This window comes from Burkholderiales bacterium (assembly GCA_036262035.1).
In the GTDB taxonomy this organism is placed as follows: Bacteria; Pseudomonadota; Gammaproteobacteria; order Burkholderiales; family SG8-41; genus JAQGMV01.
Genome location: DATAJS010000011.1, coordinates 226944 through 271595, shown reverse-complemented (window position 1 = coordinate 271595; position 44652 = coordinate 226944). Strand labels below are relative to the sequence as shown.

At 67.4% G+C, this 44652-nt stretch carries 48 protein-coding genes (1 of these 48 cut by a window edge); 23 read left to right on the top strand and 25 right to left on the bottom strand.

The window, feature by feature from the left end:
- Positions 1-44 precede the first annotated feature (44 nt).
- From VHP37_15165 to VHP37_15150, 4 genes are all read right to left on the bottom strand, one after another.
- Complete coding sequence (locus VHP37_15165; GenBank protein HEX2827691.1) at positions 45-971, bottom strand: exopolyphosphatase; 927 nt, start codon at positions 969-971, stop codon at positions 45-47.
- A 166-nt stretch (positions 972-1137) separates the two neighbouring features.
- On the bottom strand, positions 1138-1887 hold the full coding sequence (locus VHP37_15160; protein ID HEX2827690.1) for an exodeoxyribonuclease III: 750 nt from the start codon (positions 1885-1887) through the stop codon (positions 1138-1140).
- 180 nt (positions 1888-2067) lie between these two features.
- On the bottom strand, positions 2068-2613 hold the full coding sequence (locus VHP37_15155) for an OmpA family protein (protein ID HEX2827689.1): 546 nt from the start codon (positions 2611-2613) through the stop codon (positions 2068-2070).
- A 29-nt stretch (positions 2614-2642) separates the two neighbouring features.
- Positions 2643-3656 carry an adenylate/guanylate cyclase domain-containing protein gene (locus VHP37_15150; protein ID HEX2827688.1) on the bottom strand — a complete coding sequence of 338 codons (1014 nt, stop codon included), beginning with the start codon at positions 3654-3656 and terminating at the stop codon, positions 2643-2645.
- A 256-nt stretch (positions 3657-3912) separates the two neighbouring features.
- Here VHP37_15150 and VHP37_15145 point away from each other — a divergent pair, with 256 nt between their 5' ends.
- Positions 3913-4392: a hypothetical protein gene (locus VHP37_15145; protein ID HEX2827687.1), complete on the top strand. Its 480-nt coding sequence runs from the start codon at positions 3913-3915 to the stop codon at positions 4390-4392.
- Between the two features lie 69 nt (positions 4393-4461).
- Positions 4462-4716, top strand: coding sequence for a hypothetical protein (locus tag VHP37_15140; GenBank protein HEX2827686.1), 255 nt, complete (start codon positions 4462-4464; stop codon positions 4714-4716).
- A gap of 1 nt (position 4717) precedes the next feature.
- Here VHP37_15140 and VHP37_15135 read toward each other — a convergent pair whose 3' ends face one another.
- The 7 genes from VHP37_15135 to VHP37_15105 all read right to left on the bottom strand — a co-directional run bounded on the left by VHP37_15135 (position 4718) and on the right by VHP37_15105 (position 11694).
- A complete protein-coding gene (locus VHP37_15135) occupies positions 4718-5581 on the bottom strand; it encodes an amidohydrolase family protein (protein HEX2827685.1) in 864 nt (287 codons plus the stop codon).
- A gap of 84 nt (positions 5582-5665) precedes the next feature.
- Positions 5666-7015, bottom strand: coding sequence for an MmgE/PrpD family protein (locus VHP37_15130; protein HEX2827684.1), 1350 nt, complete (start codon positions 7013-7015; stop codon positions 5666-5668).
- The gene (locus VHP37_15125; protein ID HEX2827683.1) at positions 7015-7884 is read right to left on the bottom strand and encodes an aldolase/citrate lyase family protein; all 870 of its coding nucleotides are present in this window, start codon (positions 7882-7884) and stop codon (positions 7015-7017) included. The genes VHP37_15130 and VHP37_15125 overlap by 1 nt, the downstream gene beginning before the upstream one ends.
- Positions 7878-8801 (bottom strand): aldolase/citrate lyase family protein, encoded by a 924-nt coding sequence (locus tag VHP37_15120; protein HEX2827682.1) that lies wholly within the window; start codon positions 8799-8801, stop codon positions 7878-7880. Before VHP37_15120 ends, VHP37_15125 begins: the two co-directional genes overlap by 7 nt.
- The gene (locus tag VHP37_15115; GenBank protein HEX2827681.1) at positions 8798-9520 is read right to left on the bottom strand and encodes an aldolase/citrate lyase family protein; all 723 of its coding nucleotides are present in this window, start codon (positions 9518-9520) and stop codon (positions 8798-8800) included. The genes VHP37_15120 and VHP37_15115 overlap by 4 nt, the downstream gene beginning before the upstream one ends.
- A gap of 32 nt (positions 9521-9552) precedes the next feature.
- Positions 9553-10725 (bottom strand): acyl-CoA dehydrogenase family protein, encoded by a 1173-nt coding sequence (locus tag VHP37_15110; protein HEX2827680.1) that lies wholly within the window; start codon positions 10723-10725, stop codon positions 9553-9555.
- Positions 10726-11694 (bottom strand): tripartite tricarboxylate transporter substrate binding protein, encoded by a 969-nt coding sequence (locus VHP37_15105; GenBank protein ID HEX2827679.1) that lies wholly within the window; start codon positions 11692-11694, stop codon positions 10726-10728. It abuts the gene before it with no gap.
- 91 nt (positions 11695-11785) lie between these two features.
- On the opposite strand from VHP37_15105, the gene VHP37_15100 reads away from it, so the two are divergent.
- On the top strand, positions 11786-13162 hold the full coding sequence (locus VHP37_15100) for a M64 family metallopeptidase (GenBank protein HEX2827678.1): 1377 nt from the start codon (positions 11786-11788) through the stop codon (positions 13160-13162).
- Positions 13163-13232: 70 nt separating this feature from the next.
- Complete coding sequence (locus VHP37_15095) at positions 13233-14105, top strand: neutral zinc metallopeptidase (GenBank protein HEX2827677.1); 873 nt, start codon at positions 13233-13235, stop codon at positions 14103-14105.
- Between the two features lie 146 nt (positions 14106-14251).
- Here VHP37_15095 and VHP37_15090 read toward each other — a convergent pair whose 3' ends face one another.
- From VHP37_15090 to VHP37_15055, 8 genes are all read right to left on the bottom strand, one after another.
- A complete protein-coding gene (locus VHP37_15090) occupies positions 14252-14887 on the bottom strand; it encodes a glutathione S-transferase family protein (GenBank protein HEX2827676.1) in 636 nt (211 codons plus the stop codon).
- A 157-nt stretch (positions 14888-15044) separates the two neighbouring features.
- Entirely contained in the window at positions 15045-15791 is a 747-nt protein-coding gene (locus tag VHP37_15085) for a VacJ family lipoprotein (GenBank protein ID HEX2827675.1), read from the bottom strand.
- A 92-nt stretch (positions 15792-15883) separates the two neighbouring features.
- A complete protein-coding gene (locus tag VHP37_15080; protein HEX2827674.1) occupies positions 15884-16453 on the bottom strand; it encodes a DUF3299 domain-containing protein in 570 nt (189 codons plus the stop codon).
- 36 nt (positions 16454-16489) lie between these two features.
- On the bottom strand, positions 16490-17749 hold the full coding sequence (locus VHP37_15075; protein HEX2827673.1) for an ABC transporter permease: 1260 nt from the start codon (positions 17747-17749) through the stop codon (positions 16490-16492).
- Positions 17746-18462: an ATP-binding cassette domain-containing protein gene (locus VHP37_15070; protein HEX2827672.1), complete on the bottom strand. Its 717-nt coding sequence runs from the start codon at positions 18460-18462 to the stop codon at positions 17746-17748. Before VHP37_15070 ends, VHP37_15075 begins: the two co-directional genes overlap by 4 nt.
- A complete protein-coding gene (dinB, locus tag VHP37_15065) occupies positions 18459-19607 on the bottom strand; it encodes a DNA polymerase IV (protein HEX2827671.1) in 1149 nt (382 codons plus the stop codon). The genes VHP37_15070 and dinB overlap by 4 nt, the downstream gene beginning before the upstream one ends.
- A 20-nt stretch (positions 19608-19627) precedes the next feature.
- Positions 19628-20110 (bottom strand): protein tyrosine phosphatase family protein, encoded by a 483-nt coding sequence (locus tag VHP37_15060; GenBank protein ID HEX2827670.1) that lies wholly within the window; start codon positions 20108-20110, stop codon positions 19628-19630.
- Between the two features lies 1 nt (position 20111).
- On the bottom strand, positions 20112-20729 hold the full coding sequence (locus VHP37_15055; protein HEX2827669.1) for a HupE/UreJ family protein: 618 nt from the start codon (positions 20727-20729) through the stop codon (positions 20112-20114).
- A 66-nt stretch (positions 20730-20795) separates the two neighbouring features.
- Between VHP37_15055 and VHP37_15050 the strand changes: the two genes are divergently transcribed.
- The 7 genes from VHP37_15050 to VHP37_15020 all read left to right on the top strand — a co-directional run bounded on the left by VHP37_15050 (position 20796) and on the right by VHP37_15020 (position 26453).
- Positions 20796-21215 (top strand): RidA family protein, encoded by a 420-nt coding sequence (locus VHP37_15050; GenBank protein ID HEX2827668.1) that lies wholly within the window; start codon positions 20796-20798, stop codon positions 21213-21215.
- A 119-nt stretch (positions 21216-21334) separates the two neighbouring features.
- Positions 21335-21643 carry a hypothetical protein gene (locus tag VHP37_15045; protein HEX2827667.1) on the top strand — a complete coding sequence of 103 codons (309 nt, stop codon included), beginning with the start codon at positions 21335-21337 and terminating at the stop codon, positions 21641-21643.
- Positions 21640-21948, top strand: coding sequence for an SH3-like domain-containing protein (locus tag VHP37_15040; GenBank protein ID HEX2827666.1), 309 nt, complete (start codon positions 21640-21642; stop codon positions 21946-21948). Before VHP37_15045 ends, VHP37_15040 begins: the two co-directional genes overlap by 4 nt.
- Positions 21945-22604: a nitrile hydratase subunit alpha gene (gene nthA / locus VHP37_15035; protein ID HEX2827665.1), complete on the top strand. Its 660-nt coding sequence runs from the start codon at positions 21945-21947 to the stop codon at positions 22602-22604. The genes VHP37_15040 and nthA overlap by 4 nt, the downstream gene beginning before the upstream one ends.
- Positions 22601-23563, top strand: coding sequence for an ABC transporter substrate-binding protein (locus VHP37_15030; protein ID HEX2827664.1), 963 nt, complete (start codon positions 22601-22603; stop codon positions 23561-23563). Before nthA ends, VHP37_15030 begins: the two co-directional genes overlap by 4 nt.
- Positions 23564-23609: 46 nt before the next feature.
- A complete protein-coding gene (locus VHP37_15025) occupies positions 23610-24680 on the top strand; it encodes a toll/interleukin-1 receptor domain-containing protein (GenBank protein ID HEX2827663.1) in 1071 nt (356 codons plus the stop codon).
- Between the two features lie 6 nt (positions 24681-24686).
- Complete coding sequence (locus VHP37_15020; protein HEX2827662.1) at positions 24687-26453, top strand: adenylate/guanylate cyclase domain-containing protein; 1767 nt, start codon at positions 24687-24689, stop codon at positions 26451-26453.
- A 208-nt stretch (positions 26454-26661) separates the two neighbouring features.
- On the opposite strand, the gene VHP37_15015 is transcribed toward VHP37_15020, so the two are convergent.
- Together VHP37_15015 and VHP37_15010 are read right to left on the bottom strand one after the other, a co-directional pair.
- On the bottom strand, positions 26662-27633 hold the full coding sequence (locus VHP37_15015; GenBank protein ID HEX2827661.1) for a tripartite tricarboxylate transporter substrate binding protein: 972 nt from the start codon (positions 27631-27633) through the stop codon (positions 26662-26664).
- A gap of 209 nt (positions 27634-27842) precedes the next feature.
- On the bottom strand, positions 27843-28802 hold the full coding sequence (locus VHP37_15010) for a tripartite tricarboxylate transporter substrate binding protein (protein HEX2827660.1): 960 nt from the start codon (positions 28800-28802) through the stop codon (positions 27843-27845).
- 198 nt (positions 28803-29000) lie between these two features.
- On the opposite strand from VHP37_15010, the gene VHP37_15005 reads away from it, so the two are divergent.
- From VHP37_15005 to VHP37_14975, 7 genes are all read left to right on the top strand, one after another.
- Positions 29001-30515, top strand: a complete 1515-nt coding sequence (locus tag VHP37_15005; GenBank protein ID HEX2827659.1) for an amidase family protein — start codon at positions 29001-29003, stop codon at positions 30513-30515.
- A gap of 33 nt (positions 30516-30548) precedes the next feature.
- On the top strand, positions 30549-30761 hold the full coding sequence (locus VHP37_15000) for a hypothetical protein (protein HEX2827658.1): 213 nt from the start codon (positions 30549-30551) through the stop codon (positions 30759-30761).
- A 95-nt stretch (positions 30762-30856) separates the two neighbouring features.
- Positions 30857-31201 (top strand): DUF3606 domain-containing protein, encoded by a 345-nt coding sequence (locus tag VHP37_14995; protein ID HEX2827657.1) that lies wholly within the window; start codon positions 30857-30859, stop codon positions 31199-31201.
- 123 nt (positions 31202-31324) lie between these two features.
- Complete coding sequence (locus VHP37_14990) at positions 31325-32278, top strand: amidohydrolase family protein (protein HEX2827656.1); 954 nt, start codon at positions 31325-31327, stop codon at positions 32276-32278.
- Positions 32279-32434: 156 nt separating this feature from the next.
- Positions 32435-33319, top strand: a complete 885-nt coding sequence (locus VHP37_14985; protein ID HEX2827655.1) for a DMT family transporter — start codon at positions 32435-32437, stop codon at positions 33317-33319.
- Between the two features lie 45 nt (positions 33320-33364).
- Positions 33365-34477: an enolase C-terminal domain-like protein gene (locus VHP37_14980; GenBank protein HEX2827654.1), complete on the top strand. Its 1113-nt coding sequence runs from the start codon at positions 33365-33367 to the stop codon at positions 34475-34477.
- A 95-nt stretch (positions 34478-34572) separates the two neighbouring features.
- The gene (locus VHP37_14975) at positions 34573-35928 is read left to right on the top strand and encodes a glycosyltransferase family 4 protein (protein HEX2827653.1); all 1356 of its coding nucleotides are present in this window, start codon (positions 34573-34575) and stop codon (positions 35926-35928) included.
- A gap of 49 nt (positions 35929-35977) precedes the next feature.
- Here the strand turns inward: VHP37_14975 and VHP37_14970 are convergent, their stop codons facing one another.
- From VHP37_14970 to VHP37_14955, 4 genes are read right to left on the bottom strand one after another with little or no spacing between them, the layout of a single operon-like run.
- On the bottom strand, positions 35978-37126 hold the full coding sequence (locus VHP37_14970; protein HEX2827652.1) for a mandelate racemase/muconate lactonizing enzyme family protein: 1149 nt from the start codon (positions 37124-37126) through the stop codon (positions 35978-35980).
- A gap of 54 nt (positions 37127-37180) precedes the next feature.
- Positions 37181-38041, bottom strand: a complete 861-nt coding sequence (locus VHP37_14965) for an NAD(P)-dependent oxidoreductase (GenBank protein ID HEX2827651.1) — start codon at positions 38039-38041, stop codon at positions 37181-37183.
- Between the two features lie 3 nt (positions 38042-38044).
- Positions 38045-39010: a tripartite tricarboxylate transporter substrate binding protein gene (locus tag VHP37_14960; GenBank protein ID HEX2827650.1), complete on the bottom strand. Its 966-nt coding sequence runs from the start codon at positions 39008-39010 to the stop codon at positions 38045-38047.
- Positions 39007-39714, bottom strand: coding sequence for a FadR/GntR family transcriptional regulator (locus tag VHP37_14955; protein HEX2827649.1), 708 nt, complete (start codon positions 39712-39714; stop codon positions 39007-39009). Before VHP37_14955 ends, VHP37_14960 begins: the two co-directional genes overlap by 4 nt.
- A gap of 93 nt (positions 39715-39807) precedes the next feature.
- On the opposite strand from VHP37_14955, the gene VHP37_14950 reads away from it, so the two are divergent.
- The 5 genes from VHP37_14950 to VHP37_14930 form a co-directional block, all read left to right on the top strand.
- Positions 39808-40827 (top strand): LacI family DNA-binding transcriptional regulator, encoded by a 1020-nt coding sequence (locus VHP37_14950; GenBank protein HEX2827648.1) that lies wholly within the window; start codon positions 39808-39810, stop codon positions 40825-40827.
- Positions 40828-41004: 177 nt separating this feature from the next.
- Positions 41005-41967 (top strand): tripartite tricarboxylate transporter substrate binding protein, encoded by a 963-nt coding sequence (locus VHP37_14945; GenBank protein ID HEX2827647.1) that lies wholly within the window; start codon positions 41005-41007, stop codon positions 41965-41967.
- On the top strand, positions 41925-42866 hold the full coding sequence (gene glxR / locus VHP37_14940) for a 2-hydroxy-3-oxopropionate reductase (protein HEX2827646.1): 942 nt from the start codon (positions 41925-41927) through the stop codon (positions 42864-42866). The genes VHP37_14945 and glxR overlap by 43 nt, the downstream gene beginning before the upstream one ends.
- On the top strand, positions 42863-44188 hold the full coding sequence (gene gudD / locus VHP37_14935) for a glucarate dehydratase (protein ID HEX2827645.1): 1326 nt from the start codon (positions 42863-42865) through the stop codon (positions 44186-44188). Before glxR ends, gudD begins: the two co-directional genes overlap by 4 nt.
- A gap of 37 nt (positions 44189-44225) precedes the next feature.
- A protein-coding gene (locus tag VHP37_14930) for a response regulator transcription factor (protein HEX2827644.1) crosses the window boundary here: on the top strand, positions 44226-44652 show its 5' portion. Its footprint extends 197 nt past the window's final position; only the first 427 of its 624 coding nucleotides appear in the window; its start codon is at positions 44226-44228; its stop codon lies off the right edge, out of view.

The window sequence follows — 44652 nt, the reverse complement described above, 5'->3', positions numbered from 1 at the left end:
GAGGCGTTTACCGGCGCGGAAGCGCAGCGCCCGCTAGCGGGCGCTCAGCCGTCCTTGTTGATGCGGGTGACCAGCGTTTTCAGCACGTCGTCCGCGCTCTCGTTCGAGATCTGGCAGGTGCCCGCGGCGTGGTGTCCGCCGCCGCCGTGCTCGAGCATCAGCGCGCCGACGTCGGTCTTCGACGAGCGGTTGAGGATCGACTTGCCGGTGGCGAAGACGGTGTTCTGCTGCTTCAGGCCCCACAGCACGTGGATGGAGATGTTGGTCTGCGGGAAAAGCGCGTAGATCATGAAGCGGTTGCCCGCGTAGATCACCTCTTCGCGGCGCAGGTCGAGCACGACGAGATTGCCGTGCACCGTCGCGCAGCGCTGCAGCTGGGCGCGGAACTTGTCGGCGTGCTCGAAATACATGTCCGAGCGCTCCTTGACGTCCGGCAGCTCGAGGATCTCGTCGATGCCCATCGTCTTGCAGCGATCGATCAGCTCCATCATGAGCTGGTAGTTGGAGATCCGGAAATCGCGGAAGCGGCCCAGGCCGGTGCGCGAATCCATCAGGTAGTTGAGCAGCACCCAGCCGGTCGGATGCAGGATCTCGTCGCGCGAGAACTGCGCCGAGTCCGCCTTGTCGACGGCCGCCATCATGTCGTCCCACGCCGCCGGGAATACCTTGCGGCCGCCGAAGTGCTCGTAGACCACCCGCGCCGCCGACGCCGCATCGGGGTCGATCACGTAGTTCGACGCGCTGACGTCGTTGCGCTCGGTTTCCGACGAATGGTGATCGAAGATGAGGTGCGCGCCCGCCACGTACGGCAGGTTGGTCGTGATGTCGCGCGGGCCGATGTCGATCTTGCCGTCCTGCATGTCCTTCGGATGGACGAACTTGATGTCGTCGATCATCTCGAGGTGCTTGAGGAGGACCGCGCAGACGAGGCCATCGAAATCGCTGCGGGTGACCAGGCGGAACTTGTCCATGGGGAGCCTTTCGTCGGGGGTGAGTAACGGGCGACCTGCGGGGCGGCAGAGGCGCACCCATCCCTTATCGGCGCAACAAGGACACGCTTTAGCGCCGCAAGGCGCTATAAGCGCGCCGTCGCGCGGGAGGTGCGGCCTAGCCGCACCGACCAGCGGCGTGGACCTTTCAGCGCGAAAACTCAGCCAACACCGGACCGTGGTCGCTGGTGCCGAAATCCCTCAGCACTTCACACGTTTGCGCACGCGCCGCGAGCCGCGGCGAAGCGAGCACGTAGTCCAGACGCCAGCCGATGTTGCGTTGGCGCATGTTCCGCCACGGCGCCCACCAGGTAAAAAGGTTCTCGTTGTCGGGATCGAGCGTGCGGTGGACGTCGACGAGGTGCTCGCCGAGCAGGTCGGCGAAGAGCTCGCGCTCCTCCGGCCGCTGACCGATGATGCCCGGCTTGCGCTCGCGCGGATGCACGTCGATCTCGGTGCGCGTGATGTTGATGTCGCCGCAGAGGACGACTTCCCGGCCCTGCGCGTGCAGATCCCTCGCCCACTGCGCGAGCGCCTTCATGAACTCGAGCTTCGCCGGGTAATCCTTGCCGCCGTTGGGCACGTACACCGACGCGAACACGCGATTCGCCCAAGCCGCCTGCACGATGCGCGACTCCATGTCGAACGTCGGGTGGCTGAAGACCGGCTCGCCGTCGAAGAAATCCTTGCGGATGTGCAGCGACACGCCCGAGTACGCCTTCACGCCCCCGTGCCAGAACGCGTGATAGTCCGCGACCTTGCACGCCTCGGGAATCTGTCCGGGCTGCGCCTTGAGCTCCTGCAGGCAGACGACGTCCGGCCGGTCGCGCTCGAGCCATTCGCAGAGCTGCTTCTCGCGCGCGCGGATGCCGTTGACGTTCCAGGTTCCGATTTTCATCGGCCCGAGGATACCTCAAGAAAAACCGGGGTCAGACCCCGATGAAGCCGGGGTCTGACCCCAAAAAACAAAACGGCCGGCATACAGCCGGCCGTTTGGTTTTGAAGGAAAGGAGGTTCAAGGAGGGAAACCTTGGTTTCCCTCTTTGGCGTTCTCCGGGTCAGCCGAGCGCGGCGAGGCTTAGTTGGGCTTCCGAACCAGCTCGACGCGGCGGTTGACGGCCGAGTCGGGGTTCTTCGGGTCCTTGAGGTCTTCGATGCCGCGGCCGACCGGCGCGAGCGCCTTGCCGTCGACGCCGTAGGCCGACACGAGATACTTCACCACCGCGTCCGCGCGCTTCGCGGAGAGCTGCTTGTTCAGATCGAGCGAGCCCCGCGGGTCGGCGTGGCCTTCGATCACGATCTCCCTGGCGCCGAGCTTGCCGTTGCGCGAGGCGAGCGCCTTGCCCAGGCCTTCGAGCTGGGCCTTGGCTTCCGGCGTGAGCTCGGACGAGTTGGTCGCGAACTTGATGTCCATGCCGATCGAGCGCTCGTTGGTCGGGCGCACGGCCATGCACATGTACTTGGTGTGCTCGCACTCCGCTTCCGGGAACAGGAAGGCTTCGACGTCTTCCGCCTTGGGCGTGGCCTTGCCGACCATGATGGTTTCACGATCGTTCGCCATCGCCGGGGCTGCGCTGATAGCGGCTAACACGGCTGCAAGCGCTACGGTGTGCTTCATCTTCATGGTGGACTCCTCTTCGACGAATGAAATGATCAACCGGCGATCGCCGCGGGGCGACCGGCCAGACTGGGGGTGCGGAAAACGGTGACCGGGCCGTCGGATTCGGCCAGGATGGTCACGCCTTCGTGGTAAGCCTTGTACGCGCCGGCGGAACGGCGGTCGTGCTTCGTGGCCGTCTCGCAGCGGTAGTGAACGAGGTCGCGCGGATTGCCGGCGGCGTTGATGCCGACCGAGATCACGCCGTGCTCGGCGAGCTGCTGCGTCTCGCGCTTGAGGAATCGCTCGGCGCCGTCTTCGCCCGACACGAACGTGCCGTTGCTGCTGTGATCGGTGATGACGAAACGGTCGCCCTGCACTTCGATCTTGGCGTGACGGCGCGAGGCCCACGCGCTCGCGATGACGAGGTCGCAGCCCGCTTCGCGGCCGATCTGGATCGGCGAGCCGGTCATCTCGAGCCGCACGGTCTGGTCCTTGTACGCGAGGACGAGGACCTTGGTTTCGTCCGCGGCCGGACGCGCGCTCGACGCGACGACGGTCGTCACGTTCTCGCGGTCGCCGATGACGCGGAAGATCTCGACCAGCTCGGGACGGCCCTTGACGCTCGTGGTGTCGAGCAGGCGCACGGTGGCGCGCTGGAGCGGCCCGAGGGTGTCGACGCACTCGCGCGTCATGAGGATCTCGCCGGGGCCCGAGCGTGCCAGCACGCGCGCCGCGACGTTGACGGTGTCGCCGAACACGTCGTCGCCGGTCTCGATGACCTGCCCGAAGTGCATGCCGACCTTGAGCTTGAGCACCTGGTCGCGCATCGCGAGCTGGATGATGCTCGCCGCGCGGTACGCTTCCTCGACGGAGCGGAAGGACATCATCGCGCCGTCGCCGATGGTCTTGATGAGCCGGCCGCCGTTGCGGCGCGCCGCTTCCGCGACGAGCTTCAGGCAACGGGCGCCGAGCCTGCGCGCTTCGGCGTCACCGAAATCGGTATAGACGCGCTCCGCGTCCGATACGTCGGTGAACATTACCGCCAGCGTGTCGCAGTTCATCGTCATCGTCATGGCTCCCCGCGGTGTCCCTTTGTTCTTCAGTCGGACGAAAGTTAACCCGTGACGCACTTTTGCCCGTATGAAATCCATCACGGGTACGTGTTCACGGGAGACGAGCGGATATAACGGCCGGACGAGCGGTTTCCTGAGGCTGGTGAACGGCCCATTCAGCCCTTAGAATGCGAGGCGAGCCGAGGAGCCAGACGTGAAAAGCATAAAAATTGTCACACTCGCGGCGCCGTTGCTGAGCGGATGCCAACTGATGGACTGGGCCGGGTCGCCCTCCGCGCCCTCGCCGGCCGCCGCTTCCGTCGCCGCGCTGAGCGCTCCTGCCCCCGCGACCGAACCGCCCGCAACAGCCCCCTCGGAACCCGTACAGCTCCGTACCGCCCGTACCCTCGCCGCCGAGGCGCAGCTCGAGCGCGACGAGATCCGTCCCGAGACCCGTTTGGGCGACGCCGAGTTCAGAGGCGAGCAGGCGCGCGGTCTCGCGGGCGATGCGAATGCGGCCATGCGGGTCGCGCGCATGTACGCCGAAGGCAGCAACGGCGTGCCGCGCGACGAGCGGACCATGGTGCTGTGGCTCAAGCACGCCTCGCTCCTCGACCACGCCGGCGCGAGCTACCAGCTCTATCTCTATTACCTCGCCCGCGGGCTCGACCGCGACGCGGTGCGCTACGAGCGCCGCGCGCTGCGCCAGGGTTACACGCTGCCGGTCCGTCTGGACAACCGCAGGGGTTAGAACAAGGTCGTAAGAACAAGGGCGCGAAGGCCCTGTCCCCGGGCCCGCCTTCCTTGTTAAGCTGCGGGCGTGAGGTATTTCACACTTCTCGTGGCTCTCGCCGCGGCCGCGTGCACGATGACGCCCGAGCAGCGCTTCGCGGAGTCCGAGCGCGATTACGGCCCGGTCTGCGAGAAGAAAGGCGTCGCCCGCAACAGCGACAAATGGCGGGCGTGCGTCGAGACCGAAGCGCTCAACGCTTCCCTGGCCACCCAGCGCGATTACGAGCAGGAAATGCTCAGGAAACGCGACTGCGTCAGCCCGTTACAGGCCTGCCAGCGCTGATTCAGGCGGTCTTCGGAAAGCCGTAGAGCGCTTCCGGGTTCTGTACCAGGATGCGCGGGATCAAAGCGTCGTCCTCCACCCATTTCAGCAGCAGGTCGAACAGCACCGCGTCATCGGGCGCAATCTTCGGCGTCGGGTGCGGCCAGTCGCTGCCCCACACCGCGCGCTCGGGCGCCGCTTTCACGAACGCCTGCGCGACCGGGGTCGATTCGGGATACGCCGGCGGCCCGATGCGCGTGTTGAGATAGGCCCCGGAGATCTTCACCCACGCGCGGCCGGCGTCGATCAGCTCGCGCATCACGCGATACGAGGGGTGGTCGAGCCCGTGCAGGCCGAGCTTGCCGAGGTGATCGAAGACGATGGGGCACGGCAGCCGGCGCAGCATGGCGGCTGCGTCGACGACCTGCCCGGGCTCGGCGTTGATCTGCACGTGCCAGCCGTATTCGGCGATGCGCTTCGCCAGCGGCTCGATCATGTCGATCGAGGTGACCGCGGTCTCGGGATTGCCGATCGTGAAGCGCAAGCCGCGGATGCCGCCTTCGTTCAGCTTCTTCAGCTGCGCATCGGTGACGTCGGTCCTGACGACTCCGACCCCGCGCGCATTGTCGATGCCCAGCTCCGCGATCGCATCGACGGTCACCGCGTTGTCGGCGCCGTAATTGCGCGGCGTGACGATGACGACGCGCGAAGTGCCGATGCGGCTTTGAAGCAGGCGGTAGTCGGCGACCGTCGCGTTCGCCGGCCGTGCCACCGGCGGCGCATAGCGCGCGTCGTAGATATGGATGTGGCAGTCGGCGGCGTTCTTCGGCGCCTTCAGCCGCGGCGCCTCGGTGCCCGACGAGTTGGGAACGTTATGGGTGCTCATCTCGATCCTCCGTCGTCCCCGCGCAGGCGGGAACGCATTCCTGACGTTTCGTCGTCCCCGCGCAGGCGGGGACCCATTTTGACTTTAAGGCCTCAACAACCGCGTAAGCTCGCCGAGGCGCTCGATCCGCTCGACCTCGCGCACCGCCTCGACGATCTCACGTGCGCGCGCTTCGCCGAACGCCTCCGACGCATTCGCCACGAACTTCGCCTCCAGCGTCGCGTCGTCCATCGGCTTCTCGGCGTCGCCCGAAGGCACCGCCTGGAAATCGGCGAGCGTCTCGCCGTTCGCGAGCTTCACGCGGAAACCGGCGGGGCGCCCTTTCGGATATTTCGTCGGATACTCAGAGTTCGGGATCACCGTGATCTTCGCGATCAGCGCCGCGACGTCCGCATCGGCCCAGCGGTCGTGCTCGAACTGCGCGGCGGTGAGCTTGCCGTCGAGCAGCGCCATCGCGACGCTCGCCGGCAGGCTGTGATCGGCGGTCTCGCGATTCGCCGGCTTGAACTTCGCGGCGTCGGCGGTGCGCTCTATCGTCACCGGCGCCACGTCGATCTCGACGCTCTCGATCGTGCTGCCGCTGTCGCGGATCTTCTTCGACAGACGGATCGCGATCTCGCCCGTCGTCTGCAGCTCGAACTGCACCGGGAACTGCTTGAACGAGACGCGCTCGATGAGATACGTGCCGTCGTGCTCGAGCGCTTTACGATCGATCGGCAGTTTCAGCACGCTCTTGTCCGACAGCCAGTCGAGAAAATCGGTGGGCCCGGTAAATCCTTCGGACGCGAGCCGAGAAGCCATGACGCTGCTCATCGCCGACCACGCGTAGCCGATCGCCTTGGCCATCGAGAGACCGCCTTTGGAGAGCCCGTGCAGCGTGAACTGGCGGCAGCCCGCGAGCGCGACCGCGTGCTCGATCGCCTCCGGATCCATGCCCCACGCCTTGCCGACGACGAGCGGCGCGACGATGCCGCCGGCGGCGACGTGATGCATCGCCATCTGTTGCAGCGACATCGCATGGGTGAGGCGCAGTTGCGCTTCGTAACCCGCGACGACCGCTTCGATGAGTCGCCTGCCCGAGCCTTCGACGCTCTCGACGCACGCCAGAGCCGCCGGGACGTTCTCCGCGGGATGGCACACGTCCTTGGCCCAGTACACGTCCATCATGTCGAGGTAGCGCACGAGGATGCCGTTGAGCAGCACCGCGCGATGCGTGAAGGACAGATCTTTGTCCCCGATCACGGTCGCGTCCCCGCACGGCCCGTTCGGCATGGCGCGCGCGGCGATCTTCGAAGGCTCGCAGCCGAGCGCGGCGATACCGCAGCCGAGGGCGTCGAGGATCGCACGCTTGGCGGCGGCGATCGTGGCTTGCGACAGATCTTCGTAAGCGACGCGGCTCGTCAGCGCGACGAGCTGGGAGACGATCGTCGCCATCAGCGCGACTTTTCCAGCGCCGCGCGCTTCTCCGCGTCGCGTTGCGCGCACGCTTCCGCCGTCGCGATGACGACGATCGCCCATTCGTCGACCGGCACGTCGATCATGCGGCCGTCGAGCGGCACCGCGGCGGTTCCCTCCGCCACGCCTTTCGCGAACGCTTCGCGGACGCGGCGGTTGTAGTGGACGAGCTCCGGCGTGGGCGTGAACGCGGCATTCACCGGCGCGATCCAGCTCGCATGCCGGCAGAGCACGCCTTTCATGCCGCTGTTCCTCGCCTTGGTCGCCATGCGCTGGATCTCGGCTTCGGGCGCGTCCGCGGGCTCGAGCACGCTCATCGGATACGCCATGCCGACCGCGCCGACCTTGGCCGCAGTCGCTTCCACCGCGAGCCGGCCGCGCGCGTATTCGAACGAATCGATCTCGGGATCGGGCGTTATGTCCAGATCGGCGGCGAGCGAGGTCTCGACGAGCGCGGCCTGCGAGATCCGCGGGCTCGCGGTGAGGATCGACCGGATGTCCCACACCGCGCGCGCGGTTTCGACCCGCACGATGAACGAGAGCTTGCCCGCGCTGAGCCCGCGCTCGCGTTCGAGCCGGGTGACGAGCGCGTCGATGCGTTTCACTTCGTCGGCCGATTCGGCGCGCAGGACGAAACCGGCGAGGCCCGCGCCCACCGCGGACTCGATGTCGCCATCGCCGGCCGCCTCGACGAACACTTCGGCCCCGCCGCGTCCCGCGGCCAGAATCGCGCGTTGCCGCTCGGCCGCCGGCGCCGAGCCGACCAGCGTGACCGCATCGGCGCCGTGGCGCCAGGCATCGTCGGCCGCGGCGACCGGCGCTAAAAGGTTTGTGCGTCTAATCAGCATCTTTTTACGGCCTCGGCTTTTTCGCGATTCCGCGCCGCGCACGCCTCGGCCCACTCGATCAGCTCGCGCGCGCGTTCCGCTTCGTAGCGGTCGATCACGCGGCCTTCGATCTCCGTCCACGTCTCGCCGGCCGCTTCGACTTTCGCGTAATCCTCGAGCACTTGCCTGGCCTCGCGCACCTCGTCCTCGGTCGGCGTGAATCCGACGTTGTGGCTTTCGACGACGGCGGGATTGAGGCCGCCGGTGCCGACCCGCAATCCGCATTTGCGCTGCGATTCGGCCTGGCGCAACGCGCGGTTGCCGTCGCTCACGCTGCCGCTCTTGTTCGCGATGAAAGGCGCGTTGCGTACGCCCAGCCCCAGCGTGCGCGCCGCAAGCTCGCCTTCGCCGCGGCAATAGGCGAACTGGTCGAAGTCGACGAACATCTCGACGCCCAGATCGCGCGACAGGTCGTAGCCGCTCACCGACACGCCGAACTCGCGGATGCGCGGGCTCGCCGAGGCGATCTCGAAGACGTTCGTCACGCCGACGGCGGTCTCGATGCTGGTGTCGATCTCGATCGAGCCCGGCTCGACGCCGCGCTCTGCCTCCAGTCGTGTAATCAGCGCATCGAGCGCGCGCACTTCGTCGGCTGTTTCGGTCTTCGGATACTTGATGCGCTTCAATCCCGGCCACACCACCGCTTCGGTGTCTTCACGCATGAAGTCGTGATTGATGCGCGTAAACGCTTCGGCGCCGCCTTTGGAGACGTTGGGGATCGCGTCCTTGATCAGCGTGCGCGCGTGCGCCTTCATGTGCTGCGGCACCGAGTCTTCGAGATCGAGGGTGATGAAGTCGCAGCCGCGGGTCCACGCCTTGTCGACGAAGCGTTGGGTGACGACCGGCATGGTGAGGCCGGAACGGCGGACTGCTCTCATCCCTGATACCCCCGATTCAGCGCGTCGACCTGGTTCGCACGCAGGCACATCGCGCCTTTGAAGCCGATCGCACGCCCGCGCTTCGCGGCCGCGTAGGTGTTGTCGGGCGTGGCGAGCAGGCCCCGGTCCGGCGCGCGCCACCACGCGCCCAGCGGGGTCACGCCCGCCGCATTCGCGACGATCACCAGGCGCTGCATGAGATAAGACATGAGATGGATCTCGCCCGAAGGCTCGGGCCGCAGGTCCATCACGAGGTCGACGCGGCCGAGCGTCGCGCCGGTCACGCGAGGGCTCGCACGCAAGACGTCATCAGCCGCGTGGTTGCCGTGCGCGGTCTCGAGCGCGGCGACGATCTCGATGCTGCCAGCCGCAATTCCGCGGTCGCGCTCGAGGCGGTCCAGCGCGCTCGATACCGTCTCGATCTGTTCAGGTGTCTCGGCGCGAGAGACGATCACCCCCGACAGGCCGGGCCACACCGCCGCGGCAAGATCGGATACGACGGCGGACGGACCGATCTGCAGGAACGCTTGCGCGCCGCCGCCCGTCACGCGTCCGATCGCGTCCTTGATCGCATCGCGTGCAGCCGCACGGTCGCGCTCCGGTACGAATTCGAACAGATCGAGCACGACCACATCCGCGCCGGCGCGCGACGCCTCTTCGAGCTGCGTAGGCTTGGACGCAGGGACGATCAGCCACGACCTGCGGGATTTTTTGTTCATGGGATTCGCCGCGAAGACTTTCGCGACGAATCTTACATCCGTCTGAGCGACTTCAACCGCTGGGTGTTGTCTCCGGCGAGATGAGTCCAGATGATGGCGTCACGCACCAGCTTGTCCGCGAGCGCATCCATCGTCCCGCCTCGTGCCGCGTGGATGTCGAGGTTGAGCCTGGTCACGCGCTGTATCACGTCTTCCGAGTAATTCATGACGAGCACCGCGTTCGCGCCCTGGCAATGGTTGTCCATCTCCCACGCGGTCCGCATCACGTACGAGCGCAGCGCTTCGGTGAGCGCGTACATCTCGTTGATCTTCAACTGCACGAGCTGATGGTCGTACACCCGTTTGCCGGCGCGCGTCGCTTGCTTCGAGTACTGCATCGCGCTCTCGCACGCGGCATCGCACACGCCGAGCGCGTTCGCCGCGAGCTCGAAATCGCCGAACTCGGCCGAAGCACCGCTCCTCACCTTGACCCCGTTGTGCACTTCGCCGACGACGTTGACGTGCGGCACGCGCGCGTTCTCGAAGATCAGCTCCGCGTTTTGGTAGAAGCGCCATCCCGCCTTGTTGAAGACCTTGCCGACGCGAAACCCGGGCGTGTCGTGAGGCACCAGGAAGACCGTGGTGCCGTCGCGTATGGGCACGTCGGGGTTGGTGCGCGTGCTCACGAAGAAGAGCTTGCCGACGGTGCCGTTGGCGATGAACGTCTTCTCGCCGTTCAGTATCCACTCGTCGCCATGACGTTCAGCTTTGAGGCGCCATCCCGATTTGGGTGCATCGACCGGCGGGTAGCGGTTATCAGAGCCCGCGTTGGGCTCGGTGCTTCCCGAACCGATCGTGTAGGTGTCGTCGGCGAGGAACGGCTTGAGGAAGCGCTCCTTCTGGTCCCTGGAGCAGAATTCGGCGATCTGGTGGCTCCACTTCCAGTTCTGGCTGAATGCCTTGGAGATCGCGCTGTCGCCTTTGGCGAGCTCGGCCATGACGAGCCCCTGCGTGACGAAATCGGTGCCGGGGCCGCCCCACTCCTTCGGCACCGCGAGCGTGCGGAAACCGAGCGCGGATCCTTTCCTGAAAAGGTCCCAGTCCCAGGTCTCGCGCGGCGCGGCGATGCGGTCGCGCTGCAACGCGATCGGTCGGATTTCCTCGAGCGCGAAAGCGCGCGCCTTGTCGCGCCAATGTTTCTGCTCCGCCGTCAGCCCGAAATCCATTTATCGCTCCGCCTCCGCCTTGATCCCCGAATCCTTGATCACCTTGCCCCACTTCTCGTATTCCGCGCGCACGAACTTCGCGAAATCGGCGGGGCTGCTCGTCGCCACCTCGAGCCCGACGTTGGCGAGCTTCGCCCTGGTATCCGGGGCGTTCAGCGCTTTCGCGAATTCGCCGTTCAGGCGCTCGACGATCTCGGGCTTCACGCCGGCGGGAGCGAACGTGCCGTACCAGGTGATGACGACGACCTGCGGCATGCCGCCCTCCGCGGTCGTGGGCACCTGCGGCAGGGCCGGCGCGCGCTCCGGTGCGAGCATCGCGATCGCCCGCAACCGGCCGTTGTTCACGTACGGAATCGCCGCCGGGACGGTGGAAACGACCATGTCGACTTCGCCCGAGAGCATCGCGTTCATGGCGAGCGCCGCGCCCTTGTAAGGCACGTGCGTCATCTTCACTTTGGCGAGCGACTTGAAGAGCTCGCTGCCGAGCTGACTGCCGGAGCCGAGGCCTCCCGAGCCGAAGTTGAGCTTGCCCGGATGGCTCTTCGCGAGCGCCGCCAGCTCTTTCAGATCGTGGGCGGGGACGGAAGGATGCACGACCATGACGTTCGGAACGCTCGCGAGCCGGGTGATCGGCGCGAAATCGCGAAACGTGTCGTAGGCGAGCTTCGAGAAAAGGCTGGGGCTGATGGCGATGGTGCCGCTCGTGAGGAGCAGCGTGTAGCCGTCCGCGGGCGCTTTTGCGGCGAGCTCGGACGCGAGATTGCCGCCGGCGCCGCCTCTGAAATCGGGAACGACCGATTGCCCCATCGAATCTCGCAGCTTGTCGGACAGCAGCAGCGCGAGGATCTGCGGCGAACCGGTGGGGAAAGCTACAATCATCCGGATGCTCTTGTCCGGATACTTTTGTGCGGCCGCGGGCGATGCCAGCGCGGCAAGACAGAGCAATGCGACTCCTCGTACGGTTTTCATCGTTCTCCTCCGAACTGCGACGAACCGGCTGCGACTTCGCTTTTTTCCACTTCAGTGTAATGGCTAAATCGCAACTGCGCGCAACCGCCCGATGACGATCACGCGTCGCCGCGTATTGGCGTCGGCAGCGGCGGCGAGCGCATCGCTGTGGCTGGCATCGTGCAAGCGTGCGACCGGTCCGACGGCGCAGCACACCGATCGCGGTCTGCGCATCGATCTGCGCCACGTCGTGCAGGACGGCGATGAGCGCTTCGAGCTCGTCGAGCTCAGGCGCGAGCCCGCGCCGCCGAGCGGCGGCCTGGACACCCCCGACTGGGGCGATTACGCGCTCACCCTGACCGATACCGCGACCGATGCGCCGCTCGTTCGCGTAGCGCTGGACAGCAACCTCGACCCTGACCGCGCACCCGCGGTGTCCACGCTCTGCGTGCGCTGCGTACTGCCGGCCGCGGCCTTCACCATTACGGTCGAGAAACGCCGGCCCGGCGGCGTCCTGCAGCCGCTGTACACCCGCGGCGCCGATGCTTCCCTCGTGCACGATGCCGAGCCGCCGCGCGTGCTCGTCGATACGCTCGTGCGCAACGGAGACGCCCGCGACCACGTCGATATCGCCATCGTCGGCGACGGCTACGCCGCAGGCGAGCGCGCGAAGTTCGCCGCCGATGCGAAGCGCGCGGCGGGTTATCTTTTTTCGGTCGAGCCTTACAAGTCGCGCATCCGCGATTTCAACGTCCACGCGATCTTCGCGGAAAGCGCGGAGAGCGGCGTGAGCGACGCTTACAACGGCACGCGGGCGGCGAGCGCTTTCGGAACGGCGTACGGCAGCGGCGCCGGCGAGCGCACGCTGTCCGTCGGCGACGAGCGCAAGCTCCGCGATGCCGCAGCGGCGGTCCCGTACGACGTGCTGCTGGTGCTCGCCAATTCGCGGCGCTACGGCGGCAGCGCGTACTTCGGCGGCCCGGCGGTGGTCGCGATCGACAGCGCGGCGGCGCGCTACCTCGTGCTGCACGAATCGGCGCATGCGATCGCGGGCCTCGCCGAGGAGTACTACATCCCGAGCGCCGACGGCCCGGTCTATCGCGGCAACGTCGAGCCGTGGCAGCCGAACGTCACCACGTCGCTGGAAACCACGAAATGGGCGGCGCCGCAGCGCGCGCCGTCGCGCTGGAACAAGGCGCGCTACGAGCGCTATTTCGGCGGCTACGTGAAACGCTACGAAGCGCTGCGCGCCGGCGGCGCCGACGAATACAGGATCGAGAAGCTCATGCGAGAGGTCGCGCCGCGGCAGGCGGTGCTCCTCGGCCGCAGCCGCGAGGTCGGGTTCTTCGAAGGCGCGAACGGCTACGCGCAGGGTTTTTACCGCCCGGAAGCCGACTGCATCATGTTCTCGCTCCAGACCGACTACTATTGCGCCGCGTGCACCGCCGCGATCTCGCGCGCGATCGACGCCCGCCTGCCGAAACGCTGATCAGGCATGCCGATTGCGGCCTTCGCGCGCGTATGGCAATTTGCCGGAATCTGTCCAACCGAATCCCATCATGCGTATAGGCGACGAACGCGAAAGTGACAACGTAGAAGACATGCGCGGCTACAGCGGCGGCGGCGGCGGTGGCTTCGGTGTAGGCGGCATGTCGATCGGCGGCGTGGTGCTCGCGCTGGTCGCGTCGTACATCTTCGGCGTCGACCCGCGCATGCTGCTCGGGATGATGGAAGGCTCGCAGCGGCAGCAGGCGCCGGTCACGCAGAACGCGCCGAGACCGCCCGAGAGCGACGCGAAGGCGGTCTTCGTCTCGCGCGTGCTCGCCACCACCGAGGACGCGTGGGGGCAGATCTTCTCCGAGGCCGGTCGGCGCTACCAGCCGCCCAAGCTCGTGCTCTTCCACGGCTCGTTCCCGACCGCGTGCGGCATGGGCCAGGCCGCGGCGGGGCCGTTCTATTGTCCCGGCGACGCCAAGGTCTACATCGACCTGCGCTTCTACGACGTCATGCGCCAGCGCTTCCACGCGGCCGGCGACTTTGCCGAAGCGTACGTGATCGCGCACGAGGTGGGGCATCACGTGCAGAACCTGCTGGGCATCGCGCGCAAGGTGGACGCGCAGCGCGGCCGCATCTCGCAGTCGGCCTACAACCGGCTCTCGGTCAGGCTCGAGCTGCAGGCGGACTGCTTCGCCGGCATCTGGGCGAACCGCGTCGACCGCAACAAGCGCATCCTCGAGCCCGGCGACGTCGACGAAGCGATCCGCGCCGCGACCGCGATCGGGGACGACACGCTGCAGCAGCAATCGACGGGACACGTCGTGCCGGACTCGTTCACGCACGGCACGTCACAGCAGCGCGTGCGCTGGCTGCGCAAAGGGCTGGAAAGCGGCGACCCGAACGCGTGCGATACGTTCAGCGCCGCACAGATCTAAACGTCAAAACCTTCACCGCAGAGGACGCAGAGGACGCGGAGAAGCGCGCGGTAAACGTCACCAAACCCGTCATTCCCGCGCAGGCGGGAATCCATTTGGCTTTTTGGGTTTGTTTTTCCTCTGCGTCCTCTGCGGTTAAATCGCTTTTACGCGCCTTTCACAAGAATGTTCCCCTCGCTCTCCAGCACCTTGCGCACCGCCGGCCGCGCGAGCATGCGGTCTTTCCACGCGGTGTAGTTCGCAAGCTCCTTCACCGGCAGCTCGGCGCGCACGCCCCAGCCGTAGAACACGATCGCGTAGCAGTCGGCGACGGTGAACTGGTCGCCCATCACCCACTGCTTGCCGGCGAGCAGCGAGTCGACTTCCTTCAGCGCGGTGAAGAAGTTCTGCTTGCCGGTCTGCTTGGCATCGTCCTTCGAGCTTTCGTTCGACACGAATTTCTCCGGCTTGAAGAACTGCGTGAAGTTCGGATGCACGCTGTTCGACAGCCACGCCATGAACGAGATGCACTGCGCCTGCGCCACGGGATCCTCGGGCAGCAGCTTCTTCTCGGGAAAGCGGCGCGCGATGTACGTGAGGATCGCGGTGTTCTCGGTGATCACGCGGCCGTCGGCGTCGAGCGCCGGCACTTTGCCGCGCGGGTTGACCTTCAGATAGCTCTCGGTCCTGTTCTCGCCTTTCCCGAGCAGCGTCGGCCGCTCCTGGTATTCCGCGCCGGCCTCTTCGAGGCCGATGTGCGAAGCGGTCGAGCACGCGCCAGGGCTGAAATAGAGTGTGAGCATGGGGTTCTCCTTACGATTGATCTGCAGGGCCGGCTATTGTGCACCGGCGGGGAAAAGGGGTGGCGGATAGAGCGGTGACGGATAGGACGGTGACGAAAGCGTTCGAGCGACTGTAACCCGTCACCGCTTCATCCGTCACCCGTCACTGTATCATCCGTCACTTTTTTTCCGGCACCGGCACCGGCGGCGGGGGAAGCAACTCATCCTTGTCCATCGGCGGCTTGCCGTCGTACACCAGATTGCGTCGGCGCTGGAGGTACGCGTCGCGCGCGAACTGGTAGGGATCGAGGGTCGTCTTCAGCACCTCGGTCGCGTCGAGCAGGTCGGCGCGGCGATTGACGATGCGGCCACCGCCCAGGCCGTAGCGCCAGCCGGCGGGATCGACGTAGTAGACCGGATCGGTGAACCAGTCGACGCCGAAGCCGACCGTGTCGCGCGCGTTGCTCGGCCCGAAGAGCGGCAGCATGAGGTACGGTCCGTCGGGAATGCCGTACCAGCCGAGCGTCTGCCCGAAATCCTCCTGGTGTTTCTCGATGCCCGCCTCCGACGCGATGTCGAACAGGCCGAGCACGCCGAGCGTGCTGTTGATCGCCACACGGCCGAAATCGGCGTACGCGGTCGTGAACTTGCCTTGCAGCGTCTGGTTGATCACGACGCGCACGTCGTTGAGGTTCGAGAAGAAGTTTCCGATGCTGGTGCGCACGAACACCGGCACCACGGTGCGATACGCACGCGCCGTCGGGCGCAGCACTGCGCGGTCGAGCCTGTCGTTGAACTTGTAGACGCCGCGATTGAACGATTCGTACGGATCGCGCGGGTCCCGCTGCTCCTTGGGGATCGTCGCACAGCCCGCCGCGGAGGCGAGCGCGAAGACGAGCACGAGCGACTTGAGGAAAGGAATCATGGTACGGCAGGCCGACTCAGACGTTCAGCAAGCCAAGTACCCGATTACGTTCCGGCCTGCAATGCGACCAAAGCCGGGGGGTGGCTAATCCGTCACCTTTTGTACGGCACAACCACCTCCGCCTTCATCTTGTATCCCGCGTTGCCCATCCCCGTCTCCGCGCGGGCGGTCTCGAGCGTGCCGCTGATCCACACCGCTTCCATCGGCTGGTCGGTCTTGTAGGGCTTCTGCGGCACGACGTGGATGATCTGGTTGGCGGGCGGCGGCGGCGTGTGGATGCATGCACCGAAGTAAGGCACGAGCAGGAACTCGGTGATCTGCCCGCGAATGCCGTCGAGCGGGACCATGAAGCCCGCGATGCGGATGCGCGAGCCGTTCATCCCGGGCACGATCGGCGCGTTGTCCAGCGCGGCCCTGAGCTTCTCCAGCGCCTTGATCGCGCGCGGATCGGAATCGTCGAGCGCCGAGAGGTTGAGCCCCGCGAGATCTTTCGCCGGGTCCCAGTTCGCGGGCACGAGCGAGTCCCACGGTGTTTCCTTGTAGCCCGCCGGCGCGGTCGTCGTCGACTTCTGCGGCAGCCGGTCGCCGATCCGGTATTCCGCTTTTCTCCGCCGCGGGCGCCGCGCCTGCGGCCGCGAGCGCGGCCACGGCGAAGAGCGCACGCAGGGCGCGCATCGTCGACATCGATCTCTCCTTCCTTACAGGCGCGGCGTGAGGCCGTCTGCCAGTGAAAGCTTATAAGCGCGATAGCCGGGAACGAGGCTCGCCAGCACGCCGACCGCGACGACCGCGCCGAGCAGCAGCCATTCGCTGCCCGCGACGAACGTGGGCTCGATGATAAGCCCGTAGCGCGCCGCCGCGAACTTCGCCAGCGCCAGCGTGAGCACCGCGAGCAGCGCGACGCCGGCGAGCGCGCCCGCCAGGGTGATGCCGAGCGCCTCGACCATGAGGAGCACGAACACGTCGCGCGGGCGCGCTCCGACCGAACGCAGGATCGCGAGCTCGCGCCGGCGCTCGTTGAGCCCGGCCAGCACCACCGCGACGAGGCCCGCGAGCCCGACGATCACCACCATCGCAGACACCGCGAGCAGCACGCGCTCGGCGATGCCGACGACCTGCCACAGCTCGTCGAGCGCAACACCGGGCAGCACGCCGACGAGCGGCTCGGGCTTGTACTCGTTGACGACTTTCTGCATCCTGAATACCGCCGCGCGCGTCTTCAAGCCGACGAGCACCGCGGTGATGTCCTTCGGCGTCACGTCGAACTTGCGCACGTGCTCGGCGGGAATCGACACGCCCGGGATCGGCGCCCCGCCCTGCCAGTCGAGATGGATCGCCTCGATCGCTTCGAGCGGCACGTGCACCGAGCGGTCGACCGGCGTGCCGGTGCGCGCGAGCACGCCGGTGACGGTGAAGGGCTTGTCGCCGTGCTCGGCGTGCAGGCCGCCGCTGCCGTGCGAAAGCGTGATCCGGTCCCCCGTCTTGTAACCGAGGCGCTCTCCGACTTCGAAACCGACGACCGCTTCGAAGATGTCGGCGAACGGCTTGCCGGCGGAAAACGCGAGCGCGTCGCCGGTGCCGTAGCGGAAGTGCTCGAAATACCCGCCGTCGGTGCCGACGACCGGGAAGCCGCCGTGCGAGTCGCCGATCGACAGCGGGATCGCCCACTTCACCAGCGGATGCGCCTTGATCGCCTTGTAACTGTCGAACTGCATGTTGTGCGTCGCGCCGCCGATGCGGAACACCGCGTACAGCATGAGCTGCACGGGACTGGTGCGCGCGCCGACGACGAGGTCGGTGCCCGACACCGATTGCGCGAAGCTCTCGCGCGCGTCGCGGCGGATGCGGTCCACGCCGAGCAGCAGCGCGACGCTCAACGCGACGGCCGCCAGGGTCATGAACAGCGTGAGCCGCCGGTTCCACGCGCTGCGCGCGGCGAGCACGAGGAGATGACTCATGCCGCCTCCGTGTGTGCGCCGTTGATCTCCGGCAGCGCGATCTCGCGCGTGAAGTCGCCGGCGAGCCTGCGGTCGTGGCTCACGAAGAGCAGCGTCGCGCCCGCCTGCTCGCATTCGCTCAGCAGCAGAGCGAGGAACGCGGCCTGGCGATGCGCGTCGAGCGCCGACGTCGGCTCGTCCGCGACGACGATCTCCGGCCTGCCGAGCAGCGCGCGCGCCGCGGCGACGCGCTGCTGCTGTCCGACCGACAGCGCGATGACCGGCCGCGCGAGCAGCGCACCGTCGATGTCGAGCTGCGCGAGCAGCCGCGTCGCTTCGGCCTGTGGGGAGCCGCCCGCCGCGATCGCGCGCTCCCTGCGCCGCGTCGAGAACCGGCACGCGAGCAGCACGTTGTCGAGCACCGAGAGGTACGGCACGAGATTGAAGAGCTGGAAGATGAAACCGACGTGATCCGCGCGATAGCGGTCGCGCGCCGACGCCGGCATCGCCTCCAGCGAGCGGCCGAGCACCTTCAGCGTGCCCCGTTGCGGCACGAGCACGCCGCCGAGCAGCGCCAGCAGCGTGCTCTTGCCGCTGCCGCTCGGACCGTGCAGGAAGACGCGCTCGCCGGCTTCGAGGTCGAGCCGGGGAATGACCAGGCACGGCGCGCGCTGCCCCGGCCACGTGAACGTGAGATCGGCGATCTCGACGATCGGCGATCCCGCCGCGCTCATTCGAACAGCGGTGCGGTCGCCGCGCCCGGCTCCGCCGCGTGCGGCACCGGCGGCATCTCTACCGGCCGGCTCAACGTGCCGACGCGAACGCCCAGCAGCCTGATCCGACGGTCGAGCGGCACGCGCTTGAGGCACTCCCCCGCGGCGCGCCGTATGCGTTTCGGATCGCGCGTCGGCTCGTCGATGGTGCAGTCGCGCGTGACGGTCTTGAAGTTGTCGAAGCGCAGCTTCAGTCCGATCGTCCTGCCGACGACGCCTTTTCTCTCGAGGTCCTGCGCCACGCGCACGCACAGGTCGGTGAAGATGCGGCCGAGCTCTTCGCGATCGCGCTTGGGGTGCATGTCGTTCTCGAACGTCGTCTCGCGGCTGATCGACTTCGGCTCGCTGTAGGTGACGACCTCGCGATCGTCACGGCCGTGTGCGGCGTCGTGCATCCACGCGCCGTAGCTCTTGCCGAATTGCGCGACGAGCATGTCGCGGTCCGCATGCGCGAGCTCGCCGACCGTGCGTATGCCCAGCGTCTCGAGCTTGATCGTCGCTTTCGGCCCGATGCCGTTGACCTTGCGCACCGGCAGCGGCCAGATGCGAGTCGGCAGGTCGGCGTGCGTGAGCACCGTGAGGCCGCCGGGTTTGTCGAATTCGGAGGCCATCTTCGACAGCAGCTTGTTCGGCGTGAGCCCGATCGAGCACGACAGCCCCGTCGCCTCGCGCACCGCACGCTGTATCGACGCGGCGATGTCGCGCACCTGCCACCACGCCATGCGCTCCTCGGTCTCGGTCACGAGCGGTGTCAGATCGATGTAGATCTCGTCGATGCCGCGGTCTTCGACGTCCGGCGCGATCGCCCGCACCGCTTCCTTGAAGAGGCGCGAGTAACGCCGGTACTGGTCGAAGTCCGCGGGCAGCAGCAGCGCGTCGGGCGCGAGCTTCGCCGCTTTCATGAGCCCCATGCCGGAATGGACGCCGAACGCACGCGCTTCGTAGGTCGCGGTGGTGATCACGCCGCGGCCGGTGTACTCGCGCAGCGTGGGAATGCGCCCGGTCGAAAGCTCGTCGACGATGCGCCGCCGGCCGCCGACGACGATGGGCCGGCCGCGAAGCTCGGGATAGCGCAGGAGCTCGACCGACGCATAGAACGCATCCATGTCGAGGTGGGCGATGAACTTCAACGCGGTCGTTGACTCGCCGGCGCGTGCTTCGCCAGCATCTCGGCGATGAACGGCGCCCACGCCGCGTTCGGCTCCCAGATCGTCTCCATCGGCGCGAACGCCCGCTCGACGTCCCAGCCTTCGCGGATCGCGCGGTAAAGGCCGAGGAACGCGGTGACGCGCTTGTTCGCGGCGCAATGCACGAGCACCCTGCGGCCGCGATGGCGCTCCATCGCGTCGAAGAACGCGAAGAGCTCGGACTCCTTCGGCGCGTCGAACTTCACCGGGATGTGCACGTAGGTCATGCCGAGCGCGCCGACGGTGCCGGCCTCGTCGGCGAGGGAATAGCGCGGATCGTCGTGGAGCGCGAGATTGATGACGACTTCGGTGCCGTCGTGCGCGGCCGCCGCCAGCTCTTCCTCGCTCGGCTGGCCCGACGTCGCCAGCGCCGGATCGATGCGCAGGAAGTTGACGATGTCGGTGACCGCCGCGCGGCTCATGTCATCCGGTGAACGACAGCGCGAGCAGGACCACGCCTGCGAGCGACAGCACGCCGCCGAGCGCGTGGTTCGCGAGCAGCGGGCGGCTGCGGTCCAGCGCGCGCGCAATCGAATACGCCGTCAGGGCGATCGCGATCTGGACCAGCGTGAAGCCGGCGAGATAGGCGAAGAGCGGCGTCGCTTCCGCGCCGACGATCGACTCGCCGTAGGCGTAGCCGTGCGCGAGGCCCGCGAGCGCGAAGAACGCGGGCAGCCAGGCGCTCATGCGCCTGCGGGAAGCGAGCAGCAGCAGCGCGCCCGCGACGATGAGGCTGGCCGCGACCCACGCTTCGGCGTACGGCACGGTCAGCCTGTAGTAATGCGCGAGGGTGCCCGCGAGCGCGCAGCCCAGAAACGCGGCGACGGTCCCTGCTCCCAGCCGGAACGCGTAGCACGCGGCGCCGACGGCGAGCACGAACAGCAGGTGGTCGATCCCGATGACCGGATGCGCGAGACCGGACACGAAGCCTTCGAAGAAATTCGAAGGCGTCGTCCCGCCCATCGCGTGGTGGGCATGGGCGAGCGTGGGGAAAGCAAGAGCGGCGCTCGAGGCAAGCGCCCAGCGATTGCGAAGGTCCATGGCTTTTTCGTCTCGTTATGATGGGTGCGGTAAGCTCCTCCGAAGAATATCACCGGGAGCGGCACCATGGCAGCACCGTCGGACGACCCGCCGCGCGCGAAGGTCGAGCACCTCGAAGGCACCGAATGGCAGAAGTCGCGGTCGTTCTCGCCCGCGGTCATCACCGAGGGCGGGCGCACCGTGTGGCTGGCGGGTCAGACGACCGTCGTCGACCTCGACGGCCGCGACATCACGGGCGACTTCGAGGCGCAGGCGCGTACGATCTTCGCGCTCATCGACCGGACGCTGCGCCGCGCCGGCGGCACGCTCGCGAACATGGTGACGATGACGGTCTTCATCAACGACCCGCGCAACGGCGACCGCTTCGTCCGGATCCGCAACGAGCACTTCACCGACGGCCGCTATCCGGGCAGCGCGCTGATCACCGTCTCCAACTTCGCCCGGCCGGGGTGCGTGATCGAGATACAGGGTGTGGCCGTGATCTGAACGGTTTTTTCTACCGCAGAGCGCGCGCAGAGGAAAAACAAAAGCGTCGAGCACGCGCAACGCGTCATTGCCGACCGCGCGACGGCGCGAAGCGGGAATTTCCGTGTTACGCTTTTCGCATGAGAGCCTATCACGACCTCGGCGGCGAGCCCGCCGGCCCCATCGATCAGGACGAGCACGAGCTGCAGCTCTGGGAGAAGCGCGTCGAAGCGCTCCTGGTGCTCCTGCGCCGCAGGAAGCTTTCGACCACCGACGAGAACCGCCGCGGCCTCGAATCGCTCGGCGCCGAGACTTATTTTGCGGCGACCTACGCCGAGCGGCGCATGCTGTCGATGACCAACAACCTCCTCCTCAAAGGCGTGATCAGCGTCGAGGAGCTCGCGGCCAAGATGGCGGAGATCGAGAGCCGCGAGGATCAGTTGCCGTGAGCGCGGCGGTAGAAGCCGGGAACACACCCGCTTTCAAGGCCGGCGACCGCGTGAGGGTGCGCAAGGTCGATTCACAGGGCCACATCCGCACGCCGCATTACGTCCGCGGCAAGTCGGGCGTGATCGAGCGCTTCGTCGGTTACTTCAGGAATCCCGAGAATCTCGCCTACGGCCGCAGCGGCGAGCCGAAGGTCGCGCTCTACCGCGTGCGGTTCCCGCAATCGCACGTCTGGCCCGATTACGACGGCTCGGCGGCGGACACGATCGACATCGACATCTACGAACACTGGCTGAGCGCAGAATGAGCCACGACCACGACCACTCCCACGACCACGGCGATCACGGTCATCCGCATCGCCATCCCTTCCAGCCCGACCACGACGACACGCTCACGTACTACCGCAAGCTCGAGATCGCGGTGCGCGAGCTGCTGATCGGGAAGAACATCATCACCGCGGACGAAGTGCGCAAGGCCGTGGAGGACATCGACAGCCGCAGCCCGGAAGGCGGCGCGCGAGTGGTCGCCCGCGCGTGGACCGATGCGGCGTTCAAGCGCGCCCTGCTCGAAGACGGGACTGCGGCGTGCGCCTCGATGGGTTTCGACATGGCGCTGAACGACGCCAGGCTCACCGTCGTCGAGAACACGCCCGACGTGCACAACATGGTCGTGTGCACGCTGTGCTCGTGCTATCCGCGCATGCTGCTGGGGATCCCGCCCGCCTGGTACAAGAGCCGCGCCTATCGCTCGCGGTCGGTGCGCGAGCCGCGGGCGGTGCTGCGCGAGTTCGGGCTCGAGCTTGCGGAGCACGTCTCGGTCCGCGTGCACGATTCGACCGCCGACCTGCGCTATCTCGTGCTGCCGCTGCGCCCCGCCGGCACCGAGCACATGAGCGAGGCCGAGCTCGTGAAGATCGTCTCGCGCGACAGCATGATCGGCACGGCGATCGTCCGCGCGCCTTGAGCGCGCGCATTACCGCCGCGGTCGGCGCCTTCGACCGCACCCAGCCGCTGCTCGACGGACGCGTTCGCGTCGAGGGCTTCGACGTCGACTGGACTTCGGGCGAGCTCGAGAGCCTCTTCTCCCGCGCGTTCGCGACCGCCGAGTTCGACGTCACCGAGCTTTCGTTCTGCAACTACCTCATCGCGCATGCGAAAGGCGACTGCCCTTACATCGCGCTGCCGATCTTCCCGACGCGCTGCTTCAGGCACCACGCGCTCTTCGTGCGCGAAGGCATCGCATCGCCGCAAGACCTCGAAGGCCGTCGCGTAGGCCTGCGCGAATACACCAACACCGCTTCGCTCGTCGCGCGCGGCGTGCTCGCGAGCTACTACGGCGTCGATCTGTCGCGCATCCGCTGGATCGTCGGCGACGTCGACGCGCGCGAGCGCGAGCCGGGCGACATCAGGCTGCCGCGGCTCGACGGCTACGGGATCGAATCGGCCGGCGGGAAACTGCTCGGGGAGATGCTCGCCGCGGGCGAGATCGACGGCCTGATCGCCTATACCCCGCCGCGCTGCCTCGGACGCAACGGCGTGCGCAGGCTGTTCACGCGCTGGTGGGAAGAGGAAGCGCGCTACTTCCGCGACACCGCCATCTTCCCGATCATGCACGTGGTCGCGATCCGCCGCTCGCTCGCGCAAGCGTTCCCGCAGCTTGCGGCCGCCATCTGCCGCGCTTTCGACGAAGCGAAGGCGCTCGCGATCCGGGATCTGGAGATCGAGCAGGCGCCCAGGACGATGCTGCCGTGGACGCCCGCGCATCTCGCGCAGACGCGCGAGGCGCTCGGCGACGACTTCTGGCCGTACGGTATCGAGCCCAACCGCACGACGCTCGAAGCGCAGATCGCATGGGCGCACGCGCAGGGCCTGATCGACCGGCCTATCGGACTCGACGAATTTTTCCTCGATGCGGGTGCGTAGAACGCGGTAGTACACTCCTTCACACAATAAGATCCGAGGGAATCCGATGGCCGATATCTTCGTGAGCTATGCGAGCCCCGACCGGGAGGTCGCGTTCCGCATCGTCTCCTTCCTCGAGGAGCAGGGGATCACGTGCTGGGTCGCGCCGCGGGACGTCCCGCCCGGCGTCGAATACGGCCAGGCGATCATCGACGGCATCGGCGAGAGCCGCGCCCTCGTGCTCATCCTCTCCGATCAGTCCAACGACTCGCAGTTCGTCAAGAAGGAAGTCGAGCGCGCAGTGAGCAAGACCAAGCCGGTGCTGCCGGTGCGCATCCGCGAGGTCACCCCTTCCGGCTCGCTCGAGTTCTTCATCTCCTCCGCGCAATGGGTCGACGCGTTCAAGTCGCCCATGGAACAGCATCTGCTGCCCTTGGTCGCGGCGATCAAGGCGATCGGTAACGTCGATGCCGCGCCGGTGCGCTCGTCCGCGCTGCCGCCGCCGAAAAAGAAATCGAACGCGCCCGCCCTCGCCGCGGCCGCCGTGGTGATCGTGGCGGTCGCCGCCGGCGCGTGGCTGTTCTCGAAGAAATCCGAAGCGCCGGTGGCGCCGGTCGCGACTCAGCCGCCCGCGCCGGCTGCGCCCGTCGCCACAGCCCCGCCCGCTCCCGCGCCTGCCGCACCGGTCGCAACCGCACCGGCCGCACCGCCCGCAGCGGCGCCGGTGCCCGCTGCCACGACCCCGCCTGCGCCGGTGGCGAAAGCTCCGGCCGCGGCACCTGCGGCCCCCGTGGAAGCGAAAGCGCCCGCGACGCCGAAGCGCACCGACGTCGCGTTCTTCATCGGCTCGTGGTGCCAGCCCTACCAGGGCCAGACGATCCGCTACAACGTGATCCGCACCGGCCCGGATACGGTGATGACGCAGGTCAACCATCCCTTCAGCTCGCCCTGGGACACCCCGCCGGCGCGCATCAAGGTCGTCAAGGGCGGCTTTGAGATGAGCGCGGTCGACAAGGACAAGGACTCGGAGGTCGCGCGTTTCATGATCGTCGACGATGCCACGATGAAGCTCGTCGACGAGCAGGGCGAATCGGTGCAGGGAGTCGTACGCACGCGCTGCGCGCCGCTGCAGAAGTAGCACTGCGTGAGCGCAAACGCCGCCGACTGGCTCGCCCGCGCGCGACAGTTCGAGCGCCGCGGCGAGCTCCTGCTCGCATACGACACCGCGCTGCACGGCCTCGAAGAGCATCCCGGCGACGTGTGGCTCGCGCATCGCGCGGTCCTCAACCTCGCCAAGGCCGGCGCGTTGAGCCGCGCCGAAGCCGAGTTCCAGCGATTGAATCTCGGCGAATCGCGCGAGCCCGACGTCGTCGCGCTCGGCGCGCGCATCGCCAAGGATCGCGCGCTCGCCGCGCCCGCGAACGAGCGCACCGCGCTGCTCTCCCATGCAGCCGATCTCTACGACGCGGTGTATCGCGCGGGCGGCGGCTACTACCCCGCCGTTAACGTCGCGACGCTGCGGCTGCTCGCGGGCGAGCGCGCGGCCGCCGAGCGCGTCGCGCGCGAGGTGCTCGATCTGTGTCGGGACGGCAGTCCCGACGACGCCTACTATCTCGCGGCCTCGTGCGCCGAAGCGGCGCTCGTGCTCGGCGATATCGCGCTCGCCCGAGATGCGTTGACGCGCGCGGCCTCGCACGGCGCCGATCTCGCGGCGCGCGCGACGACCCGCCGTCAGCTCCGCCTGGTGTGCGAGGCGCGCGGGATCCCCGGCGACGTGCTCGAACCGCTCGCCGCGCCGACGGTGATCCACTACAGCGGACACATGATCGCGCCCGAAGGACGCGCAGGCCGCTTCCCGGCGCGCGCGGAGCGCGAGGTCGCGGCGGGGATACGAGCGATGCTCGACGCGCGCGGCGTCGGCTTCGCGTACGGCGCGCTCGCGTCGGGCGCCGACATCCTCTTCGCCGAAGCGCTGCTCGAGCGCGGCGCGGAGCTGCACGTCGTGCTGCCCTTCGCGCAGGAGGAGTTCATCGAGATCTCGGTCGATCCCGCGGGTCCGGGCTGGCGCGAGCGCTTCGAAGCCTGTCTCGCCCGCGCGAGCTCGGTCACCTACGCGACCGACGACCGCTACCTCGGGCACGAATGGATCTTCGCCTACGGCTCGTTCGTCGCGATGGGGCTCGCGGTGCTGCGCGCGCAGTTCCTCGACACGAACGTGCGCCAGATCGCGGTGTGGGACGGCGTCGAGACGACCGGCCAGGCGGGGACGGGCTTCGACGTGCGCACGTGGCGCACGCTGGTCGGCGAAAGCGACGTCATCCCGTCGCGCAGCGACCTGCAGCGCACGGCCGCGGACAGCGCCGCCCCGGCGACCGGACGAGCGTTGCGCGCGATGCTGTTCGGCGACGTCAAAGGCTTCAGCAAGCTGACCGAAGCTCAGATCCCGCCCTTCGTCACGCACGTGCTCGGCGCGATGGGCGCGGTGCTCGAGCGCTACGGCGACCGCGTGCTCTATCGCAACACCTGGGGCGACGGTCTCTTCGTCGTGATGAGCGACGCCGCGGCGGCGGCGGAGTGCGCGCTCGACCTGCAAGCCGCGGTCGGCGCGGTCGACCTCGAAGCGCACGGCCTGCCGTCCACGCTCGCGCTGCGCCTCGGCGGGCATTACGGACCGGTGTTCGAAGCGCAGGATCCGGTGCAGGGCGTCATGAACTACTTCGGCGCGCACGTGAGCCGCACCGCGCGCATCGAGCCCGTGACGCCGCCGGGAGAAGTGTTCGTCACCGAGCAGTTCGCCGCGCGCCTCGCGCTCGAGCCCAAAGGCTACGCCTGCGACTACGTCGGCCAGGTGCCGGCGGCGAAGAGCTACGGGACGTTACGCATGTACCACCTGCACCGCCGCCGTGCGTGATACCGCAAAGACGAAAAGCTATTAACCGCCAAGGACGCAAAGGACGCCAAGGAACAGCAAAAAAGCGTTTTCGAAAAATGCGTCGAGCGCTTAACCGTCATTCCCGCGAAGGGGGAATCCATTTGATTTTGGTTTCCTTGGCGTCCTTTGCGTCCTTGGCGGTTCAAAACGCCTTTAACAACCCGGTGCGCTCGCGCGCACCCGACGATTAGTCCGCCTTGATCCCCGCCGCGCGGATCACCTTCCCCCACTTCGCCACTTCGACCTTGATCTGCGCCGCGAACTGCTCCGGCGTGCTCGCGACGATGTCGAAGCCCTGGCCCGAGATGCGCTCGCGCACGTCGGGCTGGCCGAGCACGCGCAGCACTTCGTGCACGATCTTGTTCATGATCGGCTTCGGCGTACCCGCCGGCGCGAGGAAGCCCGCGATGGTGTCGGCTTCCTGGCCCTTGAATCCCGCTTCGGCCATGGTGGGCGTATCGGGCAGCGCCGACGATCGCTTCCCGGACGTCACCGCCAGCGCGCGCACGCGCCCGGCCTGGATGTGCGGCAGGATCGGCGGCAGGATCGTGCAGGCGATCGGCACCTGGTTGCCCGCGATCGCCGCAACCGCAGGACCGGCGCCGCTGTAAGGCACCCGCACGACGTCGAGCTTCAGCGTCATCTTGAACAGCTCGGCGGAAAGGTCCGGTGTCGTGCCCACGCCGGGGGTGCCGATGTTGAACTTCTTCGCGTCCTTCTTCAGCAGGTTGGCGAGCTCCGCCATCGACTTCACCGGCAGCGTGGAGTGCACCGTGAACACGTTCGGCGCCGCGGCGGCATTGGTGATCGGCGCAAAGCTCTTGAACGGATCGTACGTCGGCTTGGAATACAGCGTCGGGTTGACCATGAAGCTCGAGCTCACCGCGAGCAGCGTATAGCCGTCGGCGTTCGCGTGCGCGGCGAGACCCATGCCGATGTTGCCGCCGGCGCCCGAGCGGTTGTCGACGACGACCTGCTGCCCCCACGCTTCGGTGAGCTTCTGGCCGACGAGGCGCGCCATGACGTCGGTCGAGCCGCCCGGCGCGAAAGGCACGATGATGCGAATCGGGTGCGACGGATAAGCGGGGTCCGCCGCGAAGGCGGTTACGGCGGCAAGACAGCACGGCACGAGCAAGATACGGACGGCGCAACGCAGCATCGTCGACTCTCCCCTGAAAAAGCCCCCTTTGCGCGTAACGCTACCGCATCCGGCGGCGTACGTTCTGCTTTGAAAATGGATTCCCGATCACCTCCGCTGGCGCGGGTCGGGAATGACGATCGTCCAACCGTCATTCCCGCGAAGCGGGAATCCATTCGCGATAGCGTCGTCCTGGCGAACGCCAGGATCCATTTTTACTTTCGAGGCGTTCAGTCGACCTTCGCGCCTGAGCGCTTCACCACATCCGCCCAGCGCGCCGCTTCTTTCCTGATGTGCGCGCCGAACTGCTCGGGCGTGCCGCCCGCGACGACGAGTCCGAGATCCGGCAGCTTGTCCGCGACGGCCGGCGCGGCGAGCGCCTTGTTCACCGCTTCATTGAGCCTCGTGACCAGCGCCTTGGGCACGCCCGTCGGCACGATCACGCCCGCCCACGCGCTCACGTCGAAGCCGGGCACGCCCGCTTCGGCGATCGTGGGCAGCTCCGAGAACGCCGGAACGCGCTTCGCGGTCGTCACCGCGAGCCCGCGCAAGCGGCCCGACTTCACGTGCGGGCCGATCGAGTTGATGTTGTCGGCCATGAGCTGAACGCGTCCGGCGGTGAGGTCCGAGATCGCGACGGTCGCCGCCTTGAACGGCACGTGAACCATGCGCGTGCCGGTCATCAGCTTGAAGAGCTCCATGCCGACATGAACGCTCGAGCCGTTGCCCGTCGACGCGAAGAGCAGCTTGTCGGGATTCTTCTTCGCGAAGTCGACCAGCTCCTGGACCGACTTCACCGGCAGCGACAGCGTCACCGCCAGCAGGTTCGGCGTACCGTACATGTGCACCACCGGCGTCAGGTCCTTGTCGATGTTGTACGGCAGCTTGGGCAGCACGCTGCGATTGATCCCGAGCGTGTTGATATTGCCGTGCCCGATCGTGTAACCGTCCGGCGTCGCGCGCACGATCGCTTCGGTGCCGATCACGCCGCTTCCCCCGGGCCGGTTGTCGACGACCACCTGCGTGCCGAGCTGCCTGCCGAGCTCCGCCATCACCACGCGCGCCGCGACGTCCGGCCCGCCGCCCGGTGCGCTCGGCAGCACATAACGGATCGGGCGGTCGGGAAACTCGGCTGATGCATTCAACGCTGCCCAGCAGGCGAAGGCTACAAACGTTCTTGCGTAGAACACTGCGTCTCCTCCTTGTCGTCGTTCCCGCGAAGGGCGGGAACCCATTTTGACTTAAAGCCGGTTGAAAATGGATTCCCGATCGTTTCGCGCTCGCGCGCGGTCGGGAATGACGTTCGCTCGGCTGTCCTCTGCGGTTAAACGCTTTTGGTTTGGTTTTTTTTGTTTTAACCTCGACGGCATCACCCACGAGGCAGACCCATGTCCGCGAACGAAGCGCTGCTGTCCCTTTCCGCCGTCGAGCTTCGCCGGCGCATCGGGACCAAAGAGATCTCTCCCGTCGAGCTGCTCGAAGCGTGCATCGCGCGCATCGAGCGCATCAATCCCGCGGTGAACGCCGTCACCGCGGTCTGTTACGACCGCGCGCGCAGGGAAGCGAAGGCGGCCGAAGCCGCCGCGATGAAAGGCGGGGCACTGGGACTCCTGCACGGGCTGCCGGCGGGCATCAAGGACCTCGACGAGACCGGCGGTCTGCTGACGACGTACGGCTCGCCGCTCTACCGCACCTTCGTGCCGGAGAAGGACAACGCGATGGTCGCGCGCGTACGCGCCGCGGGCGCGATCGTCGTCGGCAAGACCAACGTCCCCGAGTTCGGCGCGGGCGCGAACAGCCGCAACTTCGTGTGGGGCGCGACGGGCAACCCGTTCGATCCGATGCTCAACGCCGGCGGCTCGTCGGGCGGCTCGGCGGTCGCGCTCGCGACCGACATGCTGCCGGTGTGCACGGGCTCGGATACCGGAGGATCGCTGCGCATCCCTGCCGCCAAGAACGGGGTGGTCGGCTTCAGGCCTTCGCCGGGTCTCGTCCCCGTCGAGCGCCGCAGCCTGGGCTGGACGCCGATCTCGGTCGTCGGCCCCATGGGCAGAACGGTGGCCGACGCCTGTCTGTTGATGGGCGCGCAGGCCGCGCTCGACGATTGCGATCCGCTCTCGTATCCGGTCGACGGCGGCGCGTTCGCGGTTCCCGAAGAACGCGATCCGTCAGGCTTGCGCGTCGCGTACACCGAGGACTTCGGCGTCTCGCCGGTCGACAAGGAGATCCGTGCGGTGTTCCGGGACAAGATCGCCGCGATGAAGCATTTCTTCAGGACGTGCGAGGAAGCGAAGCTCGACTTCGGCGAAGCCGATCGCTGCTTCGACGTCATCCGCGCGCAGAACTACGCCGCGCGCTATCGCGACGCGTACGAGAAGGATCCGAATTCGCTCGGGCCCAACGTGCGCGCGAACTACGAGATCGCGGCGAAGTTCTCGCTCGCCGACGTGGCGTGGGCGCACACCGAGCAGACGCGCATCTTCAGGCGCTTCCAGCAGACCTTCCGCGAGTACGATCTCGTGCTCGCGCCGACCACTCCGGTGTCGCCGTTCCCGTGGTCGCAGCTCTATCTCGCCGAGATGGACGGCAAGCCGCTGCGCAACTACTACCACTGGTTGTCGCTGACGTACGTGGTCACGCTGGCGACGAACCCCGCGATCACGATTCCGTGCGGCACCGACGACAAGGGCATGCCGTTCGGATTGCAGATCGTCGGACGCTTCCGCGGCGATCGCGAGGTGCTGTCCGCGGCGCATGCGATCGAGCAGGCTTTCCAGCGCGTGCCTGCCTTGCGCCGGCCCGTGCCGGACGTGAGCAGGCTCAACCGCCCGACGCCGGAGCTCGTATCCATCGTCACGCACGCACCGGACGCGGGCGTCGCGACCGCGGCCAGACCCGCCTAGAACACCGTGCATCAAGAACAGGGGAACGCGAGAGTGACCGAACGACGCAGCGCCGAACGACGAAGCAACTGGAATTTCGTGATCACCGATACCGGCTGGTCGTGGACGATGACACGCGCCGACGGCAGCGAAGAGTGCGCGGAGAAGTCTTTCACCACGCTCAAGGATGCGGCCGACGACGCGATCGCCCACGGCTACGGTGCGTGGCGCGGCGACGAGCGGCGCAGCCTCGCGGACGACTTCTAAGGCGCGCGGGAGAGCCGGTCCCGATTCGAATTAAGGCATTTTTGCGCCTCTTTTCCATCCGCTGAGGCGAGCACGGCTTCTCTAAGCTGTGCTTCATGATATTCGCATATGCCATCATCCTTCTGGTCACGATCCTGTGGAGCTACGCCGCCGGCACCGGCGCGCTCCGCGACACGCCCGCGCAGTCGCGCCGCGCGCATCTGCTGCGCGAGGATGCGCGCCGGCACCATCAACGCCGCGGACCGCTCGACACCTTCCGCGATCCGCGCTCGAGCCCGGTAATCTTCGCTTCCGAGCACTGGCAGCAGCGCTGGTGGTGCGAGAAGCTCGACGTCACCACCGAGGCGCTGCGCGCCGCGATGCGCGAAGTCGGCCCCATGACCGCGGATATCCAGATCCATTTCGCACGGAAAAACCGCCGCCGCGCGACAGTGCACTGACGCGAGCGTCGTACATCGCCGCGGCCGTGCCCGCGCGACAGCGCGTAGAATCGCGCGATCGGTAAGAAAACCGGGGTCTGCCCCCTAGAAGCCGGGGTCAGACCCCGTTCGTTTTGAGGACCCATGAGAACACGACCGCAAGTCATCGCCATCGAGGAGCACTACTTCGATGCCGAGATCGTCGAGCATTTCGCCGAGGCCGATAAACGCGCCGGCCTGCGCCACCGGCTGGAGGATCTCGGCGCGCAGCGCATCAAGGAAATGGACGAAGCGGGGATCGACGTGCAGGTGCTCTCGCACGCCGCCCCTGCGACGCATCTGCTCGACGCCGAAGTCGCGGTGCCGCTCGCCAGGCGCGCCAACGACCGCCTGCACGAAACGGTGCGCGGCAATCCCGCGCGCTTCCAGGCGTTCGCGACGCTGCCCGCCATCGATCCGAAAGCCGCCGCCGACGAGCTCGAGCGCTGCGTGACGAAGCTCGGCATGAAAGGCGCGATGATCCACGGCCTCACCCACGGCCTCTTCATCGACGACAAGCGCTTCTGGCCCATCTTCGAGCGCGCCGAAAAGCTCGACGTGCCGATCTACTGCCATCCGGCAAAACCTCACCCGGCGGTGATCGAGACGTACTACAAGGACTACGTGAAGGACTTCCCGCAGATCACCAACGCCGCATGGGGCTTCACGGTCGAGACCGCCACGCAGGGCGTGCGGCTCGTGCTCTCGGGCGTGTTCGAGCAATACCCGAAGTTGAAGATCATCCTCGGCCACATGGGCGAAGGCCTGCCGTTCCTCTTGTGGCGCATCGACGCGATGTTCGCGCGCGCCGGCAACAAGAAGATCGCTTTCCGCGACGTCTTCTGCGAGCACTTCTACATCACGACCAGCGGCAACTTCTCCGATCCGGCGCTGCTGTGCTCGATCCAGGAGATGGGCGTGGACCGTATTCTCTTCGCGGTCGACTTCCCGTACGTCGAGAACAAGCCCGGCACCGAGTGGATGGAGCGCCTCTCGCTCTCCGCGGAAGACAAAGCGAAGATCCTGTCCGGCAACACCAAGAAGCTGCTGAAGATCTGATCGTGCGCCACGCCTACGGAGGAAAAGCTCGCTTTTCCTCCGTTCGTTCTTGGGCTCATGGCCGCCGCCAGGCAGCCACGGCGCCTGCCGGCGCCTCGCGATGACGTCATTGCGAGGAGCGCCAGCGACGAAGCAATCCCGGGGCGCTCGATAAACATGTCTTCCTGGTCTCGCCTCGCCCCGGCGCTCTTCGTCGTCCTCTGGAGCACGGGTTTCATCGGCGCGAAGCTCGGCGTGCCTTACGCCGAGCCTTTCACGTTCCTGTCCCTGCGTTTCGTCTTCGTGCTGGCGCTCATGGTGCCGCTCGCGCTCCTGCTCCACGTGCGCTGGCCTTCGACCCGGCGCCAGGCCGCGCACATCGCGGTCTCGGGCGCGCTCATCCACGGCGGCTATCTCGCCGGATGCTTCGCAGCGATCTATCACGGCATGCCGGCGGGGATGATCGCGCTCGTGGTGGGATTGCAGCCGATCGTCACCGGCCTCGCCGCCTCGCCGATCCTCGGCGAGCGCGTCACGAAGCTGCAATGGCTGGGCCTCGCGCTCGGCTTCGGCGGCGTCGTGCTGGTGATGTGGGACAAGCTCACGCTCGAAGGGCTGTCCGCCGTGAGCATCGCATGGTCGGTCGTCGGGCTCGCCAGCATGACGTGCGGCACGCTCTACCAGAAGCGCTACTGCCCGAGCTTCGACCTGCGCGCCGGGTCGATCATCCAGTTCAGCGCGGCCTTGCTGCTGCTCGCGCCGCTCGCGCTCTTCACCGAATCGCGGAGCGTCACGTGGAGCGGCGAGTTCGCCTTCGCGCTCGCATGGCTGGTGCTGGTGCTCTCGATCGGCGCCATCTCGCTGCTCTTCCACCTCATCGAGCACGGCGAAGCGACGCGCGTCGCCAGCCTCTTCTATCTGACGCCGCCGACCACGGCGGCGATGGCGTACGTCCTCTTCGGCGAGAAGCTCACCGCGCTCGCCCTCGCCGGCATGGTCGTCGGGGTCGCCGGCGTGGCGCTCGCGACCCGCAAGCCCGACACCGTCGCCCCCGAGCCTTAGGAAGGTGTAGCCTGACGGGTCCGGCCAACAAAAACGGATCCGTCCATGAAGATCACCGACCTCACCGTCACGCTCTTTGCCTGGGACGACATTCCCGCGCGCACCTTCGGCAAGCACACGGGAACGATGGCGACCGGGCGCAGCGAGCTCGGGCTCGTCACGATCCGTACGGACGACGGCATCGAAGGCCACGCCTTTCTCGGCTCGTCGATGCGCGGCGCCAACTTCGACGCGGCGACGATCCCGCGCTATCTCAAGCCGCTGTTAATGGGACAGGACCCGCTCGACCGCGAGCGCCTGTACGCGGCGATGTGGGCGCGCGCCCGCAATACGAACTATCGGTGCATCGGTGCGGTCGACGTCGCGCTGTGGGACATCGCGGGCAAGGTCGCGAACCTGCCGATCCACCGGCTGATCGGCAGCTACCGGGATGCGGTCCCGGCATACGCAAGCTCCGCGGTGCTGCCTTCGAAGGAAGCGTACGCGGAAGAAGCGATCGCCATCCGCGAATCGGGCCTCACCGCCTACAAGATCCATCCGCCGGCGGTCTGGCAGACCGACATCGAGCTCTGCCGCCACGTGCGCAAAACCGTCGGCGACAGCTACCGCCTCATGCTCGACAGCACGTGGTCGTACAACTACGTCGAGGCGCTGCGCGTCGGGCGGGCGATCGAGGCGCTCGGCTATTACTGGTACGAAGACCCGCTCGACACCGACGACATCACGAACTACGTGAAGCTGCGCCAGAAGCTCGACATCCCGGTCATGGCGACCGAGTACGCGCCCGGCGGATTCCAGGCCTATGCGCCGTGGATCACGATGCAGGCGACCGATTTCCTGCGCGGCGACGTCGCGGTCAAGGGCGGGATCACGCCGCTGCTCAAGACCGCGCACCTCGCCGAAGCGTTCCACATGAACCTCGAGGTCCACCACGGCGGCAACTCGCTCAACAACGTCGCCAACCTGCACGTCATCCTCGCGATCCCGAACACCGAGTACTTCGAGATCCTTTTACCGGACTCCACCCAAAAATACGGACTGGTGGAAGACTTGCACGCCGACAAGAGCGGCATGGTCCGCCCGCCCGAAGGTCCGGGGCTCGGTGCGAAGATCGATTTCGACCTGATCGCACGAAAGAAAACGGCGGTTCTGACCTAGCGCGCACCCCTGCTCGCCACCGGCGTGCCCACGGGCACCGGGATTGCAATTGGAATTCGCTTCTGTCGTATGTCATGTCACAAACGAGGAATAGCATGGCAACGGACAGCCTCCCGTCCAACGTGATCGCGCTCAACCGCAACAGCATGCGGGTTGCCGAACCCGCGGATATACGCCACGCCGGCGAACGCGCGCCCGCTTTCGTGCTGCTGAGCTTCGAAGGGCCGGATCCCTATTCCATGGCCGGCGGGCTCGGTTCGCGCATCAGCGGACTTGCGTGCGCGTTGGCCGAAGAAGGTTACGAAACACACCTGTTCTTCATCGGCGCGCCGGACCTGCCCGGACACGAGATCGCCTACGAAGGCAGGCTGCACCTGCACCGCTGGTGCCAGTGGATCAGCCAGTATCACCCCGGCGGCGTCTACGACGGCGAAGAGTCCAAGCTCCGCGACTGGAGCTCGTCTCTCCCCGCGTGGACCGCCGAGAACCTCCTTCCTCCGCTCATGGAGATGCACCGGCCGATCGTGGTCCTCGCGGAGGAATGGCATACGAGCTGGAGCATCGTTTGCCTGCAGCGGCTCGTGCAGGAAAAAGGCTGGGGCGACCACGTGCGTTTCTTCTGGAACGCGAACAACAGCTTCGGCTTCGAGCGCGTGCCGTGGCGCGAGCTCGACACGGCCGCGACGATCACCACCGTCAGCCGCTTCATGAAGCACCAGATGTGGGATTTCGGCGTCGATCCGCGCGTGATCCCCAACGGCATCGCCACCGACTGGCTTCAGCCTTCCGACCGTCACGCGGTACAGCAGCTCAAACGCAGCACCGACGGTCGCCTGCTGCTCACCAAAGTGGCCCGATGGGACCCGGACAAGCGCTGGCTGATGGCGGTCGACGCCGTCGGCGAGCTCAAGCACCGCGGCGCGCGGCCGCTGCTGATCGCGCGCGGTGGCATCGAAGCGCACGGCCGCGAGGTCGTCGGCCGTGCCCGGGCGATCGGGCTTTCCGCCACGTCGATACGCTGCGAGGACAAGACCGCCGCTGCGCTGTGGCGCGCGATCCGCAACGCGCAGCCCAGCGACGTGCTGTTCGTGGAGAGCGCGCTGTCGCGGCCGCAACTGCAGTGCTTGTACCGAGCGAGCGACGGCGTGCTCGCCAACAGCGGCATCGAGCCATTCGGGCTCGTGGGGCTGGAAGCGATGGCGTGCGGCGGCGTGAGCTTCCTCGGCGCGACCGGCGAGGACTACGCGACGCCGGGGCACGATGCGATCTCGCTCCAGAGCTCGAGCCCGCGCGAGCTCGTCGGGCACCTGCTCTACCTGCGCGAGCACCCGCACATCGCCGCCCGCCTGCGCGTCCACGCGCGCAAGACCGCGACCCGCTACACGTGGGAGCAGGTGATCCGCGCGCACATCACGCCGATCGTCTCCTGGCCCGAGTTCGCGGTGGGTTGAGAGACGTCATTCCCGCGAAGGCGGGAATCCATCTTGACGTTGACGAGGCTTAGCGCGCGCTGAGCCAGATCCCTTCTTCCCCCGGATATCGTGCGCCGTACTTCTCCACGGCCGCAGGATCGAAATTCCATCCCAGCCCCGGCGTCTGCGGCAGCAGGAGATCGCCGTTCTCGGCAACGAGCTGCCGATCGATGAGGCGACGGAAGTTGACGATGTGGTCGTCGGGCATGAACTCGACGTAGCGCGCGTTCGGCGCCGACGCGACGAGCTGCACGTGCACGTCGTGCCACGCGTGCGGCGAGACGGTGACGCCGTAGCTCGCCGCGGTGGCGGCGATGCGCCGCCACTCGGTGACGCCGCCGCACACCGTCGCGTCGGTCTGGAGGATCTCGGCCGCGCGCTTGTCGAGCATCTCCTTGAAGCGCCAGCGTCCTGCTTCGATCTCGCCGGTGGCGACCGTGACGCTGGTGAGCTCGGCGAGCTTGGCGTGGTTGTCGATGTCGTCAGGCGAGAACGGCTCTTCGATCCAGTACGGATCGTACGCTTCGAAGCGGCGCATGTACTCGAGCGCGGTCGGCACGTCGTTCCACGCGTTGTTGGCGTCGAGCATCAGCAGCACGTCGGGCCCGATCGCCTCGCGCGCCGCGCGGACGCGGTCTTCCTCTTCGCGCGGCGAAAGCCGGCCGGTCTTCATCTTCACCGCCTTGTAGCCTTTCGCGACATGCCCCGCGAGCTCTTCGCCCAGCTTGGCGGGCGTCTTGCCCGGAAGGTAGTAGCCGCCGCTCGCATAGGCGGGCACGCGATCGTCGGCGACAGCGCCGAGATACCGATAGAGCGGAAGCTTCGCGGCGCGCGCATTGAGATCCCAGATCGCGGTGTCGATCGCGGACAGCGCGCGCATGACCGCGCCGACCCGGCCCTGGAGCAGCGCCTCCTGATACATGTCGTGCCAGATGCCTTCGACGCGCAGCGACTCCTGGCCGACGACGCGCTGACCGAGCAGATCGGTGACCGCGACCGACAGCAGCCGTCCCGAGGTATTCACGGCGTAGCAGTAGCCGATGCCTTCCACGCCGTCGACCGAGCGCACTTTGACGAGACAGTATTCGCGCGCGGTCACGGTGCGCGTGGAAAACGTCACCGCGTTGTCGAGCGGCACCCGCGCGATACAGACTGAAACCGATTCGATCTTCGCCATTCTTTTCCTTTATCGGGGTCTGACCCCGGCCTTTTGGGGTCAGACCCCGGTTTGTCAGAGCCCGGAATCCTCGCGGCCCGTCGCGTTGCCGCTGTCCGCGATGAGCGAGGCTTGCGTGGCAACGTAGAGGTTCACCCCCAGCTCGCGCGCATACTCGAGCACGAGGTGCAGGTCTTTGCGCAGGTTCGGAGGCGTAACGTCCGGCGGCGTCGGTGCGAGCATGCCTTTCCAGCGCGGCGCGAGGTCGTCCCACAGGCGCAGCACCGCGCTGTCGGCGATGCCTTCCCGGAGGATGCGCTTCATCACCGCCGGCTCGACCCCGCCGGCCTGCCCGAGCGCGAGCCCTTCGAGCAGCGTCATCACGTTCACGCTGCACACGAGCTGATGCGCGAGCTTCGCGGCCTGTCCCGCGCCGACGTCGCCCGCGCGCGTGATGCTCTGTGCGAATGCGCGCAGCGCCGGCATGGCTCGATCGAGCGTCGCCTGCGATCCGCCGGCCATCACGCTCAACTTGCCTTCGGCTGCGGCGAGATAGCCGCCGGAGATCGGCGCGTCGAGGGTCTCGATCCCTTTGGCTCGCAATGCTTCGGCGACCTCGCGCACCGGCGAAGGTCCCAGCGTGCTGCCGGTGACGAAGATCGAGCCTCTCGCCATCGCATCGAGCACGCCGTCGGTTCCGAACACCACGTCGTGAGTCTGCTTCGCGTCGGAGACGAGGCTGATGACGACCTCGCTCGTCCGTGCGAGCTCGGCCGGTGAGCCGCACGCTTTCGCGCCCTCGGCTGCGAGCGCAGCGACGGGCTCGCTGCGCACGTCGTACACCGCGACGTCGAACCCGCCGCTCACCAGCCGCTGCGCGATCGGCTTGCCGATCACGCCGAGGCCGATGACGCCGACGCTTTTCACAGGAACCATGGGCTACTCGGCCTTCAGGTTGTTGTCCTTCACGAGCTTCACGTAGCGCGCGACTTCGGAACGCAGGTAAGCCGCGAACTGATCGGGTGGGCTCGCGACCACGTCCACGCCCATGTTGACGAGCTTGTCGCGCGTCTCGGGTTGCGCGACGGCTTTCGCGACGTCGCCCTGGATCCTGCTCGTCACCGCGGGCGGCATGCCCGCGGGCCCGAGGAGTCCGTACCACGTCGCGATCGCAAATCCCTTGAAGCCCGATTCGGCGATCGTCGGCACCTCGGGCACGAGCTGCGAGCGCGCGCCGCTCGTGTTCGCCAGCGCACGGAGCTTGCCGGCTTTCACGTGAGGCACCGCGACCGAGATGTTGCCGAACATGATCGGGATCTGCCCGCCGAGGGTGTCGGCGATCGCCGGGTTCTCGCCTTTGTACGGCACGTGGTTCATGCGGATCGACAGCAGCGAGTTCAGCAGCTCGCCCGCCATGTGCGGCGTCGAGCCCACGCCGCCCGAGCCATAGGTGAGCGTCGGCGCTTTCTTCGCGTAGGTCACGAACTCGCCGAAGCTCTTCGCCGGAAACGACGGATGCACGATCATCAGCAGCGGCGTCGAGCCGGCCTGCGTGACCGGCGTGAAGTCCTTCACCGTGTCGTACGGCGCGCGGCCGTAGAGCGCGGGCGCCACCGCGAGGCCGGATTGCGCCCCCATGATCAGCGTATAGCCGTCGGGCGGCGACTTCGCGACGAGCTCGCCGGCGATGAAGCCCGACGCGCCCGGCCGGTTCTCGACGACGACTTGCTGTCCCCACGCGTCGGTGAGGCGCTGCGCGATCAGGCGCGTCAGCACGTCGGTCCCGCCGCCGGCGGAAAGACCGATGACGATGCGCACCGGCTTGGTAGGGTATTGCTGCGCGCCTGCGCCCGTCGCAGCAGCCAACAGCGTTGCAAGCAACGCGGCGTAACCTGCCTTTCTCATCGTCCCTCCTCCTTTTCGCGGGAGCGCCGGATGCGCTCTATGCCTTTTCTGAAGTGCTCGCGCGCGCTCGCTCGCGCGGCGTCGCCGTCGCGTGCCGCGATCGCCTCGAAGATCTTGCGGTGCTCGCTCTGGGTCTCGCCCATGCGGCTCGCGCGCGCGGTTCGGCCGCCGGTGATCTGGATTTGCCGTCGGACGTAACGCTCAAGGAACTCGGCGAGATCGACGTACTTGCTGTTGTGGGTCGCTTCGGCGATCGCGCGGTGGAACGCGAGGTCTTCGTCGACGCCGTCGTCGCCGCGCTCGAACGCGGCGCGCACCGCGTCGAGCGCGCGGCGTATCGCGGCGAGCTGATCGGCGCTCGCGCGCTCGGCGGCGAGGGCAGCAGCTTCGGATTCGACGGCGAGGCGAAGCTCGAGGATGTCGACGGTCGCGCCGAACGATTCGACGCTCACCGGATCGATACGGAACGGGATCCCGAGCTTCGACTGCGCGACGAACGCGCCCGAGCCCTGCCGCGTCTCGACGAGGCCTTCCGACTTCAGCCGCGAGATCGCTTCGCGCACGACCGTGCGGCTCACGCCGAACTCGCTCGACAGCGCCTGCTCGGTCGGCAGGCGGCTCCCCGGCGCGAAAACGCCGGCCGCGATGCGCTCGGTCATCGCGGAGCTGAGCTGATCGGTCAGGTTGGCCGGTTTGAGGGACATTTGTCGGGTCATCATACAACGGGGACCTGACACGGGTCTTCGTGGTCAGACCCTTGGTTTGCTCGCCGATGTTGTTATCGTTATCATTCGAGGATGCCGCGCCGACCCGCCACCGCCCGCTCCACCGACAGCGTCACGCTGGAGGACGTCGCCAAGCTCGCCGGCGTCTCGCCGATGACGGTCTCGCGCGTGCTGAACAAGCCGGAGCTCGTCACGCCCGACACGCTCGAGCGGGTGAAGCAGGTGATCGACCGCACCGGCTACGTCCCCAACCTGCTCGCGGGCGGGCTGGCGTCGCGCAAAAGCCGCCTCGTCGCGGCCCTCGTGCCCTCGATCACCAACGGGATCTTCGTCGAGGCGGTGCAGGCCTTCACCGATCGACTCTGGGAAGCCGGCTACCAGGTGCTGCTCGGCCTCTCCGGCTATCCCGCAACGCGCGAAGACGCGCTGCTGTCGGCGGTCCTGGCGCGCAAGCCCGACGCGATCTATCTGACCGGCATCAACCACTCGCCGGAGAGCCGCCAGCGCCTGCTCGCCGCGCGCGTGCCGATCGTCGAGACGTGGGACCTCACGCCGACGCCGCTGGACACGGTCGTCGGTTTCTCGCACGAGAAAGTCGGCGAGAGCGTCGCGCGCCACCTGCTCACCAAAGGCTATCGACGCCCGGCGCTGCTGTGGGCCGACGACGAGCGCGCGCTCGTGCGGCGCCGCGGCTTTCTCGCGGAGCTCGCGCGCGCAGGCGAGCCCGAGGCCACGACCGAGTTCATCCCCGCCCCCTCGACGCTTGCGCTCGGCCGTGCCGGCATGGCGAGGCTGCTCGACGCGACGCCGCGCCCCGATGTTGTTTTCTGCGCGTCGGACCTGCTCGCGCACGGCGCGCTCGAAGAGGCGCGTTCGCGGAGTCTGACGCCGCCGAAGGACGTCGCGATCATCGGCTTCGGCGGGCTCGAGCTCACCGCGCACACCTGCCCCGCGCTCTCCACCGTCGCCATCGACCGCCCCGCGATCGGCCGCCAGGCCGCGGAGATCATTCTCGCCCGCATCGCCGGCGCGACGCTCCCGGAGCACGTGATCGACGTCGGCTTCAGCATCCTCGACCGCCAGACGACGTAAAAGATCTACGCCGCTGCTTGGGCGCAGCTGCGCTGCACCTCGCCGCGCGAAAGCGCGCTTAGGCGCCTGCCAGCGCTACGTGCAAAGGTATTGTTGCGCCCAACCGTCCCGTTGCGACGGGCGGATGTTTGCGCTATCATCCACGCCGGCTCACCCATCCACCTGAGGAGGTTTCCGATGAAGAGCATCGTCTGCGCGGTCGCGCTCGCAACGTCCGCCGCCGCGTACGCCGCCGCACCGAACTACCCGCAAAAACCCATTACGGCGATCGTGCCGTTCCCGGCGGGCGGCTCGACCGACATGGTCGCCCGCGTCGTCGGCCCGAGCGTGAACCAGAAGCTGGGCCAGCCTTTCGTCATCGACAACCGGCCGGGCGCGACCGGGGCGATCGGCGCGGGGATCGTCAAGCGCGCGCCGGCGGATGGCTACACCATTCTGGTCGCGTCAATCGGCGTGTGGGCGATCAACCCGTTCCTCCAGAAGAATCTCCCGTACGACCCCGCCAAGGATTTCGATCTGCTGTCGGTCGCGGTCCGCGCGCCCAACGTGCTCGTCATGAACCCCGCGATGCCCGCGAAGAACCTGCAGGAGTTCGTCGGGTATCTGAAGAAGATGCCGGGCAAGGTGACCTTCGCGTCATCGGGCGCGGGCTCTTCGGATCACCTCACCGCCGCGCTCTTCTGGCAGAAGACCGGCACGAGCGGACTGCACGTCCCCTACAAAGGCGGCGCGCCCGCGGTCTCCGATCTCCTCGGCGGACACGCCGACGCCTCGTTCCAGAACATCAACGCGATCCTGCCGCACGTGCAGGGCGGCAGGCTGAAGGCGCTCGGCATCACCTCCGAGAAACGCTCGCCGGTCATGTCCAACGTACCGACGATGGCCGAAGGCGGCGTCAAGGACGTCGAGGTCTATTCGTGGCAGGCGATCGCCGCACCCAAAGGCCTGCCGAAAGACGTGAAGACGACGCTGCACGGCGCGCTCGTCAATGCGCTGAACGAGCCGGGCAACAAGCAGAAGATGACCGACCTCGGCTTCGAAGTGCTGGCGAGCTCGCCGGAGTATTTCGAGAAGTTCCTCGGGCAGGAGCTCGCGCGCTGGAAAGCGGTGATCGTCACCGGCAAGATCACCCTCGAATGACGGAGCGCGCGATGAAAGTCGGATTCATCGGCTTGGGGCTGATGGGCGCGCCCATGGCGGCCAACCTCGCGAAGGCGGGACACACGCTCTATCTCCACAGCCGCAGCGGCGTCCCGGAAGGCCTGGTCAGCGCGCGCGGCCATGCGTGCGCGAGCGCCAGAGACGTGGCACGGAACGCCGACGTCGTCATCACCATGGTGCCCGATACGCCGCACGTCGAAGCGGTGCTGTTCGGCGAGAGCGGCGTCGTGCAGGGACTCACCGCCGGCAAGCTCGTCGTCGACATGAGCTCGATCTCACCGATCGCCACCAAGGATTTCGCCCGGCGCATCAACGCGCTCGGTTGCGACTACCTCGACGCGCCGGTGTCGGGCGGAGAGGTCGGTGCGAAGAACGCGACGCTCTCGATCATGGTCGGCGGTTCCGAAGCGGCATTCGACCGCGCCAAGCCGCTCTTCGAGGCGATGGGCAAGAACATCACGCTCGTCGGCGGCAACGGTGACGGCCAGACCGCCAAGGTCGCGAACCAGATCATCGTCGCGCTCAACATCGAGGCCGTCGCCGAGGCGCTCGTGTTCGCCGCCAGGGCCGGCGCCGATCCCGCGCGCGTGCGCGAGGCGCTGATGGGCGGCTTCGCCTCGTCGCGCATCCTCGAAGTGCACGGCGAGCGCATGGTGAAGCGCTCCTTCCAGCCGGGCTTCCGCATCGAGCTGCACCAGAAGGATCTGAATCTCGCCCTCTCGAACGCGCGCCAGCTCGGCGTCGCGCTGCCGAACACCGCGACCGCGCAGGCGCTCTTCAATAGCTGCGAGGCGCACGGCGGCGCCGCGTGGGATCACTCCGCGATGGTGCGCGCGCTCGAGCTCATGGCGAATTTCGAGATCGGGAAGCCGGCGTGAGCGCTCCGCTCGTCACCTCGATGCGCGTGATCCCGGTGGCGGGTCACGACAGCATGCTGCTCAACCTCTCCGGCGCACACGCGCCGTATTTCACGCGCAACATCGTCGTCCTCCAGGACAACGCCGGCCGCACCGGCGTCGGCGAGGTGCCCGGCGGCGAGAAGATCCGGCAGACGCTCGAAGACGCGCGCGGGCTCGCCGTCGGCCGCTCGATCGGCGATTACCACGCGATCCTCAACGAAGTTCGTGCGCGCTTCAAAGACCGCGACGCGGGCGGCCGAGGACAGCAGACCTTCGACCAGCGCGTGACCATACACGCGGTCACCGCGCTGGAAGCATCACTGCTCGATCTCCTCGGCCAGCACCTCGGGGTGCCGGTCGCTGCGCTGCTCGGCGAAGGCCGGCAGCGCGATGCGGTCGAGATGCTCGGCTATCTCTTCTACGTCGGTGATCGACGCCGCACGCCGCTCCCCTATCGGGACGAGAGCGGCGCCGAAGACGAGTGGCTGCGCCTGCGTAACGAGGAAGCGCTGACACCGGAGGCGATCGTGCGCCTCGCCGAAGCGGCGCATGCTCGCTACGGCTTCAACGACTTCAAGCTGAAGGGGGGCGTGCTGCGCGGCGAGGCGGAAGTCGAAGCGATCCGCGCGCTGCACGAGCGTTTCCCGGACGCGCGCGTGACGCTCGACCCCAACGGCGGTTGGCTCCTGAAAGACGCGATTCGGCTCTGCCGCGACCTGCACGGCGTCATGGCGTACGCCGAAGATCCGTGCGGCGCCGAAGGGGTGTACTCGGCGCGCGAAGTGATGGCGGAGTTCCGCCGCGCGACCGGGCTGCCGACCGCGACCAACATGGTCGCGACCGATTGGCGCGAGCTCGGCCACGCAATCCAGCTCCAGTCGGTGACGATCCCGCTCGCCGATCCGCACTTCTGGACGATGGCCGGCTCGGTGCGCGTCGCGCAGCTCTGCGACGCGTGGGGCCTCACCTGGGGCTCGCATTCGAACAACCATTTCGACATCTCGCTCGCGATGTTCACACACTGCGCGGCGGCCGCGCCCGGGCACATCACCGCGATCGACACCCACTGGATCTGGCAGGACGGCGAGCGCCTCACGCGCGAGCCGCTGAAGATCGCCGGCGGCAAGGTCGCGGTGCCGGACAAGCCGGGCCTCGGGGTCGAGATCGACATGGAACAGATCGAGAAGCACCACGCGCTGTACCTCGAGCACGGTCTCGGCGCGCGCGACGATGCGCTCGCGATGCAGTACCTCATCCCCGGCTGGACGTTCGACAACAAGCGCCCCTGCCTCGTGCGCTGACGCGGTAAGCTCGGGGCTGCTCTTATCCGGAGTCCCGATGAAGCTGCTGGTCGTCGACGATCACGCGCTGGTGCGCGAAGGCGTGAAGCACGTGCTGCTGAGCATGGAGGACGGCGTGCAGGTGCTCGAAGCGGGCAGCGCCGAAGAGGCGCTGCGCGTCGTCGAAGACCATGCCGACCTCGATCTCGTGCTGCTCGACGTCGGCTTGCCCGGCATGAACGGTTTCGAGCTGCTCCAGGTGCTCCGCGAGCGCGGCCCCGCACCGCGCGTCGCGATGCTTTCGGCGTCCGACGACAAGAGCGGCGTCATGACCGCGCTGCAAGGCGGCGCCGCCGGCTTCATTCCCAAGGCGTTCTCGCGCGACCTCATGATCCAGGCGGTGCGCTTCGTGCTGGCCGGCGGCATCTACGTGCCGCCTCAGGCGATCGGCGTGGACCCTGCACCCGCGACACCCGACTCGGCGC

Excerpts from the sequence above, each read along its gene's own strand:
- VHP37_15165 (HEX2827691.1), bottom strand. The coding sequence starts at position 971 with ATGGACAAGTTCCGCCTGGTCACCCGCAGCGATTTCGATGGCCTCGTC.
- VHP37_15160 (HEX2827690.1), bottom strand. The coding sequence starts at position 1,887 with ATGAAAATCGGAACCTGGAACGTCAACGGCATCCGCGCGCGCGAGAAG.
- VHP37_15155 (HEX2827689.1), bottom strand. The coding sequence starts at position 2,613 with ATGAAGATGAAGCACACCGTAGCGCTTGCAGCCGTGTTAGCCGCTATC.
- VHP37_15150 (HEX2827688.1), bottom strand. The coding sequence starts at position 3,656 with ATGACGATGAACTGCGACACGCTGGCGGTAATGTTCACCGACGTATCG.
- VHP37_15145 (HEX2827687.1), top strand. The coding sequence starts at position 3,913 with ATGGACTGGGCCGGGTCGCCCTCCGCGCCCTCGCCGGCCGCCGCTTCC.
- VHP37_15135 (HEX2827685.1), bottom strand. The coding sequence starts at position 5,581 with ATGAGCACCCATAACGTTCCCAACTCGTCGGGCACCGAGGCGCCGCGG.
- VHP37_15130 (HEX2827684.1), bottom strand. The coding sequence starts at position 7,015 with ATGGCGACGATCGTCTCCCAGCTCGTCGCGCTGACGAGCCGCGTCGCT.
- VHP37_15125 (HEX2827683.1), bottom strand. The coding sequence starts at position 7,884 with ATGCTGATTAGACGCACAAACCTTTTAGCGCCGGTCGCCGCGGCCGAC.
- VHP37_15120 (HEX2827682.1), bottom strand. The coding sequence starts at position 8,801 with ATGAGAGCAGTCCGCCGTTCCGGCCTCACCATGCCGGTCGTCACCCAA.
- VHP37_15115 (HEX2827681.1), bottom strand. The coding sequence starts at position 9,520 with ATGAACAAAAAATCCCGCAGGTCGTGGCTGATCGTCCCTGCGTCCAAG.
- VHP37_15110 (HEX2827680.1), bottom strand. The coding sequence starts at position 10,725 with ATGGATTTCGGGCTGACGGCGGAGCAGAAACATTGGCGCGACAAGGCG.
- VHP37_15105 (HEX2827679.1), bottom strand. The coding sequence starts at position 11,694 with ATGAAAACCGTACGAGGAGTCGCATTGCTCTGTCTTGCCGCGCTGGCA.
- VHP37_15100 (HEX2827678.1), top strand. The coding sequence starts at position 11,786 with ATGACGATCACGCGTCGCCGCGTATTGGCGTCGGCAGCGGCGGCGAGC.
- VHP37_15095 (HEX2827677.1), top strand. The coding sequence starts at position 13,233 with ATGCGTATAGGCGACGAACGCGAAAGTGACAACGTAGAAGACATGCGC.
- VHP37_15090 (HEX2827676.1), bottom strand. The coding sequence starts at position 14,887 with ATGCTCACACTCTATTTCAGCCCTGGCGCGTGCTCGACCGCTTCGCAC.
- VHP37_15085 (HEX2827675.1), bottom strand. The coding sequence starts at position 15,791 with ATGATTCCTTTCCTCAAGTCGCTCGTGCTCGTCTTCGCGCTCGCCTCC.
- VHP37_15075 (HEX2827673.1), bottom strand. The coding sequence starts at position 17,749 with ATGAGTCATCTCCTCGTGCTCGCCGCGCGCAGCGCGTGGAACCGGCGG.
- VHP37_15070 (HEX2827672.1), bottom strand. The coding sequence starts at position 18,462 with ATGAGCGCGGCGGGATCGCCGATCGTCGAGATCGCCGATCTCACGTTC.
- dinB (HEX2827671.1), bottom strand. The coding sequence starts at position 19,607 with ATGGATGCGTTCTATGCGTCGGTCGAGCTCCTGCGCTATCCCGAGCTT.
- VHP37_15060 (HEX2827670.1), bottom strand. The coding sequence starts at position 20,110 with ATGAGCCGCGCGGCGGTCACCGACATCGTCAACTTCCTGCGCATCGAT.
- VHP37_15055 (HEX2827669.1), bottom strand. The coding sequence starts at position 20,729 with ATGGACCTTCGCAATCGCTGGGCGCTTGCCTCGAGCGCCGCTCTTGCT.
- VHP37_15050 (HEX2827668.1), top strand. The coding sequence starts at position 20,796 with ATGGCAGCACCGTCGGACGACCCGCCGCGCGCGAAGGTCGAGCACCTC.
- VHP37_15045 (HEX2827667.1), top strand. The coding sequence starts at position 21,335 with ATGAGAGCCTATCACGACCTCGGCGGCGAGCCCGCCGGCCCCATCGAT.
- nthA (HEX2827665.1), top strand. The coding sequence starts at position 21,945 with ATGAGCCACGACCACGACCACTCCCACGACCACGGCGATCACGGTCAT.
- VHP37_15025 (HEX2827663.1), top strand. The coding sequence starts at position 23,610 with ATGGCCGATATCTTCGTGAGCTATGCGAGCCCCGACCGGGAGGTCGCG.
- VHP37_15015 (HEX2827661.1), bottom strand. The coding sequence starts at position 27,633 with ATGCTGCGTTGCGCCGTCCGTATCTTGCTCGTGCCGTGCTGTCTTGCC.
- VHP37_15005 (HEX2827659.1), top strand. The coding sequence starts at position 29,001 with ATGTCCGCGAACGAAGCGCTGCTGTCCCTTTCCGCCGTCGAGCTTCGC.
- VHP37_14995 (HEX2827657.1), top strand. The coding sequence starts at position 30,857 with ATGATATTCGCATATGCCATCATCCTTCTGGTCACGATCCTGTGGAGC.
- VHP37_14990 (HEX2827656.1), top strand. The coding sequence starts at position 31,325 with ATGAGAACACGACCGCAAGTCATCGCCATCGAGGAGCACTACTTCGAT.
- VHP37_14985 (HEX2827655.1), top strand. The coding sequence starts at position 32,435 with ATGTCTTCCTGGTCTCGCCTCGCCCCGGCGCTCTTCGTCGTCCTCTGG.
- VHP37_14980 (HEX2827654.1), top strand. The coding sequence starts at position 33,365 with ATGAAGATCACCGACCTCACCGTCACGCTCTTTGCCTGGGACGACATT.
- VHP37_14975 (HEX2827653.1), top strand. The coding sequence starts at position 34,573 with ATGGCAACGGACAGCCTCCCGTCCAACGTGATCGCGCTCAACCGCAAC.
- VHP37_14970 (HEX2827652.1), bottom strand. The coding sequence starts at position 37,126 with ATGGCGAAGATCGAATCGGTTTCAGTCTGTATCGCGCGGGTGCCGCTC.
- VHP37_14965 (HEX2827651.1), bottom strand. The coding sequence starts at position 38,041 with ATGGTTCCTGTGAAAAGCGTCGGCGTCATCGGCCTCGGCGTGATCGGC.
- VHP37_14960 (HEX2827650.1), bottom strand. The coding sequence starts at position 39,010 with ATGAGAAAGGCAGGTTACGCCGCGTTGCTTGCAACGCTGTTGGCTGCT.
- VHP37_14955 (HEX2827649.1), bottom strand. The coding sequence starts at position 39,714 with ATGTCCCTCAAACCGGCCAACCTGACCGATCAGCTCAGCTCCGCGATG.
- VHP37_14950 (HEX2827648.1), top strand. The coding sequence starts at position 39,808 with ATGCCGCGCCGACCCGCCACCGCCCGCTCCACCGACAGCGTCACGCTG.
- VHP37_14945 (HEX2827647.1), top strand. The coding sequence starts at position 41,005 with ATGAAGAGCATCGTCTGCGCGGTCGCGCTCGCAACGTCCGCCGCCGCG.